This is a genomic window from Fusibacter ferrireducens, from assembly GCF_015352425.1.
GTDB classification, from domain to species: Bacteria; Bacillota; Clostridia; order Peptostreptococcales; family Acidaminobacteraceae; genus Fusibacter_A; species Fusibacter_A ferrireducens.
Genome location: NZ_JADKNH010000002.1, coordinates 171,169 through 228,839 on the forward strand (window position 1 = coordinate 171,169; position 57,671 = coordinate 228,839).

The 57,671-nt window shown below is 36.1% G+C and carries 47 protein-coding genes and 1 pseudogene (1 of these 48 running past the window's edge); 7 read left to right on the forward strand and 41 right to left on the reverse strand.

Annotated elements, in window-relative coordinates:
- From ISU02_RS03840 to ISU02_RS03855, 4 genes are all read right to left on the reverse strand, one after another.
- Positions 1–4,242 (reverse strand): fibronectin type III domain-containing protein (locus ISU02_RS03840; RefSeq protein WP_194700467.1); only part of this gene is annotated, 4,242 nt, incomplete at its 3' end.
- Positions 4,243–4,328: 86 nt separating this feature from the next.
- Positions 4,329–4,796 carry a hypothetical protein gene (locus ISU02_RS03845; RefSeq protein WP_194700468.1) on the reverse strand — a complete coding sequence of 156 codons (468 nt, stop codon included), beginning with the start codon at positions 4,794–4,796 and terminating at the stop codon, positions 4,329–4,331.
- 12 nt (positions 4,797–4,808) lie between these two features.
- Positions 4,809–5,222 (reverse strand): hypothetical protein, encoded by a 414-nt coding sequence (locus tag ISU02_RS03850; RefSeq protein ID WP_194700469.1) that lies wholly within the window; start codon positions 5,220–5,222, stop codon positions 4,809–4,811.
- Between the two features lie 47 nt (positions 5,223–5,269).
- Positions 5,270–5,497, reverse strand: a complete 228-nt coding sequence (locus ISU02_RS03855; RefSeq protein ID WP_194700470.1) for a TM2 domain-containing protein — start codon at positions 5,495–5,497, stop codon at positions 5,270–5,272.
- A 296-nt stretch (positions 5,498–5,793) separates the two neighbouring features.
- Between ISU02_RS03855 and ISU02_RS03860 the strand changes: the two genes are divergently transcribed.
- Entirely contained in the window at positions 5,794–6,522 is a 729-nt protein-coding gene (locus ISU02_RS03860) for a LytR/AlgR family response regulator transcription factor (protein WP_194700471.1), read from the forward strand.
- Positions 6,512–7,834, forward strand: coding sequence for a GHKL domain-containing protein (locus ISU02_RS03865; RefSeq protein ID WP_194700472.1), 1,323 nt, complete (start codon positions 6,512–6,514; stop codon positions 7,832–7,834). Before ISU02_RS03860 ends, ISU02_RS03865 begins: the two co-directional genes overlap by 11 nt.
- Before the next feature lie 407 nt (positions 7,835–8,241).
- Here ISU02_RS03865 and ISU02_RS03870 read toward each other — a convergent pair whose 3' ends face one another.
- Genes ISU02_RS03870 through ISU02_RS03880 form a run of 3 tightly spaced genes read right to left on the reverse strand, consistent with a single transcriptional unit; the run spans position 8,242 to position 9,115 of the window.
- A complete protein-coding gene (locus ISU02_RS03870; protein ID WP_194700473.1) occupies positions 8,242–8,427 on the reverse strand; it encodes a hypothetical protein in 186 nt (61 codons plus the stop codon).
- Positions 8,428–8,468: 41 nt separating this feature from the next.
- A complete protein-coding gene (locus ISU02_RS03875; RefSeq protein WP_194700474.1) occupies positions 8,469–8,915 on the reverse strand; it encodes a hypothetical protein in 447 nt (148 codons plus the stop codon).
- The gene (locus tag ISU02_RS03880; protein WP_194700475.1) at positions 8,912–9,115 is read right to left on the reverse strand and encodes a helix-turn-helix transcriptional regulator; all 204 of its coding nucleotides are present in this window, start codon (positions 9,113–9,115) and stop codon (positions 8,912–8,914) included. The genes ISU02_RS03875 and ISU02_RS03880 overlap by 4 nt, the downstream gene beginning before the upstream one ends.
- A gap of 1,057 nt (positions 9,116–10,172) precedes the next feature.
- Between ISU02_RS03880 and ISU02_RS03890 the strand changes: the two genes are divergently transcribed.
- Entirely contained in the window at positions 10,173–10,322 is a 150-nt protein-coding gene (locus ISU02_RS03890; protein WP_194700477.1) for a hypothetical protein, read from the forward strand.
- Between the two features lie 2,352 nt (positions 10,323–12,674).
- The gene (locus tag ISU02_RS03900; RefSeq protein WP_207736175.1) at positions 12,675–13,049 is read left to right on the forward strand and encodes a hypothetical protein; all 375 of its coding nucleotides are present in this window, start codon (positions 12,675–12,677) and stop codon (positions 13,047–13,049) included.
- 430 nt (positions 13,050–13,479) lie between these two features.
- Here the strand turns inward: ISU02_RS03900 and ISU02_RS03905 are convergent, their stop codons facing one another.
- Positions 13,480–14,427 (reverse strand): helix-turn-helix transcriptional regulator, encoded by a 948-nt coding sequence (locus ISU02_RS03905; RefSeq protein WP_194700480.1) that lies wholly within the window; start codon positions 14,425–14,427, stop codon positions 13,480–13,482.
- An 88-nt stretch (positions 14,428–14,515) separates the two neighbouring features.
- Between ISU02_RS03905 and ISU02_RS03910 the strand changes: the two genes are divergently transcribed.
- A complete protein-coding gene (locus ISU02_RS03910; RefSeq protein WP_194700481.1) occupies positions 14,516–15,397 on the forward strand; it encodes an alpha/beta fold hydrolase in 882 nt (293 codons plus the stop codon).
- A gap of 352 nt (positions 15,398–15,749) precedes the next feature.
- Here ISU02_RS03910 and istB (ISU02_RS03915) read toward each other — a convergent pair whose 3' ends face one another.
- From istB (ISU02_RS03915) to ISU02_RS03990, 16 genes are all read right to left on the reverse strand, one after another.
- Positions 15,750–16,496: an IS21-like element helper ATPase IstB gene (istB, locus tag ISU02_RS03915; RefSeq protein ID WP_194700482.1), complete on the reverse strand. Its 747-nt coding sequence runs from the start codon at positions 16,494–16,496 to the stop codon at positions 15,750–15,752.
- Positions 16,493–17,950, reverse strand: coding sequence for an IS21 family transposase (gene istA, locus ISU02_RS03920; RefSeq protein WP_194700483.1), 1,458 nt, complete (start codon positions 17,948–17,950; stop codon positions 16,493–16,495). Before istA (ISU02_RS03920) ends, istB (ISU02_RS03915) begins: the two co-directional genes overlap by 4 nt.
- A 148-nt stretch (positions 17,951–18,098) precedes the next feature.
- Positions 18,099–18,419 (reverse strand): hypothetical protein, encoded by a 321-nt coding sequence (locus ISU02_RS03925; RefSeq protein WP_194700484.1) that lies wholly within the window; start codon positions 18,417–18,419, stop codon positions 18,099–18,101.
- 285 nt (positions 18,420–18,704) lie between these two features.
- Entirely contained in the window at positions 18,705–21,917 is a 3,213-nt protein-coding gene (locus ISU02_RS03930) for a tetratricopeptide repeat protein (RefSeq protein ID WP_194700485.1), read from the reverse strand.
- Between the two features lie 3 nt (positions 21,918–21,920).
- On the reverse strand, positions 21,921–22,352 hold the full coding sequence (locus ISU02_RS03935) for a hypothetical protein (RefSeq protein WP_194700486.1): 432 nt from the start codon (positions 22,350–22,352) through the stop codon (positions 21,921–21,923).
- A 13-nt stretch (positions 22,353–22,365) separates the two neighbouring features.
- Positions 22,366–23,340, reverse strand: coding sequence for a hypothetical protein (locus ISU02_RS03940; protein WP_194700487.1), 975 nt, complete (start codon positions 23,338–23,340; stop codon positions 22,366–22,368).
- A gap of 405 nt (positions 23,341–23,745) precedes the next feature.
- Entirely contained in the window at positions 23,746–25,539 is a 1,794-nt protein-coding gene (locus tag ISU02_RS03945) for a recombinase family protein (protein WP_194700488.1), read from the reverse strand.
- 212 nt (positions 25,540–25,751) lie between these two features.
- Positions 25,752–26,573, reverse strand: a complete 822-nt coding sequence (locus ISU02_RS03950) for a nucleotidyl transferase AbiEii/AbiGii toxin family protein (protein WP_194700489.1) — start codon at positions 26,571–26,573, stop codon at positions 25,752–25,754.
- On the reverse strand, positions 26,570–27,163 hold the full coding sequence (locus ISU02_RS03955) for a type IV toxin-antitoxin system AbiEi family antitoxin domain-containing protein (RefSeq protein ID WP_194700490.1): 594 nt from the start codon (positions 27,161–27,163) through the stop codon (positions 26,570–26,572). Before ISU02_RS03955 ends, ISU02_RS03950 begins: the two co-directional genes overlap by 4 nt.
- Positions 27,164–27,585: 422 nt before the next feature.
- Positions 27,586–28,080, reverse strand: coding sequence for a YbaK/EbsC family protein (locus tag ISU02_RS03960; protein ID WP_194700491.1), 495 nt, complete (start codon positions 28,078–28,080; stop codon positions 27,586–27,588).
- Between the two features lie 63 nt (positions 28,081–28,143).
- Complete coding sequence (locus ISU02_RS03965) at positions 28,144–28,920, reverse strand: PhzF family phenazine biosynthesis protein (RefSeq protein ID WP_194700492.1); 777 nt, start codon at positions 28,918–28,920, stop codon at positions 28,144–28,146.
- A gap of 22 nt (positions 28,921–28,942) precedes the next feature.
- A complete protein-coding gene (locus tag ISU02_RS03970) occupies positions 28,943–29,317 on the reverse strand; it encodes a RidA family protein (protein ID WP_194700493.1) in 375 nt (124 codons plus the stop codon).
- Between the two features lie 95 nt (positions 29,318–29,412).
- Complete coding sequence (locus tag ISU02_RS03975) at positions 29,413–30,207, reverse strand: 2-keto-4-pentenoate hydratase (protein ID WP_207736176.1); 795 nt, start codon at positions 30,205–30,207, stop codon at positions 29,413–29,415.
- Between the two features lie 29 nt (positions 30,208–30,236).
- Positions 30,237–31,052 carry an HpcH/HpaI aldolase family protein gene (locus ISU02_RS03980; RefSeq protein ID WP_194700494.1) on the reverse strand — a complete coding sequence of 272 codons (816 nt, stop codon included), beginning with the start codon at positions 31,050–31,052 and terminating at the stop codon, positions 30,237–30,239.
- Positions 31,053–31,172: 120 nt separating this feature from the next.
- Positions 31,173–32,555 (reverse strand): aminotransferase-like domain-containing protein, encoded by a 1,383-nt coding sequence (locus tag ISU02_RS03985; protein WP_194700495.1) that lies wholly within the window; start codon positions 32,553–32,555, stop codon positions 31,173–31,175.
- Positions 32,546–33,442 carry a LysR family transcriptional regulator gene (locus ISU02_RS03990; RefSeq protein ID WP_194700496.1) on the reverse strand — a complete coding sequence of 299 codons (897 nt, stop codon included), beginning with the start codon at positions 33,440–33,442 and terminating at the stop codon, positions 32,546–32,548. Before ISU02_RS03990 ends, ISU02_RS03985 begins: the two co-directional genes overlap by 10 nt.
- Positions 33,443–33,605: 163 nt before the next feature.
- Between ISU02_RS03990 and ISU02_RS03995 the strand changes: the two genes are divergently transcribed.
- On the forward strand, positions 33,606–34,013 hold the full coding sequence (locus tag ISU02_RS03995; protein WP_194700497.1) for a DUF2000 domain-containing protein: 408 nt from the start codon (positions 33,606–33,608) through the stop codon (positions 34,011–34,013).
- A 159-nt stretch (positions 34,014–34,172) separates the two neighbouring features.
- Here ISU02_RS03995 and ISU02_RS04000 read toward each other — a convergent pair whose 3' ends face one another.
- From ISU02_RS04000 to ISU02_RS04030, 7 genes and pseudogenes are all read right to left on the reverse strand, one after another.
- Positions 34,173–34,316 carry a hypothetical protein gene (locus tag ISU02_RS04000; protein ID WP_194700498.1) on the reverse strand — a complete coding sequence of 48 codons (144 nt, stop codon included), beginning with the start codon at positions 34,314–34,316 and terminating at the stop codon, positions 34,173–34,175.
- A 22-nt stretch (positions 34,317–34,338) separates the two neighbouring features.
- A complete protein-coding gene (locus ISU02_RS04005; protein WP_194700499.1) occupies positions 34,339–36,594 on the reverse strand; it encodes an ATP-dependent DNA helicase in 2,256 nt (751 codons plus the stop codon).
- 489 nt (positions 36,595–37,083) lie between these two features.
- Positions 37,084–37,527 (reverse strand): sigma-70 family RNA polymerase sigma factor, encoded by a 444-nt coding sequence (locus ISU02_RS04010; protein ID WP_194700500.1) that lies wholly within the window; start codon positions 37,525–37,527, stop codon positions 37,084–37,086.
- A gap of 857 nt (positions 37,528–38,384) precedes the next feature.
- Complete coding sequence (locus ISU02_RS04015) at positions 38,385–39,851, reverse strand: alanine/glycine:cation symporter family protein (protein WP_194700501.1); 1,467 nt, start codon at positions 39,849–39,851, stop codon at positions 38,385–38,387.
- A 284-nt stretch (positions 39,852–40,135) separates the two neighbouring features.
- Positions 40,136–40,507 (reverse strand): annotated as a pseudogene (locus tag ISU02_RS04020) (RidA family protein); the annotation flags it as partial.
- Between the two features lie 11 nt (positions 40,508–40,518).
- On the reverse strand, positions 40,519–41,466 hold the full coding sequence (locus ISU02_RS04025) for an ornithine cyclodeaminase family protein (protein ID WP_194700503.1): 948 nt from the start codon (positions 41,464–41,466) through the stop codon (positions 40,519–40,521).
- A 553-nt stretch (positions 41,467–42,019) separates the two neighbouring features.
- Positions 42,020–43,207, reverse strand: a complete 1,188-nt coding sequence (locus ISU02_RS04030; RefSeq protein WP_194700504.1) for a MalY/PatB family protein — start codon at positions 43,205–43,207, stop codon at positions 42,020–42,022.
- Positions 43,208–43,424: 217 nt separating this feature from the next.
- On the opposite strand from ISU02_RS04030, the gene ISU02_RS04035 reads away from it, so the two are divergent.
- Positions 43,425–44,141 carry a helix-turn-helix domain-containing protein gene (locus ISU02_RS04035; RefSeq protein WP_194700505.1) on the forward strand — a complete coding sequence of 239 codons (717 nt, stop codon included), beginning with the start codon at positions 43,425–43,427 and terminating at the stop codon, positions 44,139–44,141.
- A gap of 251 nt (positions 44,142–44,392) precedes the next feature.
- Here ISU02_RS04035 and ISU02_RS04040 read toward each other — a convergent pair whose 3' ends face one another.
- From ISU02_RS04040 to ISU02_RS04085, 10 genes are all read right to left on the reverse strand, one after another.
- Positions 44,393–44,914 carry a helix-turn-helix domain-containing protein gene (locus tag ISU02_RS04040; RefSeq protein ID WP_194700506.1) on the reverse strand — a complete coding sequence of 174 codons (522 nt, stop codon included), beginning with the start codon at positions 44,912–44,914 and terminating at the stop codon, positions 44,393–44,395.
- A gap of 19 nt (positions 44,915–44,933) precedes the next feature.
- Positions 44,934–45,809, reverse strand: a complete 876-nt coding sequence (locus ISU02_RS04045) for a hypothetical protein (RefSeq protein ID WP_194700507.1) — start codon at positions 45,807–45,809, stop codon at positions 44,934–44,936.
- A 172-nt stretch (positions 45,810–45,981) separates the two neighbouring features.
- A complete protein-coding gene (gene istB, locus ISU02_RS04050; protein ID WP_194700722.1) occupies positions 45,982–46,758 on the reverse strand; it encodes an IS21-like element helper ATPase IstB in 777 nt (258 codons plus the stop codon).
- Positions 46,748–48,295, reverse strand: coding sequence for an IS21 family transposase (istA, locus tag ISU02_RS04055; RefSeq protein WP_194700508.1), 1,548 nt, complete (start codon positions 48,293–48,295; stop codon positions 46,748–46,750). The genes istB (ISU02_RS04050) and istA (ISU02_RS04055) overlap by 11 nt, the downstream gene beginning before the upstream one ends.
- A gap of 178 nt (positions 48,296–48,473) precedes the next feature.
- On the reverse strand, positions 48,474–48,653 hold the full coding sequence (locus ISU02_RS04060) for a hypothetical protein (protein ID WP_194700509.1): 180 nt from the start codon (positions 48,651–48,653) through the stop codon (positions 48,474–48,476).
- A gap of 11 nt (positions 48,654–48,664) precedes the next feature.
- The gene (locus ISU02_RS04065; protein WP_194700510.1) at positions 48,665–50,485 is read right to left on the reverse strand and encodes a VirB4 family type IV secretion system protein; all 1,821 of its coding nucleotides are present in this window, start codon (positions 50,483–50,485) and stop codon (positions 48,665–48,667) included.
- 75 nt (positions 50,486–50,560) lie between these two features.
- The gene (locus ISU02_RS04070; RefSeq protein ID WP_323985012.1) at positions 50,561–54,301 is read right to left on the reverse strand and encodes a YobI family P-loop NTPase; all 3,741 of its coding nucleotides are present in this window, start codon (positions 54,299–54,301) and stop codon (positions 50,561–50,563) included.
- A 43-nt stretch (positions 54,302–54,344) separates the two neighbouring features.
- Positions 54,345–55,004 (reverse strand): hypothetical protein, encoded by a 660-nt coding sequence (locus ISU02_RS04075; RefSeq protein WP_194700512.1) that lies wholly within the window; start codon positions 55,002–55,004, stop codon positions 54,345–54,347.
- Positions 55,005–55,020: 16 nt separating this feature from the next.
- Positions 55,021–56,250: a C40 family peptidase gene (locus ISU02_RS04080; RefSeq protein ID WP_194700513.1), complete on the reverse strand. Its 1,230-nt coding sequence runs from the start codon at positions 56,248–56,250 to the stop codon at positions 55,021–55,023.
- A 5-nt stretch (positions 56,251–56,255) separates the two neighbouring features.
- Positions 56,256–57,671, reverse strand: partial view of a hypothetical protein gene (locus ISU02_RS04085; protein WP_194700514.1) — the 3' portion only. 600 nt of this gene lie beyond the right edge of the window; 1,416 of the gene's 2,016 nt are visible here — the last part of the coding sequence; its start codon lies off the right edge, out of view; it ends in the stop codon at positions 56,256–56,258.

The window sequence follows — 57,671 nt, forward strand, 5'->3', positions numbered from 1 at the left end:
GACTACGGTAGGCATGATACTGCTATCCTGCCATGCCCATGTGCCGGTTTTAGAGCCACCGATCAGCTCAGAGTCGCTAAGGTGCTGACCATAGGTAATGCTTGCCGACGTTGGCCATGTGAGCACTTCCGGCGTTGCCTGATTGACTGTAAGGTTTACCTTCTGTGTTAAGGCCACACCAGACCAGTCATAGTTATCAACGTCATTTGGCGTAAACACCACATCATAACCGCTGTTGGCTACGGTAGGCATGATACTGCTATCCGTCCATGCCCATGTGCCGCTTTTGGAGCCACCGATCAGCTCAGAGTCACTAAGGCGCTGCCCGTAGGTAATGCTTGCCGACGTTGGCCATGTAACCGTTTCCGGCGTTGCTTGTTTGACTGTAAGGTTTATCTTCTGTGTTAAAGCCACACCTGACCAGTCATAGTTATCAACGTCATTTGGTGTAAACACCACATCATAGCCGCTGTTGGCTACGGTAGGCATGATACTGCCATCCTGCCATGCCCATGTGCCGGTTTTGGAGCCACCGATCAGCTTAGAGTCACTAAGGCGCTGCCCGTAGGTAATGCTTGCCGACGTTGGCCATGTAACCGCTTCCGGCGTTGCCTGATTGACTGTAAGGTTTACCTTCTGTGTTAAAGTCACACCTGACCAGTCGTAGCTATCCGTATCATTTGGCGTAAAAACTACATCATAGCCGCTGTTGGCTACGGTAGGCATGATACTGCTATCCTGCCATGCCCATGTGCCGGTTTTGGAGCCACCGATCAGCTTAGAGTCGCTAAGGTGCTGACCATAGGTAATGCTTGCCGACGTTGGCCATGTAACCGCTTCCGGCGTTGCCTGATTGACTGTAAGGTTTATCTTCTGTGTTAAGATCACACCGGACCAGTTATAGTTATCAACGTCATTTGGCGTAAACACCACATCATAACCGCTGTTGGCTACGGTAGGCATGATACTGCTATCCTTCCATGCCCATGTTCCGCTTTTGGAGCCACCGATCAGCTCAGAGTCGCTAAGGTGCTGTCCGTAGGTAATGCCCGCAGCAGAAGGCCAAATAACGTCGCTATTGCTAACAGTTATTTTTTTGACGGTCAGATAAAAAGTTTTGGTGGCAAAAATACCCATGTGATCTGTGGCCTTTATGGATAATGAATAAGTTCCAGCAGGCGCAATGTTACCATCAATGGCCAGCTCCCCTGTATCAGGATTTATAGCTACGCCTGCCGGAATGGTTCCCTCTAAGCTATAAGTAATTGCTACGGAACCGGTGGCAGTGAAGGTACATGCTTCATTGGATTTTCTCTCGACAATCAAGCTGGTATTGGAATCTGTAAATTCTATATTTCCGACGAGCGTTATCATTTTTGATGCTGAGGTGCTCCAGCCCTTGCTATTGCGCGCCTGCACTTCAAAATCGTACGAAGTTCCGTTTGTAAGGTTGCTAAAGGTATGAGTGAGTCCGTTGCTTACCGCAGTCCAACTACTGCCGCCGTCCTTTGAAACTTGATACTCTGTAATGCTTGATCCCCCCGTATCCAAGGGTTCCGACCATTTCAGGAGAACATTTCCGTTCTTATCCGGTGTAGCGGTAAAATTTTGAGGTTTTGCAGGAACAGTAGCTAGATCAAATGACCCTGAAACGACTTCACCATCACCTGAGCGATTGCGTGCATTTACCTGAAACATTTGCTGGTCACCCCAGCTGATCACATCGAAATTGACATCCGTTTCTGTAAAGGTATAGCTGGTATGGTTTCCAGCAGATACAAACACCCCCATTGAGCCAATACATACCATGTATTCTGTAATTGTGCTGTCTCCCGAAAAATCAGGAGCCGCCCAAGTCAATGTGATACGCTTCTTATCGTCATCATCTCTGAAGGTGGTGATGGCAAGGGTTTTAGGTCCACCCGGCTTGCGCCCTGAAATGTCTTCTATCGTTGCTTTAGCACCTTTTTCATCCCCCCTAACTGCCCGCACTACTAATGTATAGCTAAGACCGTTTTCCAGCCCAATGAACGTATATGTCAAATTGCTGCCAACATTTATCCAAGAACCTCCGTTATCACTTGAAACCTCATATCCAGTGATTCCATCGGCATTGCCAGTAGGAATATCCCATTGTAATATAATTTCCCGATTGCCGACACTGGTTTTAAGGTTTTGCGGCGCTGATGGTGCTAAACTGATCAAATGCACAGGGAGTGCGCTTATCTGTTCTTCACTTACATTTTTGAGAACAGGCAGTTTTTGGGTATCAAAAAACCATGCAGAATCATTTGAAAACAAAGTACTGAAATAGTTTTCAGCTTGGATAGCTACTGTATTTATTGAGGTGCCATCTTTTCTGCTGCTGCCTTTTGGAGTTATCAGCATGCCTTCAAAGGCAACTTCCCCCTGAACTTGTGCATTCTGAACAAATCCTGCGACACGCCCGATATCTTCCGGACCACTTACACTGATATTCAGCGCTACGAGGTCATTAACTGAAAAGGTGTCAGTAATGTAGCCTACGGCGCCGCCTGTCTTGCTATTCGTTGCTTTAATCTCTCCAGTTGCAAAACAGTTGGTTACCGTACCATTAGCAGAAATTGTTCCCGCCACGCCGCCAATCTGTCCATAGCCTTGAATTGAACCGGTCGAATAGCAATTTTTGACACTGCCTCCAGATACTTCGCCCACCACACCACCTTGAGACATCATGCCACCCTTAAGGTCGACAGCGGCATAACAATTACTTAGGTTGCCCTGACTCATGCCGCCTGCTACGCCGCCCACACTGGTGGTAAAATTTGCATTGATAATGCCCGTAACATAACATTCAGATATTGCACCTTTAACCGATCCCGCAATACCTCCTATGTTATACCGGGTAACTCCAGCGTCAATCTGGACATTTTTCAGACCAATTTTTTTCACCTCGGCTCCTGAAGCAATAACACCAAACAGCCCCACATTGCTAATTGCTGTATTGGTAACTTTTAAATTGCTGATCGTTTTACCATTGCCATCGAACTTGGACTTAAAAGGAGCGTCATCGGAATTCCCAATAGGTGTCCAATCAGAAATCTCAGAAAGATCGATATCCGTTTCCAAGCGAAAATAAACGGTACTACTATATGCTTTTGCGTTAACTTGGCTTGCTAAAAAAACTAAATCCTCAGCACTTTTAATTTGATAGGGGGTGCCTATCGTACCATTGCCTGCAAGCTCAGTTACTCCAGTTTCTGTAAGAAGCATCGTCGTAAACACCGTAAAATGCTCCGCAGGCACTTCCAGCGTCCCTGTCTTCTGATCCACACTGGTGTCCATTCCCTTTGCTTCACTTAAGCTGTCGTCCATATGAAAGACTTTCAATTCCTGTGTGGGCATGGTGTCCTCTGTCACCATAGGCATCTGTGCAAAGGAAACTCTTACTTCACCCTTGCTTGTATCTGGCTGAATCTCGTTGCCGTCTTCGTCGGTGATGGTGATGTCAAAGGAAATCATCTCCGTTACTTTTTTTGTCGCATCCTGCTCATGAACCTCTCTGGTCACGGCATCCTCAATCTTTTTCTTATCTTCGGCATCGGTTATCTTCTTGGCATGAAGGACAGCCCATTCCGGGAACACATCTTTTTCCGCCTTGACGGTGATTCCAACGCCATCTATGATCGTGCTTTGGCTGAATACCCACTTGCCGCTGTCCTTAATCTGTACCTGAATCTGCGGCAGGTTTACGCTGTCTAGAAGAGTATAACCCTCTGGGAGAACTGGCTCATAGTAAAATACCGCCCCTGCATTAGCAGAATCAAAGGTATCCGCATTGCTGCGATCCTCATTGATTTGCCATGTGATATCCATTAGTGTCCGCTCTTGGGAGTTGAAATCTATGTGGATTGCAGAACCGGTCGTATTTGCTGCTAAAGGTACCTCGCCGTTGTCATTCTCTTGTGACTCTTCTGCATCATTTTCCGCTGTATCCGTTGAATAAACACGAAGTATTACGCTGAGCGTATCCGGCAGATCAATATCCGATTCCTTCGCGCCTACTAAAAGCTGCTGAGTGGCAATTTCCCCGGACAGTTCTTCAAAGTCCGTAATGGTTTCTACTTCCTGTGCATGGACAGCAACGCCATAGCTTGTAACCGGGTTCATCATCAAAGCTGCCAATATTACCGCTAACCATTTTTTTGCTCTTTTTTTAACAGAGATACAATTTAGGCGTTCTGCAATTTGTTTTAGTTTCATATACACCTCCAATGCCAAATGCCACTTTTTTTAGTAGTACCAGATCTTACTATTAATAATTCCATTTGTAATTACCTTCCGTTATCTTATAATGTTTCAATCCATTGAGCCTTTAAAGCAGCTACCTTTTTATAAATAGGATCATTATCCTTATAGTTATGATCTATTGTAATTTTTTCGCCGTTACCTTTTATAAGAAGAGTTCCCGGACAATTGATTTGCACGCCTTCATCATAAGTGGAATAGCTGCCTGATAACTTAAATTTATCAATATCGACATACTTAATAAGTGTAATATCTGGAAACCGCTCTTGAATTTCCGCTGGTTCCATGTTAAGAAAACTGTTGGGAAATGCTTCCCAGTATTCCATGTCATCTGTGTACATTAAGTTTGCCAAAAAACCAGGGTTTTCCGCCTTGAATTTTTTCTTAAGACTTCTGTTTGTATCCTTAACAAAACCATCTGTTATCTTGACAGCAATGAGTCTATCCTCATAAAACACCACAAAGCCATCATGAGCAACATCCTGGCTTGCTAAAACTGTTTTTTCCATATTGATACCTCCTCACGGCTTATCCTTCAGTAGCCCCTTTTCCCCAAGCAGACCACTTAGGACTTCCCCAACCTCTCGCGTAGCACGGTTGAGGTCTATATTCTCCTTGTTTAGAACATCATACATACCATCAGTTAAGGCATTGCCCATCGCTTCTTTGGCAAAACCTTCCACACCGCTATATACGCGTGTTATTGTAATTGTTGTTCCGGTAACGGCCACCTGAACCAAATATTTGTCTACCGGTGGAAACTTGATACACCTCATGATGCCACTACCCTTTATTTCTGGAACACCAATTGAATAGGTACCGTCTTTCATGATTTCATATAGCTCATCGTAGGTAAGTTTTTTGTTAGTCTTAACTTTGTCATACATTTTGATAGCATCTGTTGCACCTTGCTTAAATTTTTTTAAAAATCCCATGTTAAAATCCTCCATTATAAAATAATTAGTTTGTTTTTTCTGTATTTTCACCGCTGAAGCAAAACGCCATCTTTATCATTAAACTGATCGGTGGCGATCATAATTGCATCCACCAGACACCCAATACCTAACAGGCCTAAGGTAAATAAGTATAATATCCCCCTTCCTATGCGGCCCACATAGAAATAATGCGCACCAAAAAAACCAAAAAAAATGCAAAGAATAAGAGCCACATCTCTTTTTTTGGTACTTGTTTTACTTTCATCACCTTCCAAATCGTCATCCCCTTTCTTACTTCATTTATGTGTCTTAGCTGTCCTAAAAAGGATCAGAAAAAGCTGTCTGTTATTAAAAACAAATTGTTTTCTAATTCTTACAGAATCCAAACACCTTAATATTACGATTTAATAGAAAGTTATTCAATGAAGTCGATATAAAACACATCTTTTCGATGTAAAAAAAACGTTGAACCTACAAAAATAGACTTGACCAAATATTTCATAGAAAAATTGACAAAAATATGTTAATCTAATCGTGAATTATTATATTGCAGAATGGAGGAATACGTACATTGAATATTGGTATCTGCGATGATCTATGCTCAGATCTAGTGCTTTTGGAAGAATATATCTTGCTTTATATGAATACACATAATATTGACTGCACGATATATAAATTTGAAAGCGGTGATAATCTGTTAGCAGATTTAAAATATACACAGTATGACATCTTGTTTCTGGATATTTATATGCAAGGGAAAAATGGCATAGAAATAGCCCGCACCATAAGGAATGCAGGTTTGGAATGCATCATTATTTTTACCACTACAAGTCCAGATCACGCTTTAGATGGGTTTGAAGTTGGGGCAGTACATTATCTGATAAAACCACTGAACTATGAAAATGTGCAAAGTGGTTTAGCGCGTTGTAGTCAGATATTTGAACAATCCAGACAGTACATAGAGGTAAAATCAGGAAGAACAATTTTGCGCATTATTTTGAAAGATTTGATTTTTGCTGAGGTGTACGGCAACACCCTATTGATTCATACTGTTTCCACAGTAGTCAAGACCTATGTATCACTGGATGCGTTCATAAAGCTTCTACCTGCGGAAAATTTTCTGCGCTGTCATAGAAGTTATGTTGTCAATATGAATTTTATCGCGTCTCAGGAGGGCTCAGACTTTGTTCTAAAAGATGGTGCGATAATCCCGATTCCAAAAAAAGACAGGCAGCTGATGAGACAAAAATACTCTGACTATCTGTTTAGCAGAGTAAGGAGGCGGAGCCGTGTTTACTGATAGCATAAATTTTATATATATCGTCATTTTTATAGCACCTTTTGCCGTGCTCCGATTTTATCCATTTCTGGATAAGCTCCGAATTTCTGTTAAGACACTTTTGCTGCTCTATTTTGTACTCATCTTAGTTCAGGCCAGCCTTTTTTGTTTCGCTACACGTCAACCTTTTTGGGATTTATCTATGACCCAACGCTATCAGCTGACATTTTCCATTTTTAATTCGATATTATCCTTTTTTCTGGTCCGTGAAAAAATAGTAAAACAGATATTTGTTTGGGGCATTGCATTTTCACTGGCTGGATTCATTATGACAAACGCAAATTTTGTGGAAAGCCTGTTCTTTGCAAGATTCACAGATTCTGTTCCTTATTATACGTTTACTAATATCATCTCAGCTTTGCAAATTATCATCATTTTTCCTTTTGCAATTAAACATATGAAACAGAATGTTAGACCCGCATTGCAAATTGCCTCCGGAAAGTCATGGCATATCGTTTGGATTATTTTTATTCTTCTTTACAGCGGAACATTCCTTACAACAGGCGGTTTGGGGTTTGATCGTTCAGATACGCTTTATGACTATCTGATTAGAATATTTTGTTTTGGAAGTATAATCGGGAGCAGTGTAATTTTTTCCGTAGCACTGAAACAAACTGGAGAAAATATCCATCTGGAAGAAAAAGCTAACTTAAGCGAGCGACAGCTTGCATTGGAACGTGAATACTTTCAGGCGATTGTAGCGCATATAGATGAAACGAAAGCTGCACGACACGATCTACGACACCACCTGACTCTGCTTCAAGCGTATTCAGCTGAGGGCAAAAAGCAGGAGCTTGAGGACTACATCGGTCAGTATCTGCAAACCGTTGCGGAAGATTCCACAATCATACTTTGTAAGAATTATGCAGTCGATACTATCGTCCGCCATTATATAGAGAAGTCTAAACGTGCAGGCATACAGGCTGATGTTCTACTAAACCTTCCAGAGAAAATTACAATTGCAGAAAGTGATCTGTGTGTTGTTTTCGGAAACTTGCTTGAAAACTCATTGGAAGCATGTACTCGTCAAAAAACAGGAGAAAAATTCATCACTGTTAGTGCCGCATTGGTGGGAGAATATATCATTATAACCATAGATAACAGTTATGAAGGTTCCATTTTAAAAGAAAATGATGTCTTCCTTTCTTCAAAGCGGGACGGAAAAGGTATTGGTATTACTTCTGTTCAGGCAGTATCTGATAAATATTACGGAGAGGTAAAGTTTGAGTTTTCAGATCAAATATTTCGTTCATCTGTTATGTTGAAACAGTAACATAATAAGAAAATTACGTAAGATACAAGTAATTTTTTGCCAAGTAAAATATAAGGATATTTATTAAATATCTACTCCCGCTAAAGCGCCCTTTACTTATTGAACTGAACTCGCAAAAACGGACATTGCAAAAGAACAAAGAACTACAATCACCCCGCTTCTTCTTGGTAAAAAATTTGATATCAGCCTCATCAGTTGCTCAAGCTCTTGGAGCACTGATCCATACATAAATAGTTTTGACATTTCATTTTCCCTCTCTTTCTCTGGTTTTGGGTATAAAAAAAACGACAAGCTCATAGGTCAGTTTGATTAACCTATCACTTGCCGTTTAATCCTCAAGTTACCGTTTATAGTTTTAGAACATTATAAATATATTGATCTGCAAATTACGTATAGATTGCTTCGGATTATCTATCTCTCCAATACCCTAGATGATTAATTTCAAGAATATTATTGGGTGGAATTTGTATATTATTTTTAATCAATAGGACATTTTCACTTGGTTTACCAAAGTCAGTCCAATATGCCTTTGGCAAATAATTCAGAACCTTGTCCTCATCACTTTGGTCATCATCACTGTCATAAATTATCATCTCTCAATTCGCCTCAAGAGGCTGAGTGCATAGGGGTATGCTCATAGTCTCTTATTTAGATTATTAAAAACTATAATCCCACAGCTATACTGGAAAACAAGCATTATGATCAATCCGAAAACAACATATTTTGAAAATGGCATAAAATACCCAAGTACACTCAGTATGGAAAATACTATTATCAAGAAGCAAAAAACGCCTAGCATGATACGATAAGTTATACAACCGCTTTTATCTCTGAGCATAATCTTTCTTTCATCGGACATCTCAATTTTTTCCTGTTTCAATCTTTTTTCATACTCAATCTGATTTTCAGGCTTTGACCAATGTATAAATCTCAAAATCATTACGAGTCCAGGACCAATCCCCGCTCCCCCTAGTCCCCATAAAATACCTTCAAGCTTGAATTCTGTAATTAGAGCAATTGAAATACATACAATTCCAAATAAGGTATAACCGATCCCAACATATATATCTGACTTTTTCATACTTCTTCCTCCTCATAAATAAAAATTTCTTCAATGCTCAGCTCAAAATATCGAGCAATTTTAAAAGCTAAAATGATTGATGGATTGTATCGTCCATTTTCTAAAGAGCCTATTGTCTGTCTTGAGACTTCAAGCGCAGAGGCTAGATCTTCTTGTTTGATACCCTTCGCTTTTCGAATTTCTTCTAATCGGTTTTTCAAATCTACACCCCTTTCTATGGAAAGTTTGCTTTACATATTTACATTATATCGAATTAAAGAAAAATGTCAAGCTAGCTTTCCATAAAAACAGCAGACGAAATTTATCGCCTGCTAAAAGTCATATCAATAATCTCATATAACCTGCTTCAAAAATTAGCAACTACTTGCATAATTCAATTTTTCTTTTTCTAATTCAGAATAAGATTGCTCTTTCCTCCTTGCAAATATGTGGTGTTGACAAATAGTCCGAATCGCGATCCCGTTTCACATCTTCTTTAGGAGCATCATTTAGTACTATTTGAACACCTTTATTATCGGTACTTAAAAGTTAAGGAATCGCCCTCAGAGGCGTATGACAGGTTACCGTAATGAGGGTTGCCATATGGGCCAATCATCGAACTATTGCTGCGTTCGATAAGCTCGGCAAAACCGCATACGTTATCCCATACACATTGTGAGGCAAAATTTTGGCAATCTTCAGATGCTTCCCCAAATAAATTATTTATTGTATTAGTCTTCCGCATAATCTATTGCAACACTATTATCGTATGTCCAAGCATATAAGCTTCTTGCGACTCCCGCATCTTTCTTGTTTAACAGCGGGGCAACTGCAGTACTGGCGTTTAAAGCAGCCTTCTGTTCTGCCTCTGCGGTAGCCTTAACAATCGAAGCAACGGCTTTGAAAACACTTAGAGATTTCAAAGTCTGTGCTAGAGGCTTTTTGGATGTGACTTAAAGAAAATGAAAAAATGCTCTCTTTAAAATAATAGAGCTTTATATACAGGATATTTTTATCCTGATCTTCGTTATCCGGTCACAACGACTGCTCGGAGTTCAGTTCAGGGTTGCTTTTATCCATGGCAGACTTAATCATTTCAAGTGACGGGTTAGCGTAAATCCTGGTAGCCTGAGTTGATGCGTGACCAAGTCTTCTGGAAACCAATTCAAGTTCAATGTCCCTCTGGTAAAGGTTTGTTGTTCTTGTTCTTCTAAACAAATCCAAACGTTTGGATTATATTTTTAAAATCATCTATGCTTTTATGCAGGAGGTGATTTAATGGATATAAAAAAATTACAAATAACTTGTCCACATTTAATCGAATATATGACGGCTGCTGAATATTTTCCACATTATATTCGATTGCTCAAAACAGAAATGAACATGCATGTAAGATTCGGTGCTATGAAACATCATCATCTGAAATGAGAAGACGTTATCGGTTGTATTATGGTATTCTCAAACGATTTGATGAAAATAATGAATATCCAAAAGACGTAGAATATACTATATCGCTGGAAAAATATATGATGCTGCCGGAATAAGAAAAAATCTGGTGAAAGAAAGACCATAGGTTAAATCATGAAGCTATATTTAAAGTTGCAAACTCAAGACTTGGTTGGTACAAGAAAAGTGGAATGAATATAGTGAATTTTATTTTAAATCCAAAATTACTTGAAACAAAAGTAAAGGATGGAGCATGTTTACTCAATACTTTACAATACTATCTAAGAAGTGTTGAAATGTAAGTTGTAGAGCCATATACGAGACCCGTACGTACGGGTCAATGAGAGGACAGTAATACGAGTTATTATTTCTCTACTCTATTTACAAAATAGCCTATAATATAGTTGTTAATTACAAAATAGTACAAGTATTAACATATAAGTATTGACATGTAAATAACAGGGATATATACTTAATGTGCGCAACGTTATACTTATGAGTACTCTGGATACAAAATAAAATTATAGACCAGCTAATAAAATGAGTGAACCAACTGTTCAACTGAATATTCTTTTCAAATAGACCACTAAGTCCGATGTGTATTGCCCACCCGATCTGAAAAATGGGACCAGTAGTTCCGGTGGACTGATCATTAATGATGTATCATACAATTTTGACTAAGTTCATAGTTATTTAACGTGAAAACAAACAAGATTTACTGATGAAAAGTTGAAAGCAGTATGCAATGTATCAACTTAATTGACTTGAATAATGGGGGGAATCATGTCGCTAATATTCGATAATAAAACATGGATCTTGACGGGACCCTTCAGTTGAAAATGCTTAAGAGCTGCTCAGAATAACCTGAGAAAGCGTTTAATTATACAGATAACATTATTAGTTAGGCAACGTTATAGAATGGTCATGCTTAGATGTACAACAATATTCCATATAGTATTTGTAGCTTTCAATTTTCTCAATAATGAAGTGATTAATAGACAAGAATGGGTGGTCTAAAAAAATGTACCCACTGGTCTCATTCATCGGAACCACTGCTCAATTTAGTCTGGAATACTCATTCAACCACAAGATATTGGCTGCTTGGCATGTGCCGGATGCGTAGGTTGTCCTATTTGCGGCGGCGTAACTGTAGTTTTGGGTACTGCTGGCTTAGCAGCAGTTGACTTTTCATCGTAATAGTATAAAATTAGAAGCCAGCTTTTGTTGGCTTCTTTTTTAGGAGGATCTTACGCATTTATATTTTGATAAAAGCTTGGAGATTCGTCTTCTTCGAAATGAACTCATAATTCTTTTTGTAAATGACAATGACAAACCCGCTCGTGAAAAAAACACGAAGAAAATTGCAACTCAACAAAACAGCCTATGAGATTATTGATCTGATAGATGGTTCAAAAACTAAAGCCGAAATTACACAATATTTTATTGACAAATATAAAGTTTCTCAAAAGGATAGTCAGTATTTACTGACGGTAGGCATTCTTTTAGTGCTTTCGCTTTACTCAATAAATGGTTTAGTGTCTGGTAAGATGTCTGAAGTAATGTCTATATATAGCTATTATCTTATCAACTTCTTTAATGTTTCATTAATGATGGGAGTACTATTGACTTCTACTGCTATATCTGAGAAAACCAGTGGTAGATGCGAATATTACATGGCGAATAATATTAGTCTTAGCAAGATTGGAAAAGTTTTTAGCAATACTACATTCGTATTAGTCATTTTACCGGTCTTGCTTCTTAATATAATTACTTATATAGTCTGCTATTTCGTTAAAGAATCTATGATTGAAGTCTTTTTTAGGAGTAGTACTTTTCACTATTTGTTGATTTTGATCATTTTTGCATATTTCTTCAGTAACTTTCTGGTCACTCTTGTTTTATTGTTAAAAGATCCCCAAAGAATGAGGACATTATTAACTCTGACTACTATTATATTGATAAATGCCTTTTCGATTCCTGCAAGGTTTCTATTTGAAAATGGTATTCTGCAAACCGCTACAGGCACTGCTAACGCTTTTATCATAATCGTGCTAATCATAACGCTAGTAGTTATTTTAATTAACAAGTTGATGTCAAAAAAATTGTCCGTTGAGAGAGTTATTCTATCCTATAGGAATTGATTTATTATCTTAATATTAACATTTTGATTAATATTAGGATAATTAGTGTAAACGGCAAACACCGGAATTCACAAAACGCACCTTATACCAATACTTCGAGGATAAAGCCGATCTTTATCTTTCGGTATTGCTCTACCACTATCAGAAAATGGTAGATTCTATTGAGAATACCAGTTATTCCGGGAAAAATGGATTGGAGATTTTAACACAAAACATTTATGGTCAGTATGCCTATTACAAATCCCATCCTGAAGTCTTTTGCATTATGTATGATATCGGTAATGTAAGAGCTCAAACCACTAACCCTAAGATTAACGAGTTTCTGTCACTGGACTTAAAAATAACAAATTCTATAAAAGTTATTATTGAAAACGGTCAGGTTGACGGTAGTATTTCAAATGCAAAAGATGCCTTAACTACGACTCTTCATTTCAAATTCTTCTTAACCGCCATTTTTGACAAACTTATTATCACTGGCAGTAATTATGCCAAACATATAGGAAAATCTGAAGATGAATTTGCTAAAGGCTTATTAGAACTCGTTATTGATACATTAAGAATTCATTAAATATGAAACACCGGTAACTTACGATTAAACTGTTACCGGTGCCGACTTCGTATGCCTTCAACAATGCTGTCAAAACCAGCTGCTTACCCACGCCTTTCTTTTGTGCCGATGCCAACACACCTAATTTTGCTAATTCACATACGGTTTTATCCTATTTGAGCAACACAACCGTTCTAATGGACAAGTACTTTTCAAGCCCTCCTTACGAAATCGAGCGAAAATTTTCCTGATGCTCATCAAGATACTCGACAATCCGGCTCAATGTTCGCTCTTATCCGACGAAGGTAACACAGCGGTGTTTCCTTTTGATATTTTTCGGCCCCAAAATCGGCTCAGAACCACTACGTGTCATCAAAACCAAGCACTCCACATGCTTTGAGTAGACAAAAATGATTTTGTGAGAATCCAATACCCCCTTGCTAGTAAATTATCAATTATCTCTATATAGCGAAAGCGTATCTTCCATTTTCTTTATAAGCATATCCTTTAAATCCTGCGGTTCAATGATCTCTGCATCTGAGCCAAAGGTTGCGATCAATGATGCGATATAAGAAAGTTCTCTCTTAGAAACGCGTTGATACAATATACCTGTATTTTTACTATTCCAAACAATTTTTGAAAAGTCAAAAAAGGAATTTGAAAAATCCCTAACTGCCTTTTGGCTGATACGTAACACGAGTTGGCAAGAATCTTCCGGCAATATGGTATCTCTCTGTTCCATCCATTGCGCCATTGTCGGGAGCTTAACACTTCCTGCGTTCCCCACTTTTAAAGAAAAAACCCTATCTACCCGGAAGAGATTAATTCTCTCATGATTGAGATCATATGCAGGAAAATACCAATAGCCGTTTTCTGAATATATTCCGAGTGGAATTGCTTTTTTATCTTTTTTGCTTTCCAAAGAATCATAGGAAAAAAATATTATCTGCTTTGCAATAGCAGCACGAAAAATAGATTTAAGAAAAGGACTTTTTTCTACTCGATATGGAATTTTCATAGATATATACTTTTGTATACTGCTGAGCTTTTCTTGTAAGGGTTTGGATACTTGGGATATAAGTTTATTTATGACCGAATCAATTTCAGCTTCGTAGGGTATGTCCTGATATTGTTTCAGAGATTCATAAGTGAAAATAATTGAGGCAGTTTCTTCTTCAGTAAATGAAATAGGCGGTAACATTTCACCATGAAGCATAGTGTATCCTCCATTTCTTCCAACTTCGGAATAAAACGGAACGCCCATTTCGGTTAATTCCAGTAAATCCCTCTGGATTGTACGGAGGCTGACGTTAAATTCATCAGCCAATTCTTGTGCTGTAAAAATCTTTTTCCGATTGATATATAGCCACATATCAATCAATCGTCCCATTTTTGACATAAAAAAAATCCTTTCAATATCATGACAGTAATTGTCGTAATTTGAGTATACAATATAGTTATAAATAAATCAAAAAGGAGTGATTCAATTGTTCACTGAGAATCAGAAAGCGCACCCACTTTTTACACACCAAAATATTGCCGTTAATGGTATTCCTATTCATATTACAGAAGCAAGTCCAACAACGAGGCCCTCTATACTCTTCATTCACGGTTGGCCAACTAGTTGGAAAGAATTCGAATCCGTTATGACTGTACTTTCTAATAACTATCATGTGATTGCTATGGATTTGCCTGGTATAGGAGATTCAAAGATTCCACTGCAGTCATATCGCAAAAGCAACATATCAAATTATGTCCTTGGCTTATTAGATACGATGGATATTAAAGATGTTACTCTTGTGGGATGTGATTGTGGCGGACAAGTCGTATATGCTTTTTTAAAAAAATTTCCGCACAGAGCTTCCCGAGCAATTATTATGAATGTTGCTATCCCCGGAGTTGAGCCGTGGGAAACTGTAAAGAATAATCCTTATATTTGGCATTTTAAACTTCATCTTATTTCAGATTTGCCGGAAAAATTAGTACACGGAAAGCAATTGGAATACTTTTCATATTTTTATGATACCTTGGTAGGTAAAGGTAATCGAATAAGTGATGATTTTAGAAAGTGTTTTTCAGATGCATATTCATCTTTGGAGTCATTAAAATCTGGTTTTGAATTATATAGAAATTTTAGTAATGATGAAAATGACAATATGAGCCAAAAAGAGGTTGCTATCCAGATACCTGTTCTCTATTTGCGCGGCGAAGATGAGCCAGTAAATATTGAAACATACATCAAGGGGTTCCGTGAAAATGGGTTCAAAAATGTTAAGTCAGCCATTATAGAACATTGTGGACACTTTTCAGCTATGGAGCAACCTGAAAAAGTTGCTTTGGCAATTAAAAATTTTATTATAAGTAAATAGCGCATTCAGCACTTTCGTTACAATTTTGCACGAAGGTGCTTTTGTCTATAGAAACCACTGAATGCCAATATACAAAGTGGTAAAAAAAAGTACCCACTGGGCACTTTCTAAATTAAATTTCATCTGCTATCTCAAGCAATAGAGCCCCATTTGAGATGCTTGTGTTTTCTTAGAATTCTGACAACTCACTCTTTTAAATATCCTGCTCGCGTGATTTATCGTTGACAGCTTTTGGCTCAAATCTTGTTGTTTTATTGAACAGTCAATAAAGATGCTGTTTAAACCCATTGAGTTCTTTATGGTATTGTCAACTGAAAAATGGTCCACTCAATCGATTGAAAAACGGGCCAACTTATTCTTTTGTTTTCAGCCATGCCATTGTTTCTTCAAAGCGAACGCTGTTTTCCAGTGAGATATCTAAGATGTGTGCTTTATGAGCCAATCGATCAACAAGAGCACCTGTCAAAAGCGTATCTCCAAAGACCTCATTCCAGCGCTCAAAACTAAGGTTTGTGGTAATGACGATGGAACCTTTATCATTTCTGTTTGAAAGTAAATTGAATAAAATTTCTGATCCTGATTTATCAAATGTGATATAACCCAGTTCATCCAAAATAACCAGATCGTATTTTTCAAATTTGCGTTTATACGAATTAAGCTGATGCTGACTAAGTGCTTCTTTCAGCTCGATGACTAGGTTTGGTACTGAAACGAACAAAACGGATTTTCCTTCTAGGATCGCTTTCATTGCAAGACCTATTGAATAATGTGTTTTACCCGATCCTGGTGTACCAATCAGAATGATGTTTTCCTTTTTTTCAATGAATTCAAGCTTTTCAAGTTCATCAAACTTGGGCCAGAATTCCCTATGATATTTGTTTCTACTAAAGTCTTCAAGATAACGAAAATACGGGAATTTAGCCTGTCTAATGCGGGTCTTAATACCATTATTTCGTCTTAGTTCAGCTTCTCTTATGAGTATTTCTGTTAGAAATTCTTCGTGTGTCATATTTGTGTGTAGTGCTTCGGCAAGAATTTCTTCATGAAAAGCTTTTATATAAGGCAATTTCAACTGGATTGCTAAACGTTCAATACTCATTGTCTCACCTCCTTAAAGGTGAGGTTATTGTAAAGTCTTAACTGATTCATTGTTACTTTGGCAAGCTCTGTATTCGAGGATGTCATCAATTGATTTTCAGTAATCAACCTGAACACTTCAATTATTGCATCAATGCTTTTATCCTGGTTTTCTTTTAGAATCTCTATGAATTTCTTTGGATTTGTTTTAAAATAGATATCATAGATGGATTTAAGCACAGGCATACTTTTCAGGGCTAATGAATTTCGTACTGCACCGGGCTTTCTTTCAAAGGTTCTAAGATAATGACGTATGTCGATACTTATTTCCTTTGAACCATCTATTTTTTTATGTGTACATACCAGATGATTATTTGAATAGAATTCAATTTCTGTATGATAAATCTTTGCGGTAATCGTTTTCCCAACGAGATAATCCGGAACTGAGTAAAAATTATTATCTATTCTTGCAAAGCTGTATTTGTCGACTGTGAGCTTTCTGATATCCGCAAGTTCGAGTATTGGTTTATACGGAAGCAAATTTGATTTTTCAAGTTCAATGGCAGTATTCTGGTTTAGCTTTATCAGCTCAGCATCCATGTATTTGATAGCAGCCTCAAGGGACTCAAATTTATATCGAGGTCCAAATATTTTGTTACGAAGGACTTTTACGCTGCCCTCTACATGGCCTTTTTCATTGCCACTGAAGCAATTTGTCACGTTGATGTCAAAACCATAGTACAGCGACATCTTAACAAGATCTTCATTAAGTAATTTTTCGGTTTTGCCAATAAACTTGCTCACAACATTTTTCATGTTGTCGTAAACAACTTCTCGGTAGACACCTTTTACCATTTCAAAAAATTTGACATGAGCATCAAGGAAAACCTCTTTTGTCTGATTATTATAGAGATAGCACCATCTAAAGTTCGCAGCAGGTGATGACAAGACTGCTAAATGGTACTTGACCACTTCTTGATTAATAACGAGTTTGACTTCACCAAAGTCGAATTCCAGACGCTCTCCATAATTGTATTCTTGGCGGATAAAGCATTCTTTTATTCGATTGCGTTTTTCTTTGATTTTAGTTGAGATTGTAGTTTTGCCGATATCAAATCCTTGGCTAACTAATTCCTGATGAATTTGGACATTTGTGAGTTGTTGTTTATTAAGCCCTAGTACCTTCAGCTTTTCTTTTTCAGATGCCAGTATCTGATCAAGTGCGTGATCAATTTCAGATGTGTATTTATAAGCGCTTCTATTCGAAACATCATATACTGGAGCTGATGTCATTTTTTCTTGAACAGTTTTATTGTCAGTGTTTGAGTCTTTTAATGATTTAAGATTAGCGAGGTGTTCATTCCAGTATCGATTAACCGTTTTGCGGTTAATACCAAGTTGCCGAGCAATATATCTGTTAGACATACCGGTTTGTTTGAGTTTAATAATCGTGTATTTATCCATTAAAGTGATCATCTCCAATTCCCCCTAAAGGTATTATAACCTCTAAGGATTTAGTTTGATTGATTGGCCCCTTTTTCAACTGATTATTTTATATAAAGTGGCCCGCTTTTAGATTAACAAATACACTTTACAGAAAACAACTCATATAGTTGAAATATGCTTACCCCTCAAAAGGATTAGTATCATCTGAAACTTCCTGAATTATTACTATGGGATCAGAAATCAAACCATACTTCTCATCTTCAGGATATGTCACAGCAATTGTAGGATTAGTCCCTGCATATGCTATGACACTTTCCATCGTATCCCATTTCGTACATAAAAAGAAATGAGCATAATCCCCTTGTTCAACAACTTTTAAAAAAGCGCCTCTGTTTCCCAAAATTGCTAAAGTATCTTTTACACCTGTCTCATATTCATATTTTTCAAATGCATCTTTCTTTTCTATTGGAACAATGCCGTGCCATGTTCTCGATATCATTTTTCATTCTCCTTATAATTATCAAACTCTATCTATTTTTCTCCAGAAGACAAACCGTTTCCACATGCCTTGAGTAAACAAAAATGATGTCGTAAAGACCTGTTGGTTCCTTGGCTGGGAGACAATTACAAACTTGTAAACCTCTACTTATATAAGTGACTTTGATAAAAAGTATGGGGACAATTTATTGCTTGAATCTCAGTTTTCACCTTTGGTATTCTACAATATTCTTTAATATATTAAAAAACTCCTTATTATAATCTCAGATCATTATCCCCTCTCCTCTTATTTACTAATTTCATTTAGTCTCCAATTCTCCTCTTTAATAAAGCTATAGTTTATCCCTGTGATTTTCTCTACAAAAACTCTTGAGTCTTTTGCTAATATCTTATCACAATCTTCAACACTAAGGTGTGATAAGTGACTTACTATAACTCTGTACAAATTCATAAGTATCCACACGAAAGCTTTGTTATCTGGGTTTTTACTGAAATCGCACATATCAGCATAGTTCTTATGCGGAATAATAACTGTTGGTACATCATAGTCTTTCCCCGCACTGAACACTGCTGAAACTGGTTCTGGGAAGCTTTCTTCTTTTAATTGTTGGACTTCTTTATTGAACGTATCATAATTAATAACATATATTTCTAAACTTCTTTCCTTTAGCTCCCCTGCCCTTTCACAGAACAAACTACAATTACATTTAGTAACCAATGCAATTGATAATGCAATTTTGTATTCCATTATCTCTAATTTTGTTGAGTTAATTTGAGCAATAAAACCGTTATCCCATGCAACAGTAAAAATCCCTGTCCCATCAGATATTTCTCTATAATAAAACCCATTTATACCATCTACAAGTTTCTTAATTATTTCCTCAACATCTTCAAAATCTAATAACGTTCCAGATTGTTCAATCCCATAGGCTAGTAAATTCATTAATCTATCATTGTTCGGTACTCTATCAATGATTTTATTTAGCACATTCAATAAAGTCTGCTTTCCTTCATCGGCTTTATTTGCTAAACACAGATCCACAAAATTTATAAATGGGAATATCAAATTAACCCTATCACCAATATCTAAGTATCTAGCAAACATTATAGAATATAACTCCATCAATTTAGTATCATCTATGCTTTTGAAATCTTCTAAATTATCAGCTAGGCTCTCGAAGTCCACATTTTTGTCATTCTGAATTACTTTCTCAATGAAATCAATATTAGTCTTTACAGACTCCAAATTGCCAAGAAGGAAGTGCGTCTTACTACTTTCAAACAAATAGTATAAAGCTGATTCTACAAACCTCTCGTCCAAGTAGTTAATAACAGCCTTATCAATATCTTGTACATACAATTCTAAAGAGCTCATGCTTTTATGTGCTTTTGCTCTCTCAATATAGGCCTCTGCTACTCTATAGCTATCCTTAACTGCACTGCTCTCATTTATTGCATCACTTGCATACAGAATTGCATCATCATACTTACCAAGTGCATTATAAATATTTGCTAACAATTCTTGTGCTCTTCCAATTTCCCTCTTACAACCACTCTGTTTAGCGATATCCAATCCCTGCTTATATAATTTCTCGCTTTCTTGAAAATCCTTCTCATCCCTATAAACATTACCTAAATTTAATAAGTTCATTGATACTTTTACATTCAGGTTTAACTTTCTGCATATCTCTATTGATTCAAGACAAGCTTTCTTAGCTTCCCCTAGCCTGCCCTTTTTCCGATAACACATAGTAAGATTGTTTAAAACTCCTGCTTTAAGCTGTGGGATATCCTGGATTTCTTCATCTTCTAATAAATTTTCTAGATATTCTAATGCTAAATCTTCTTCATTGATATTTCCTAAACTTGCCGAGTAGTTTAATATGCTCATATGCATACCTCGCTTGTCTTTCATCTTACTAAACAATTCATATGACTTTTTAGCATACGCTGCCGCAAGCTTGTACTGATTAAAGGACAAATAAGTCTTAGAAACATTGAGATATATACTAGCTTGTACTAAATCACTCTTTGGTTTCTCGCTTAAAAGTAAGCCTAATACTTCAAGAGCTTCCTCCTTAATACCTTCCTCAGCCAAGTACTGAGCTTTAAAGGTGAGGGCTAATGTATGAAACTCTTCATCACCAATGGTTTTGAAACTGGCAATTGCTTCTTCTATGAAATCAAAAGACCTAACGTTATCTCCTAAATCTTTATAGATACTGCTTAAATGGTAATTAGCATAGCCAAATTCAAATATTTCTACTTCTCTATCATACAAACTAAGACCAACTTCAAGTATTTGTGCTGATAATTCTATATATCCTAAAAAATAAAGATAATGTGAAGTCTCAAATATATATGGTTTTATCTTTTGACTATCTATATTTTTCAGAAGAATAGTTGCCTCAATATAATCATCTTTTTCGAGACAAACATATCCGATTTTACTTTTGTAATACTCAATAAGACCTTTCCTATCTAACTCGGCAAGCAAATACTCTTTAAAGCTAGGATGGAAAATTTCATAGTTGCGCTCGTTAATTCTAAGCAAAAACTCTATCCTATTAATCTTCTCCATTATCTGCATCGGAGAATTACTTTTCTCTAATATAGAATCAAAAACACCCTTTAAAATTGTGAGCTCAATTGGAAAGGTAGTAGTCGCTATACAATTTAAAAGTTCTTTTTCATCAGTCCCAAGATTATTCCAAATTGCTTGCTGATAATCACCTAAATCTTTAGGTAAAGGACTAATTTGATATTTTGAGAAATAATATAAATACAAGGGGTTGCCTTGAGAGACTTTAACTAAATCTTGAAATTCAACAATTGTGGTCTCTCCGATATTCTGTTTTATAAATGCTTCAGTCTCGTCTTTTACAAAAGGCTTAACTTCATAATTTTTAATACTGTAAGAACCAAGTATACTCTTTATTCTTGAAGCATATACAAAAATATTTCTAAACTTTTCAATACTTAAAAATTTATGCAGTATCTGAGGATTACTTTCGCAATCATCTATTAAAAATAGCTTTTCACTTGTTTGTAGCAAAGTTTCTAGAACAGCCATTATATCATCTTCGCCATACCCATACTGTATCTCAAATGAGTCAATCAAATATTTCACGACTCTATTAAGAGACTTGTCCCGCAACGATATATATACTGCATCTTGGTCTTTCGCTAATTCACTAAGTATTATAGTTTTTCCAATACCTGGTTCCCCATATATCAACATTTCGCTGTCACCATCTAGAGCATTATATATGTCCCTAACAACTGACTCTCTGGAAATAATCTTTTTCTCACTGCAATACTCTTTCAGTATCCTTAAATAATCTACTTTTTTAAGTTCCTTAAACTTTAACTCCATTTCTTCAGTAACAGCCTTATCTGAAGTCACTTGTATAATCGGATTATTAATTATGTACTGTGAACCACTTATGTTATAGATATCCCTGCTTGCTTCTTGATATAAGTTATTTTTCTCACTCATACACTACACCGTTTTATTTATAATAATCTGAGCCCCATTAACATTATTAATATCTCTCCCAGCCTTTTGTTCTTTGATATTAAATACTATCTTCGCTTGGGAGTTCATTTCATCAATTAAGTCCTTATTTTCTATTATTAATTGCTTCAAATCCTCAATAAAGCCTTCTGGTACTGATTTCCCGACTATCTCTTCATATTTATCTTCAACATCTCTATACGGTTTATTATTGTTTATAGCCTTATCAGTATGTAGCACTTCTAAGTACTGTTCAACATTATTCTCATCATCAAAATACTTACCTAACTTGTTTTTAAATGGGACATAAAGATACTTTTTAACTAAATCCCATGATAGACTGCCAGCAATTGTAGATGCAATCCAATTGTTCTCAACCCATTCGCTAAATGTTTGTAAAATTGACATATCAATCATTTCATTCCTCCAATTACTTAAACTCATTCATCAAAACCTTTTTATCTAGTTTAATTTGCTCAATAATCATTTCTTTTGTGTATAAGCTTTCATCTGGAAAATAGCTTCTAATTGATTCGTAACTATCAAGTAAATACTGTAATGTCTCCATATAATAGTCTTTACCTAGTGTTTCCGTTTTCCCTTCTTTCTCCAGTCTATAATATAAAGTTAAATTACATATTGCCTGAAGTATAATAACCCTATCATAGTCCGTTTCCAACTCTGATACAATATTGTTTAGATAGTCTTGATTTGTTACCTTTTGATACGTAATTGGGTAAAAATATTTAATATTCTTTTCTCTGTTTTCTTCGGCATCATTCCTCATTACTTTATCAAATTCTTTTTTATCATTCTTTATAGCGATTCCTTTTTTAACTCTATAAACCTGCAAATGAGAATTTTCTGGTATGTTACCTTCTTCAAAAACATTCATTTTTAATTTCACTATTGCAGGATACTCGGTATAAACCCTACTACGAGAACCTGCTAAAATATAACACTTTGAGAATTTTAAAGCTTTCTTAAGCTTTGTGAAGTTTTCACTGACATTATCAATTACTTTAAAATAAGTAAGTCCTGCATATAAGGGAGTAACCCACTCTCTTATATGTTCTGGTACTGTGCGCTTAATCAGACAATCAATATCTTGATAAAAACAAAGTGTATACCCGTTGTCATCTTTATGCTCAATTATATCTAATCCTAAAGCGTCCCCGTTACCATTTGACGCATTAATCCAATTCATAAAACACTGCATAGCCCTTTTACCATATACTTCATTTTCAAATATCAATGCAACTTTTAGCGGAATATTATCTAATTCGTTCTGTGGTATACTTATATACCCCAAGCCATGTAGTTTCGCTTTTTGTATGTACTCATTAAATGAGATATCTCCCACAATCATAACTGAAGGCTTAATGCCATAATCATAACCGAACATTATATTACCTCCTAACATTTATCAGCTCTTATTACAATAATAACACTATATGGACAAGTAGTAAAATCATATCGATGTAAAATTCAGATTCTTCGGGAAAAAGTAATAAAAAAATGAGAGGTAGTATATACTGCCTCTCATTTCTTCAAAGTACTATCATTACTAGATTTCTATTGTCCTTTTATCATCATCAGATTTACCTACAGATTTTCTTATTGATCATCGTGCTCACTAAAGTATACCCTTAATTCTTCACTTTCTTCTGAGTAAGAAAGTAGACGATGTATGTTTTCTTTATGCAAGCCTCTCCGCAGAATTTTTCATTTGAGAGCATCTTATTGATGGTGCAGGGATGCCAGTGGATATGCTCCCAAATACAAAATCCACTGAATGTCATCTATACACTCAGTGGATTAATCCATTGATATTACTCGTTTTTATCGTCTTTCCAGCCTCACCACGCACTCCACATGCCTTGTTAGGGGCGTAGGTACACGCAAGTTGCTTCTCGTTAGTTGCGTAAGTAGACAAATTGTCTTCTTCAATTATAGCAGATGAATTGGCAACTTTCTTGTAGAATTCCTCATTGAATTTCATTCCTGCTTTGAATACAAACGTGACCACATATGGATTAGGATTTCCTTCTTCATCCGTTGATCCAATAACAATCTTATCAATTAAACTCTCCATGATATCACGATCAAATCCTCTGATCTCTATTTCTTCAGCAAACACTTTTCTAAACTCGTTAATTCTTGTTGTAATAGATTCCTCTCCCTGAAGTGCTTCGTATTTTTCATTTCGTTCCTCACTATGAGCATTAAGCTCTGCTTCAATATCATTGTATTTCTTGTCATAATCTGCTTCAGTAATTTTTTCATCTAATCGCATATCCAGGAGCGTCTGTGATTTATATTCTAGTTTTTTGATTTTAGCTGACAATTCACTTATTTCACTTCTAAGATGGCTTACATCTAAAGCTTCTTCAATATTACTGAAGAATTCTTCAATATCTGTAGAATTCAATTCTTGAACCTTATTATAGGCATTTACAAAGGCATCTTCTAAAAAGCTCTCATGAATCCCTTTTGAATGACCACAGGTTTTTCTACCCTGTTTAATAGCTTTGCCACATTGCCATGCCGGCTTTTCATGATCTGTTCCATGATGCCAAATCCTTCTTATATATGTACTACCGCAAAAGCCACAGGTACACAGGCTACTAAAAGCATGTTTGCGACTGTACATTCTGGACGTGTTCTTTTTACTGTGTTTTTTACTCCGCATTCTAAGAATTTCCTGTGCTCGTTCAAACATTTCATCTGAAATTATTGCGTCATGATTATTTTCTACATAAAACTGCTCTTTCTCCCCCATATTGTCTAAACGCCTATGTGTGATTGGATCAACGGTAAATGTCTTTCCTTGAAGAAGATCGCCTTTATACTTTTCATTCTTAATGATGCCCCTTACCGTGCTCTCGTGCCATTTTGTACTTCCTCGTCTGGTTTTATAGCCCAGATTTGAAAGCTCTTTTGCTATGACAAAGCATCCTGATCCCTCAACATATCTTCTAAATATATACCGTACAATATCAGCTTCTTCTTCATTAATAGAAATTGTCTTCGTTTCCGAATCATAATCGTAGCCTAAGCAACCATTGTAGCCAACCATTTCGCCACGCTTCATTTTCATCTTAAGCCCCATCGTAACATTGGCAGAAATCGATTCACTCTCCTGCTGAGCTAAGGAACTTAGAATTACCAAAAGCATTTCACCATTCATCGTCAGTGTATTGATATTTTCCTTTTCGAACATGATGGCCACATTCTTTTCCTTTAATAATCGTACATATTTTAACGTGTCCAAAGTGTTTCTAGCAAATCTGGATATGGATTTTGTAATAATCATATCAATCTTGCCTTCAAGGGCATCATTGATCATTCTTTGAAAGTCTACACGCTTATTGATCTGTGTACCAGATATTGCTTCATCGGCATAAATGTCAACAAGCTCCCATTCGGGTTTTGTTTCAACTAACTGTTTATAATGAAGCACTTGAGATTGATAGCTCAACTTTTGCTCATCCGAATCTGTACTGACCCGACAATAAGCAGCAATTCTGAGTTGATTCTCAATAAAACCGTTTCGCTGCCTTCTCGATTGTTTGCTTGCTTCTATAACTTTAACCCTTGCCATCGAAAGCCTCCTTATTTTTATTTATCACTGTTTGATGCGAGTTTACCACCTTCAGTAATTTAAGACCATGTCTCGTTTATTTTTTTTAACCCAGTAAAAAAGCCTTCCCAAAATAAAATCTATTTTGAGAAGGCAAAACATCTTTGCAAATATACTTATTTCAGATTCGGAATAAGTATTATTGTACCATCGCTATATTCATTTTATAATTTTTAAACTAATGTTCTTAAGACTTCAATGATATCACTATACAATATATCTTTAGCATAGCCGTAATCTTTCGTATACTTGCGCCACCTTTTGATTAATGTTTCGCTCTTTTCAATTTCATTTATCCTTTTGTTGATATCATTAAAAATATGTGAAGTCTCTCTATATGCTGCCGTTGATTTAAGCGCCTCTTTAAAAATCAAAAGATCAAAACTTTGTGTTTTTGTCAAAATATAAACATCATAAAAATCTCTCGGTCTTGTATTAAGTTCTCCCCTTCTCAAAATGGTTTCTACTTTTTCTGCTAAGACAGTTTCGATGTTGTAAGCCCACACGCCAATATTTCCTTCTTCAAAAATCATTTTGAACAGGTATAATACTTCTTTAGGTATTATGGCATCCCCGGTTGTAATATCAATCTGCATTGGTGTAGTAATGGTGTCATACTGTGAAACAATACTCACACGATATCCACCATAGGCATCATCATCCCTAATAGAATCAATGCTATTAAAGGTAAAAGCAACATCATCGTCTATTGAAACATTGCAGATTTCTTTAATCGCTTTTACAATTGAATTAATATCAATTGGATAGTTCTTAATTGTCGCATCCATGTCCATTGTTGCCCTATTAGCTATTCCAACAAGAGCTGCAATCAACATGCCACCCTTTAATATGAACTTGTCCTTATAATCCGACTTGGAAAGACGCTCAAGAAACCGTTCGAACATATAGTTTTGAAGCACTACTTGAGCTGACATATCTTTTTGCAGAGCTAAATTTCTAATTTTTGCTTTTAAGCTCATAGTTTTTCCGCTCATAGTAACACCTCCAAATAATTTTTCAATACAGTTTCTATCTTTAATTTTTTTGCATATTCCATCAGCAAGAAATAATCCGATGATTTTATCTTAACGTAGCGTCTCAGTGCTTCATTCAAAATTTGAATATCAATTCTACTTCTGCTCTTTATAATGTCACATATTGTTCTTTCAATATTATAAACTCTAATTTCATTACCAAATGAACTATTAACAGATATGGCACCAAGTTCGTGTAATTCCTTTTTTATATAGTATATTTTAAATCTATCTGCTACGTTTGAGACTACCTTATAGCCGCTCGGAACCGTAGCCGAATATTCAAATGGCGTTCGATCTGAAAGATCATGTATAAATAGAGCTGTCTCATGGGAGTATATTAATTTCGAATATTTTTTCTGCATAGCAAACATTTCATCTTCAATAGCATCGGTAGCAACATAAACACCGCGGTCACACCTTTCTAATTTCCCTTCCGAGATTAGATCGTGAAGATATTTTCTTGGTATCCCATATTTATCGAGATCGGCACTTAAAATTGTGCCATTTTGCAGTTTAATCAACTCTTCGATTTTTTCTAAGTAATTCATAGCTATCACCCCCCATTACAAATATACTTACATTATAGTTTGTATAGGTATATTTGTAAACCAAGCATAACTCTATAGATACCGATTTTTACTTTTTCTTTATTGTTTACTTCTATAACCTTAACCCTCCCCATCAACAGCCTCCTTATTTGCAGTTGTCGCTACTTGATACAAGTTCACCATTTACAATAATTTAAGACCACATTTAATTTATTTACAAAAAACCTCCTCAGAATTAATTCCGTTCTTGAGAAGGCACCATTTTTGAATTTTCCTTATAGACCTGATACTCGCTAGTGATTATTACTTCAATATCAGTATGCATAGATTTTCATTCAATAATTGTTGTCAAACTGCATGTCCTTTTAGACACTTTACAATCAATACATTTTTTCTTCTTAACACAAGTCACATCAAGCATTTCAACACGCCTCAACTTCTCCTTTGGCAGTCCAATCTTTGCAAACATCTATCCATCCCTTGGACTCAGAGTATTCTATAAGCTCTTCAAGAGTGACTTTCACTGCACTATTACCACTTCCTCCTGCAGGATAAACGTAATCAAAACGTCTTAAAGATACATCAAGATATACTTCAACATCAGTTTTTACTGCAAATGGACACACTCCGCCAGGGGAGTGTCCAATTCTCTCTTCAACTTGATCCCAAGGAATCATCTTTGCCTTTTTATCAAATGTTTGTTTATACTTTTTGTTATCAATCTTAGCGTCACCTGCAGTAACAATGAGTACAGGCTGTTCCTCTATAAAGAAAGACATTGTTTTGGCAATTTGTTTTGGTTCACAGCCAATAGCTTTTGCTGCAAGTTCAACAGTTGCACTAGAATTTTCTAATTCTTTTACGCGATCACCGAGACCAACATTTTCAAAATATTTTTTCACTCTATCGAATGCCATTTATTATCGCTTTTTTTTTCAATTCAAAATATGCTCAAAGTAATAAGCTTTGAGCATATTTTTTTACTCTATGAAGATATCTGAAACAGAATACAGCGCAGCCTTTCCACTTAACTTCACTCTGTCATTTTCTAATCTACAGTAAAGAGTACCCCCTCTTTCTGAAGCTTGATAAGCCACTAACTCGTTCTTCTCCAACTTACCTCCCCAATATGGAATGATGTGACAATGTCCTGAACCACACACCGGATCTTCGCTGACATTTAGCTTAGGAGCAAATGATCTTGAAACGCAATCGAAATCCTTACCTTTCGCCGTTACATGTACAAGTAGTCCTTCCAGTGCCTTTGCTTTTTCTTCATCAACTGTCAGATTTCGAACTTCTTGTTCTGAGTTCAATACACACAACAGGTCCCTTCCCAAATAGGCTTCAAGTGGTCTTCCCTCCATTGCTTCAACCATTTCCTCTGTTACGTCAACCTTTTTCAAGTCATAAGCAGGAAAATCCATTTCAAATAGATCCCCTTTTTTTTCTACATTTAAGATTCCACTTAGGGTATCAAAGTTAATGGTTATAATATCAGGCTCAACAAATCTGGTAATAACATATGCTGTGGCTAATGTTGCATGTCCACATAAATCAATTTCACCACCTGGTGTAAACCATCTCAGCCTATAATTGTCTCCTTCCTTTACTGCAAAAGCTGTTTCAGAAAGATTATTTTCTTTTGTAATATTTAACATGAGCTCATCCGACAGCCATGAATCCATAACGCAAACAGCTGCGGGATTCCCCCCAAACACCTTATCTGTAAATGCATCAACAACGTATTGCTTCATTTACCGTTCCTCCCATTAATTGTTATCCTAAATATGCGATTGCTTCTACCTCACACAAGATTTCAAGTGGCAACTTCTTCACTGCTACACATGTTCTAGCTGGCTTTTCTGTAAAATACCGTTCGTAAACCGCATTAAAGGCTTCAAAGTCAGACATATCTGCAAGAAAACACGTTGTTTTAACCACTTTCGTAAAATCTGTTCCAGATTCCTTGAAAAGTTCACCTAAGTTTTTCATTGTCTGTTCTGCTTGTGCTACGATTCCACCCTCTACAACTGTACCATCTACAGGATTTAATCCTCCCTGTCCTGATGTGAATAAAAAATCCCCTGCCACATACCCTTGAGAATATGGACCAATAGCCGATGGGGCTTTCAGTGTACTAATTCTTTTCATTTTACTTCCTCCTCGTTTTAGAGTGCTAGGCACTCCAATCAAATTTTCATAAATCAAATTTCATCTCCATTGTTTCGGTCTGGAATAAAGTTTGTTTACACAAATCTCAAATTTAAGCTTGGAAATCCATCTAGGCTCAACGTAAATACGTCTCCTGATACAGCAGGGATCGCTGATAGAAATGCCCCTGATAGTATGATGTCTCCTGCTTTCAAGCTTATATCAAACTCTGAGAGCTTATTTGCTAACCATGCAACTGCTTCTACCGGATTGCCCATGACTTCTGCACCCGCTGCCGAGTCAATGGCAATTCCGTTCTTTTCAACCAGCATACCAATCAATTTCGGATTGATTTCTGACAGCTTTTTAGGAGCACTCCCTAAAACGAATTTTGATCCTCCGGCATTATCTGATATCGTATCCAAAACCGTAACATCCCAGTTCTCAATCCGTGTATCACATACTTCGAAGCATGGAAACACCCATGCAGTTGAATTATAAACGTCGGCTACTGTCACACCAGGGCCTTTTAAATCCCTATCTAAAACAAAAGCTATCTCACCTTCAATCCTTGGCAAGTAAACCTCAGACATCTGGCACGGTTCACCTTCACGCAAGATCATATTATCAAGAAGGCATCCGTAATCAGGTGTCGTCGCATTCAATTGCTTCTGCATGCCTTTACTTGTTATCCCAATCTTCCGACCGATGATTTGAGCGCCGTCACCTAGGCGCATCGCTGTGCCGATTTCTTGTATCTGATAAGCATCTTCCATTGTCATGCCAGTAAACTGCGCCGATATTTTTTCAATTGGTGTTCCTGTTTTTTCTGCGTGATAAAGCGCACTCGCAATATGATTCTTGTCTTCAGCTGTCATTCGTTTTGTCATTCCAATCATCCTTTCTATGACTTCCAACTCTATTCTGACTTGCAGGCAATTACTGCCTGATTACAGGCCTTTACGAATATTGAAGCATCCAAGCTATACGTGACACTATCAAATCCCAAGGATAAGTACTCTTTTGCAGTTTCAGGATTACCGGCAAATATAAAAGATAATTTGTTAGCTTTCTTACAAGCATCTAGTACTTCCTTAATCGCCTTCTTTAGAACTGGCGACTCGAACTCAAAGGGTATGCCCAGAGCGATTGACAGATCACAGGGGCCTACAAAGATTCCGTCCACTCCTTCTACTGCAAGTATCTCATTTATGTTTTCATATGCACCTACCGTTTCACATTGAGGTATTACCAGAGTTTCTCGATTACAGCTTTCCATATAAGATTTCCCATCTGCCGCCCAGACATCTGCTCCCCAACAACTGGTTCGAGTCGGACAATAGCCGCGCTTTCCTATTGGTGCAAACTTAGCATGGCGTACAATTTCACGCACTTGCTCGACAGACTCTACATTGGGGATGATCATTCCTTGTGCACCAACATCCAGCATTCGAAGTATATTGTATCGTGATATTTCACAAATACGCACTAGCGGTGTTATGCCACTTTGCTCTGCTGCTAGAATATGTTTTGCTGTTGTTTCAACAGAAAACGGACCATGTTCAGCATCAATAATCAAATAATCAAAACCACCTCTTGCAAGGCATTCAATGGTTCCGTTTCCTCCCAGTTCCATAAATGTTCCAATGGTTTTCTTCCCCAATGTGCATTTATCTTTAAGTGCATTCAACATTTGTGGCTTTGACACGTATGAGTTTAGACTTTCAGAGTACATATTCAGACCTCCTTAAAACGTTATTCCTGATTCAATTTTAAGACGAAAAAATGCTGCACACAATATTTGTATTGTGTGCAGCACGATTTTTCTAACTTTTGAGCACTTTAATAGGCAGTCTTAATCTAGTAGCAAACGATTTAAAATTTCAAGAGCATGGCGTAAATCATCAATTTTTTCAGGCGCTGTCACAACAATGCGTACAGCTGCTGGAGGCTTGACTTTCCCTACGGCAAATCGCTCCGATGCATACACCTGAACACCAGCTTCTTTGGCAAGCCTTTCAAATTCACTACCACTGGATTCTGCCGAAAGATTCAGCCATCTAAAAATACACGAATCATCACCACATAGCATGTTTTCTGGAAAATATTCATTTACAAGTCGGTTTCTCAACTGAATTTGAGATCTATTATCTTGAATGATCTTATCTACTGACTCGGATGCAATCATCCTTGAAGCCAACTCTGTAAGGAATGGTGACAATGAAAGATTGATGTTGTACAAATTATTCGAGAGGACCGTTAGAAATCTCTGTGGTGTTGCAATATACGCTAAACGCAATCCAGGTGCAACAGCCTTGGAAAGGCTGGCAATATAAAGGGTCTGATCTGGAGCATATGACGCCACTGCTGGCATAGATTTTTCCATCAATAGGCTGTGTGCTCCATCCTCAATGACAATGAGTTGGTTATCAATTGCAATATTCGCAATCATTTGCCTCGTTTCCTGCGACATGATATGGGTAGTTGGATTATGGTAGTCCGGCATAATATAAATACCTTTAATATGCTCATTTTTAAGAGCATACAAGAGTCCCTCTTCAGTCATTTCATGATTCCGACTATCAATGGGGATTAACTCGATTCCAAGCATTTTCGCTGCTGTTTTTAACCCCGGATAAGTTAGTGGATCTGTACCAATTCTATCACCCGGTTTAAATACACCTGCCAGTATAGCCGCAATGGCGTTCTGACCTCCATTGGATGGGAGTAAAAACTCTGGGGAAGTTGTAAATCCAGCCTTACAAATTAATTTTACTGCTGCTTCTTTTTGCCACGGATTCCCGTCAGGTTTTCCGTACTGTAGCAACTTTCCGAAATCAGGTTCTGCCATCATTCTACTGAGCAGTACTTTAACCTCTTCAGTCGCATTGGATTTTGGCGTTATTGGCCCCATTTCAATAAGGTGAGAAGCATAATAACGACTGACCATTCGCGTGTCGGAAGCCGTATCATACGATATAAACGTCCCACTCCCAACACTTCCACTCAACAAGCCCTTTTGTTTGCATACTTTAAAAGCGCGGGTTATAGTGCTGACATTGACATCTAAATAATCAGCAAGTTCTCTATATGGAGGCAACTTTGTCCCAGGCAACAAGACCCCATTAGCAATATCTTGCTCCAAAAGCTCCGCTAGTGCCAAATATAATGGTTTATCAGAGTTTGGTTTTCGAGGTTTCCAACTCATAGGATAATTTTCAAATGAATTTACTGGCATGAAGTCACCTCATTTCCTTCAAGTAATTCTAAAAACAGGTTCATAGCTGGACTCACCCATTTGTTTTTATTATAAGCATAAATTGCAGTGATTTCACCGTCATTCATCTCCGTTTCTAACGCGATCATTTTTCCAGTAGCCAACTCTCTTTCTACTGTGAAACGCGGTAGGTATGCAACGCCCAGATTGCTCATAACACTCTGCTTGATGGCCTCAATACTCCACAATTCCAATTCGGTTTCTAATACGATTTCCTTCTCCTTTAAGTACTTGTTGAATATCTTCAAGTACAAAGCATTTGGGTCATTCTGAATATGGCAAACTTGTTTTTTCTGATTCTCCCCTACGAAGTCTTGCTGTTTTTCATCCAGAACTGGGGAAGCGACCAAAACCAATGGATAGGTATGAATCCTATGACTTGTAATACTTTTAGGATACCTCCCAACATCATAATGTATTGCAATATCAATAGTCCCGTTGATCAATTGTTCTTGAATAGCGTAACAGTTCATAACTTGCAGTGATAATTTTACATTGGGAGCCTTTTCTTTAAACGCTCGAAGAATAGGTTGAATCTGATATGTTATTAGAGTCTCTGGCAAAGCTACTTTAAGATTTCCACGCATTTTTTCTATACGATCATGATAATAAGCAAGCTCTTCTGTTGCCTCAAGTATTCTATCTATAATTGGAAGAACGTCTAATCCAGCTTGAGTCAGCTCCATCTTGTGGCCGTTCTTTTCGAATATCTGTATGCCAAGTTCGCTTTCAAGTTGTTTCATTTGGAATGTTATGGTCGATTGTGCATAGTTGAGCGCTCTAGCAGCATTCTGATAGTTTCCTGTTTCAATAATCTTTTTTACTGTTACTAAATTTTTAAGCTCCATGAGCACCTCTCTTTTTAAATTCAATAATATCGAATCGTCACATCAACTATATCAATTTGACTGAATTGATTATTAAAATATAATATCAGTAAATAAAAGGAAATGCAATGCCATGTAAACAGCTGTTTGGCATTTCCAACATTAATAATAAGGAGACGATATAATGGAATTCGATACTAAAATAAAAATTGTTGTAAGAGATGATCTCGAATCATGGCAAAAACTTAATGTCACAGCTTTCCTAATGAGTGGAATCGCTGGTACTCAAGACATTATAGGTCAACCGTATAAAGACAAAGATAACATTGAATATCTGCCTATGTCTCAACAACCGATTTTGATTCACTCAGGCAACAGTGAGCAAATGAAAACGCTTCTTCAAAAGGCATTGACGAAAGATGTTGTTATTTCAATCTATACAGAAGAACTTTTTAAGACATATAGCGATGAAGATAATCGTGCTATGGTAGCTCAGTTTGGTACGGAGGAATTAAATCTAGTTGGAATTGGCATTCGAGGTAAGAAAAATCACGTTGACCGTCTGCTAAAGGGATTTGAATTGCATAAGTAGGTTTTATGACTCTTATGCTTATTTTCATACATTCCTCAAATTGAAGCATCTATCCGCTTTATTGGAAAATCAGGTCTTCCTAATATTTACTTGTATTGAGAATACTTGATTTACATATTTAAACTTTAAGTAATGCTAAAAAAATCAATTGTAAAAACCTTAATTTAAAGCATAGATGCCGATTTTGTATTTCTTCTTGATAAAAACTTTGATCTTGTCATACTCTGTTGTAGATATCAACTTTTTATACTTCAAGTGATTCAGCATCGTAATTTGTACGCTAAATTTCAATCTTTCATCCATAGTCTCTTCCTCCAAATTTCTTCTATTCAAAATATGCGTTATCTTTTTTCTCTCTTAAAAATTCCCTGATATTTTCAATGCAACACGCTTTTCTACACCTAGGTAATGCATGTAAAACATCTTGATGATATCTCCCATTGACACTGGCTCTAACATCAAGTATTGAGATGACACCTGTATCAGTCTCACTTCTTATCAATCGCCCAACACCTTGCCGCAATTTTATTAACATTTTAGGAATCAAAACCGATTTAAGATATTCATTCATGTCTGGATACAATGACTTTTCATAATCACTGATTGGATCTGGTATTGGAAAAGGCAACTTTACAATAATCAAATGAGACAAAACATCTCCAGGTATGTTGACACCTTCCCACATACTACCGGTTGCAAAAAGAACTGAATTTTGACTTTGTTTGAACTCATCAATAGTTGCACTTCTTCCACGATTCATTGCTATCATTTGACGCTCTGGTTGTATTTCTTGAACATGCTGAAATATCAAACGTAATAGCTTATAAGAAGTGAATAAAACAAGAGCATGTCCATTTGATGCATCAATTAGATTTGATATTTCCCTACTAAGTTTCTGAATGTAAACCTCATTATCTATATTCGGAAAAGGCATGGTTTGTGGCAAATAAATCATGCAATTTTCTTCAAAGTGAAATGGTGACGATTTGGTAAGTTCCTTAACCTTAGTATCACCCAAAAAGCTCATTCCAAGCTGATGTTTGATGTAACTGAAATCTCCATCAACAGCTAAAGTACCTGACGTTAAAATCATAGATCTTTTACCTGTCCATAAATCCTTACCTATTTCCGAACTTATTACTTTGGGAATGGATGACAACTTTCTTTGTCCTCTAGCTTTAGGATTTTCCACCCAACAGATATTTGCTCCTAATAAGAACAACTTCAAATCCTCTATGAAAGCTTTAAGGTCAATAGAAAATTGTCTTTCAGTGTAACCCATCTTCTTACTAATTTCATGAATGGTAAACAACAATTTTTTTATGATTTTCATAGTTCTTAAAGTGATTTCTGTCGGAAATTTTTCTATATCATCCATAAGTGATCTTTCTGGAACTCGATCTGTTATTAAATCAAATAACATTTGATTTAACGCCATCGCCTCACTCGTTAAATTCTTTAATTCTTTTTGGTCTTTCTTCTTCGAATAAGCAGGTGCTATCTTCTTCATCATACTAGCAACCTCATGTTCAATAATTGTTGTTCCATACATCTGATTTGCAGCGTCCATCAATTTATGCGCTTCATCAATGATGACTGTTTGATAATCTGGCAACAATGATATTCGACCATCTTTTCTTTTTAAAACATCTGCCAGATAATAGTTGTGATTACATATTTGAAAATGATAGGTGCTCTTTCTCGCTTGCTTCATAAACCGCTGAAAAGCACAAATCTTAAACTCGCTGCATTTAATACACTGGCTACTTTTGACATTGATTTTTCGTTTATCATAACCACTTATATTTTCAGCTTCAGCAAGATCAATATTTCTACTTTGAATTAATTGTTGTAACCCTCTATATTCACTAGGCCTTTTGCGATTAGGATCTAATGACTGAAAATAATCCTTTAACCGTTTTTCACAAACATAGTTTTCTTTACCCTTCCTAAGTACACTTGTGATTGGACTTGAGATAATCCCATTTTCAATCAGAATTTTTGAAATCTGTGGTATATACTCATTTATTATTGAACGTTGCAGTTCTATACTAGATGTAGTGATTACAATCGGCATTTGCCTGTAAGATCGATTCTTTTTTGGAAAAATACTATATACGATTGCTGCAATTAGATATGCATGCGTCTTACCAAGACCAACCGCGATATCACTCAAGGATATCCTTTGTTCCTTCATATTCTCATATATATGCTTTGATAAATGAACCTGATCTTCACGTACAACGAATCCATACTTAGGAAAAATCTCTTTGAAAATATGATCAATCATTTCAAGTCCATCTGATACCTGCTTCAAATCGTAAAAAGATAAATCCCTGACTTTCTTTATAACATCCTCATATTCTTTCTTTTTCAATATTTCTCTTCTATAAAACAAGTACTTTTTATCACCAGTCATATAGTTGACCACACGATAGGTGTAATTCTTCCCGGTAAAACCTTGCACAACAATACAATCTTTTATGATGAAAACGCCCGTCGAATTCTCTGTTATCCAATTTTCATCTATTATTCTATTTAAAATATCTTTGGTATCAAAATTAGGTTGAATATTATCCATCATTACTCCTTCCGTTAAATTTAATTCACTTAACAGAACAAACCTATAACCAAGTCAAAACAACTTAGAGACACGTTTGTTCTGTTAAGTGATTAGTTAAAATCTAATTAATAAATACTTTAGGCGGTCAATGGTTATTGACCTCATAGAAGCAACCTATGCCATTGGCTTCCAGGCAAAGGCTGTATTCTCCTGATTATCGTCAGGCTACCATCCATAGGATACTTAGGACTTGGCAGAAGTATCGTTCAAATTTTCCCTTGTGGATCATTGCGAATTATCATAACCACTTAATAATTTAAAGCCAGATGTAATCGCTCTGGTATTCCCGTCGTGGCGTATCTGCTTATGTCGCTGCCCTCTCGGTCACAAGGTAACGTACCTAAAGCTTTGAATATGAGTAAAATTATCTTTACTATTTTTCAAGGTTCAGAGGAGTTAAAAAACCCCTTCACTCTTAAGCCGAAAAATAAAGGGGGGTGTACCAAATTATTTTTCAATTTTTAAATATTTTCTTAATTTCTCTAACACTCTCTTCTTGCGATTACTAATCGTCATCAATGGAAGACCTGTTTCTTTCGAAAGTTGTCTCTGACTTTTCTCAAAAAAAAACAGTTCTTGTATCAGCCATTTCTCTTCTTCATTAAGAATTGAAATTGCTTCAAGAACTGTTTCCATAAGCACTTTGTTTATAACTTCTGTTTCAATATCAGTATTTTTATCAGGTATAATTCCCTCCGCTGAGCAATAATTTCTTTTCATATCACTGAAAATGATTACTCCTTTTTTAAAATCACGTTCTTCTAAATACCGCTCTCTCCGATCCATCCTATAGAAAACTTCATATATTTCTTTCGTTATTTCACATTTTTCTCCAGCAACAGAGATAAAATATTTACGTTTTTCTTTCTTCTCATCATCCGATTGTTTCATATTACATCTCTCCAATTGTGTAATTTGTAAACTATTCATTACAAAATGTTATGGGCTATGAATCACAACAAAGAAGAATTGACACATTGTCAACCTCCTATTGATAAACAAAAAAGCCAGAGGTTCATTACGACCTCTGGCTTTTTTTCATAATACTATTTTGATTTTTAAAATTCAGAAAAACCATTCCAATACAATTTACATGCACATCACTTAAAGCAAACTAAAAAATGTATCTCTACTTTTTAATATTCTAAACTTCCCCACGAATGTCGAAGATGTTCAGCTTCTAAGCCCAAAATTCTGACAAGGATGAAACCACTTAATGTTCTCCTTCAATGAAATTGTGGAATATCAACAAGAAACTGATTCGAGAAAGTTTTTCAACAAATTGACGTTTCTAAGATATCCATAGCTTTGCTTAAACCAATGTATTAATGAGGGTAAAAGGGTTCCGAACCTCTTTGCTAGCCATAAAACTTGAAAATGGCGACAGTCAAACAACTGATAATAATAGTCTAAACCCAACAAACTTTATATTGAATCTCAACAATAAGTGGATTATCATAGAATCGTTAAAAAAAGTAATGCCCTCATAGATTAAAATGTACAATTTAAAGAGCCTCATTGTCAGTCAGTTCCCTAATATTTATTCACGCTATACATTAATAAAATCCTACATTTATCCTAACAACAAGACAATTTACGCTCATTACTTTTTATAAGGATTACTTATCTCCTTTTCATGAATATAAAGATTATTCTTGATAAATCAATATAGAATTCAATATTTACCATCTTCCAGCAGAGTATTTTACCAACATCGTGGATTGTCTGCGAGTTTCTTTTTAAAACGCCTAATTTACTTTTGGTAATCTTTCGACATCTGAAATCTCTATCCATAGATTTGCATTCTTGATACCAAGCTTACTGGGATCAAATACTGGATCTAGACCTTTAGCTTTTTGCTCCTCGTAGTCTTTAAGAGTTGCGATTCCTGTTTTGGTAAGCAATATAATCGCAACGAGGTTTAACCATGACATAATGCCAATACCAACGTCACCAAGTGCCCACACAGTACTTGCTGAGTTAACCGAACCTATAATAATCATAATTAGTAAAATGATACGTGTTATGTTAAATATATTTTTTTGATTTTTCATTTTTTTAGTAATATAAGCTACATTAGATTCAGCATAATAGTAATAAGCAAGTAGCGTTGTGAATGCGAAAAAAAGAAGTGCAATCGCAACAAACTTTGAGCCGAATCCAGGCATTAATGTATCAACAGCTAACTGAGTATATACAGGGCTTGGCTCAGCACCACTAAGAACAGGGTTTGAATATAACATCGATCCGTCTGGAAAAAACGTGTTGAACGATCCAGTAAGGAGGATCATAAAGGCAGTTGCGCTACAAACAAATAATGTATCAATGTAAACTGAGAATACCTGAACAAGACCTTGCTTTGCAGGGTGAGATACTTCTGCAGCTGCAGCAGCCATTGGACCTGTCCCTAGACCAGCTTCACTTGAATATATACCACGTTTTACGCCCCAACTGATTGCCTGACCAATGATTGCGCCAAAAGCAGCCTTTGTGCTAAAAGCGTTGATAATAATCATTGAAAAAATTTCTGGTACTTTATCGATATTCAAGATGAATATGGCAATTGCAACGATGATGTAAGCAATTGCCATGAAAGGAACTAAAATTTGAGCAGTTTTCCCAATTCGCTTAACACCACCGAAAACGATTATTGCAAGTGTGCTAGCAGTAGTGATACCTGAAACTACTGGAGGTATGCCAAAAGCACTATCCATAGCGGTTGCAATTGAATTAGCTTGTATACCAGGTAAGAAGAAACCGACTGAAGCAATTGCTGAAATTGCAAATAAAATTGCGAACGGTTTACTTCCAATCCCTTTTTCGATATAGTATTGAGGACCACCACGGTACTGCCCATCAGCTTCCTCTTTATAAACTTGTGCAAGAGCTGATTCTATATAAGCCGATCCAGCACCTAAGAATGCGATTATCCACATCCAAAATACAGCACCTGGACCACCAAATCCAATCGCAGAAGCAACACCAGCTATATTACCCGTACCGACTCGACCTCCAAGAGCCATTGCGAATGATTGGAAGGATGAAACCCCTTTAGCTGAATCGTCACTAGCAAATAGATGATCCAACATATTTTTAATCAAACGAACTTGTGGGAACTTCATTGAAAATGTAAAGTAAATTCCGGTACCTAAAGATAAGTAAATTAATGCTTTACTCCAAATAATTTGATTAAGCAAATTAATAATTTGAGTCATACGATTTCTCCCTTCAATCTTCTCTAATTATTTGAAAACCAAACTCCTAATCATTATCACATTGTCAACTCCAAGCAAATTATCTTTCTAGTATAAATCAATTCATAAAATCATAGTTGTGGCTTGATCAGCAAATGTGCAATCGCTAAACAAGACCCTAGTGAGTAAGAAATGCCTGATGTTTTATGAAATGAAAACTCGGATCATTCAAAATTAAGCGTTGGATTAATATTTGTATAACCTTTTATGTTCGCGTGAGATTCTTTAAATCCTAATGTTGATTTTTTTCTTGCGATAGCCTCAATCTCTACATCAGCCCCTAATGGAAGAGCAGCTACTTCGAAAGCACTTCGTGCAGGAAAATTCTCCGTAAAGAACTCCTTATAGACTTCATTCATGGCTTCAAAATGCTTCATTTCACTTAAATATACAGTTGTTTTAACTACATCCGAAAGCTCTGCTCCTACTTCATTTAATATGCCAGTTAGGTTTTTGAGCGCCATACGTGTTTGAGCTTTAATGCCTGTCAACACCTCTCCTGTACTTGGATTAATTGGCAATTGACCACTCGTAAAGATATAATCATCAACAGTAATCGCTTGTGAATATGGTCCAATGGCTTTAGGGGCATTTTGTGTTTCTACTACATTCTTCATATCTATTCCTCTTATCTGATTTCGTTTTCATATAAATAAGCTGCCAGAGCTAAATCTTCAACTGCCAAACCCATTCCCTCGAATACCGTAATATCATTTTCATTCGCTCGACTAATGACCTTACCAAGTAAAACATCACCAATTTCTCCTACAATATGCTCTTCAGTAATTCGCTTTTCAGCAAATGGCACTAAAAAATCACTGCTTTCCGATTTACATGATGATTCTTTGTCAACATAGAACTTTGATTTTGCTACTAGATCACTATCAAGTTCACGATATTCTTTCGCTGAAGCACCTATGGCATTGATATGGGTACCTGGATGGATCCATTCACCCTTAATAACTGGATCCTTGGCAAAGGTAAGAGTCGTAATAATTTGAGAGTTTCTTGCTACTTCTTCAGCATCTTTACAGACTTCAACATCCACATCAAATTGCTCAATCATATTATCTGCAAACTTCATCGAAGCTTCCACACTGATATCCCAAACTCTAATCTTCTTAATATTTCTTACTAGTATAATTGATTCAACATGCTTACGTGCTTGAACTCCAGCTCCAATAATACCAAGGGTTGATGCAGCTTTATTTGCAAGCAAATCCGTTGCTACAGCCGTAACTGCAGCTGTTCTTAACGCAGTTACTTCAATACAGTCAATTAAAGCTAACTCCTTGCCTGTATTTGCATCGAATAGTAAAATAACCCCTTGATGACTCGGCAGACCTTGAGCATGATTGTTAGGGAAAATAGTGATCAATTTCAAACCAAAATACCCTTTATCAATTAAGTGTGCCGGCATTAATAAATAAAGATCCTGTTCACTAATGTACTTGTTTGACCTTAAATCCATGCTCGACTTCCCTTGGTTTAAGTCCATTAATGTTTCTCTCATTAGGTCAATACATGAACTCATTTCAATCCTTTTGCTTATCTCTTCTTTCTTTAAAAATAACATAAACCCTCCTTGTTTTATAATTGAGGAATTTGCATAATCTACATCCTTACATAAAAACCAGAAACCACAGTAAACATAACCGTCATAAACAACATCGTTTTTATTGAAAAGTTTGGATGTTGAAACCACATTGCCTCATTTCTAGTTTATAAATATGTTTTTACACTTTGACATTTGCCAGAATTGTACCAGCAAAAATAACAGAACAATTTTATATCGCTTGAGCCTTAGCTGTTTTGATGCCATATGACCGAATGCAATCAAAAATTTCATTAAAAGGGAGCATTAAGTGGTTTCACCATTTCAGGATTTTTTGCCTAGACGATTAATTTCTTTAACATTCATGGATGAAATTTTTTTGATTTACGAAATGTCGCATTCGCAAGAAATTGCCATTATGAAGTTCCATCGAATCTCTATCACTTTTTACATTTCTGAATTTCTCCTAACTGAAGATCACTCCAAAAGTAAAATTACCTATTCTCAAATTGTATTTTCATATACACTTGAACTTATTAGCTCGTCATAAAAATAAGCTGATTTCTACTCAAGTCTATTTTTCCGTCAGTTCCTTAATAGCTTTGACAATTCTATCTAACCCTTCTTGAAGCACTGATCTTGGACAAGCTACAGTCATTCTAAAATAACCATCACCAGATTCACCAAACACCCGACCATTCTCTATAAGTACGTCATATTTTGTAATTAACAATTCAAATAGTTCTTCAGATTCTACATATGCCCCTAAATTTATCCAAGCCAAAAAAGTTCCCTCAGGTTTTTTGTACTTTACTTTTGGTAAGTGTTCATCAAGATAATCCACTAAAAAGTCGAAATTACTCTCGACGTATTTCATAACCTCATCGACCCAATAATCACACTTATTATAGGCAGTTTCTGTTAGTTCAATATCTAAAGGTGGAGCAAAGCTAATATAATGCTTTTCCATAGTTTCTTTTTCCCATATTAGCTTTAAATCATTATCATCAATGATTATTTGGGAAATTGGTACACCACCAACATTAAATGTTTTTCCTAGCGCTACAGCAGTAATTATTTTGTTATAATCAGTTAGTGTTTTGATTGGATAATGAGTTGAATTTTCTCTAGTCAAATCACAATGGAGTTCATCCGAGAAAATCAACACATCATTTTTTCGACATATCTCAGTAATCTTAATTAATTCATCTTTAGTCCATACTCTTCCAACTGGATTATGTGGCGAACATAAAATAAGCATTGTGTTCTTAGGATCTTTCACTTTTTTTTCTAAATCCTCAAAATCGATACTATAGCCATCGTCATCCTTAGTTAGTGTATTATTCACGATCACCCTGCCTGTGCCCTTAATCAATTCAGAAAATGGATAAAAAACAGGTGGCTGAATAATAATCCCTTCCCCAAGTTCAGTGAAAGCTCTAATTATGAACCCTAAAGCTGGTAGTACTCCGGGAGAGTAAAAGATTGAATTTTTGTCAATCTCCCAATTAAATCGCCTTTTATACCAACCTTGAATTGCTTCAAAATATTTGTCGCCTGGCATAGAATGCCCCAAAAATCCATGTTCAACTCTTTTCGTTAAGGTTTCAATGATTTCATCGGCAATTTTGAACTCCATATCAGAAAGCCAAAGTGGTAAGGCAGTCTTACTTACTCTACTGTCCACAAAATTTTTATGATCCCATTTTACGCTGTTAGTTCCTCTTCTATCATATTCTCTGTCTAAATCAAGTTTGCTCATAATTTCCTCCTTTTATTTCTTTATTATTTTCGAAAATTATAACATGAAAAATTTTATAGTTCATACTCATAGAATTCTAACCACAAGACAGTTATTATCAATTTTGTTTCATGACAGTAGAATTTTATATGTATTTTTGCTATAATATATGTAAAAAGCAATTCCAAACATATTTTTTTACACTTTCAAACATTTTTATGAAACTTGGTGATTTATTATGTCAGATTATCTAATAGAATTGGGGGCAATACTTAGAAACGCGAGAAAATTTCGTGGCCTCACTATTCAACAGTTAGCAGATAAAATTCAAAAGAGTAAGTCAACACTATCAAAATATGAGCGTGGTGAAATAGCAATAGACATTCTTACAATTAATGATATTTCTCAGGCATTAAAAATAAGTATTGATGAGTTATTGCCAAGTTCTAACAAATTTGAAATTCATGATCCTTCAACTATTATTGTTAATGCACCATCATTTTTTAAAGGCAATACTAGCTTTTATTCTTATTACTATGATGGAAGAAATAAGAGTATTATTTGCTCAAATATTTTGGTGAAAAAAAACAATGAAAGTGATTCAACTCATATTCAAATGTACATGAATATAAAAGATTTAAGTTTCCCTCAGGCGTGTGAAAATACATATAATGGTTTAATGACTCATTATGACATGATTACAAGAATCGATTTAATAAATTGTGATACTCCAATAGAAAAAGCATCAATTGCCATACTTTCTCCATTTGCAGAAAATGATTTTAGATGGGGTCTTTGGTCAGGAATCTCTACACGACCAGTAATGCCAGCTTCCATCAAGATGCTCTTTACAAAATTGCCCCAAAAGATAGATTCTGATCTAAAAAAGAAACTCATCATAACACAAGAAGATTACAAACAGATCAAACATTATAATATGTTCACCGTTTTTTAAATAGTGTAAAAAAATCTGTGATAAAATAGAAATCTTCCATGGAAGTAATTAATGGTATAAAATTGATTATGAAATGGAGGATTTTTTCATGGCAAAGAAAACAAGTAAAATAAGGAAATTAACCCAAAGATTGATGAAGGAAGAGAAAATAGAAAATGTATTGCATCTTCAAGACATGTTGGATGTTAAATCATAAATAGATCTTTAATAAGTGTTATTTCAATATCCCTTAAATGATTAGAGTGAATAATTCAAGGCATGACTTCTTGACAGGGAGTCCCTGTCAGTAAACTTCCATGTTTAATCGCTGAAGAAAATGACTCAAAGCTTACTTGCTCAAAATTATTACAATCTACTTCTTTGTTCTCATTCCCATAATCTGTCAGCGTTGAAATTTTATCAATATTTCCCATTATTCCATTGCCAGAATAACTTTTTTCTTTCGCAGCCTCATCAAATCTCATTTCAGATTCAATGGATTCCATCCTTTCTATATCATTATCTACAACAATCAAATGATAAAGATTAGACCTTTGTCCGCCTTGTTCATGGAATCTACTTTCGCGTGTAAGAAAACCGGCCTCTTCAAGATCAGTTAACGCTCTTTGAACCGTTCTTGTGCTTATGTTACATTCTTTAGCAATGGTTCTCACACTCGGAAAACATGTATTTTCAATATCTGCTCTATTAATTAAATAAAAAATAACCAGCGTTGCACGCTGGCTTAAATCCGCTTTATATACACTTTCAATCAACTTACCTTTGTTTGTCATACTTTTTCCTCCTTCAATATCACTTAATAAATCGAGTGATTATATCTTCCCAAACCTCAATATTAGAATCTCCATCAAAATAGTCCGGTGTATAATTTGAAAAATATACATGTTCATTTTCTTTTTCAATCTTCCTTTTATTCGAATCAGCTATAAAAGATAAGACTGTACCAATTCGCTTATCACCCATCAAATTTTTAATACTCGTCATTTCATTATTTTCATACGGTTTCCCAGTAGCACAGAGTATTGCAGCGTCACATTTTTTTCTTACAACCTCTATGATTCTATTGTTGACTACACCCATATCATAAATGATGAAATCAAATTCATCATGACACTCCGAATGAAGTGAAAGGTATTTCACGCCATGATATTGAATAATACCTTCCTTCATTATCATTCCCTGATAAAACTCTGGAAAATTACGCAAATGGTCATGATCATTTGCTTCTACATAACATACACTCGCTCCAATATTTGCTAGGTAATTCGCCAAATTAATAGCCATCGTCGTTGTGCCAACGCGATGCTGTACCCCTGCGACAGCAATTTTAATATCCTTTTTTACGAATGAATGTGGTGTAAAAGTGCAACTTACCAAGGTATCTTCTTTAGAAATCTTTGACTGAATTTCACGTTTGCTAATTCCAAGATCGCTAATAGACTTGAGTACTTCTGTTTTAAGCGATTCCATTTCTTCTGATATCACAATGTTATAAATTCCTGCTTCGATGAGCTGCAGAATGAGTTTCTCTTTTTCCTTTAGCATATCTATATAGAATATCATCCTTGAAGAGAACATCTTTTTAAAACCAATTACAGCCTCCATTAGCTCTTCGTCACAGTCTTTCAATGCATTTAAGTCAATAAATACATAGTTAAAATGCTCCAAACTTCTCATATCACTAAGCACAAATTGTTTTAGCGAAAATGACCCCGATAGCTTCTTTATTATTATTCCATGCTCATCATGGAGAAATGAATATTCTTATGCGGCAGAGCCGCAGTTCCGGTGTGGCGTGAGCCACTTGTCCGGAACTACTGAGCCACTGCTGATTGTTTAATCATTCACTTAAGTGTTTTTCCAACCCATAAACTTCACGCATAGATAAGTCTCTAGATGGATCAATGCTTTCTATGTTGATTTTATACGCATCATGTACAATTCGATCTAAAATCGCATCTGCCAGAGGTGAATCGTCACCACCAAGTTGCTCATACCAACCTTCGTGACGGTATTGAGAACAGAAGATTGTTGATGACCTCTTTCTTCGATGGTGTAATAACTCAAAGATATCTTTAGCTTCATTTGGAGTTGGTCTTAGAAGAAGCCACTCATCAATAATCAGTAAAACCGGGTTAGCATACCTCGCCATGACTTTCTTGTAACTCCCTTCATTTCTCGCATGTTCTAAATCTAAGAGTAGGTCTGGTAGTCGAACATAACGTGTTTTGAAGTAATGCTTACAGGCTTCCATACCAAAGGCATTTGCAAGATAGGTTTTACCACAACCTGTTGCACCAGTTATAAATACATTTCGAAATTCAGCGATATACTCACAAGTGGAAAGTCGTTTAATCAAGTCCTTGTTGATTTTTCTTCCGGAAGAATAATTGATACCAATAATGCTAGCATCTGCTTGTTCAAACTCAGCATTCTTAATGAGTCGGTTTAAGCGATTATTTTTTCTTCTGGTATACTCGATATCGACCATCATTCCGATGCGATCTTCAAAGTCAATGTCTTTCATTTTGGGGTCAGAAAGTTGTTGAAGAAATGCCTCAGCCATTGCAGTTAGTCGCATATCTATCAGTTTGTCGATTGTTGGATTATTTATCATTGTATTTTCCTCCGTAGTAGTTTGCACCGCGCGTTACGCCATAAGTGTTCTTCTTGGATTTCTCAGTTTCGGGCTTTGAGATATCTTTAATCCCAGTGGCAAGAATATTTTTGATACTCTTGTAACTTGGGCTGGCTGTATAGCTCAAAGCTTTTTCACAAGCTGCTTCAAGACGTGATTCAGAGTGTCTTTCAGCTAACTTGAGTAATCCCATGCAACTCTTATAGGTTTGTTGTTCCACGCGACTGGAGGAAAGTATCGCAATAATAACTTGATGTGTGTTGGGCCCTATTCGCTGAGCCCATTGTTTAAAGCGCTCCCCATTCCACTCAAGATACTTCTGATGGTCGGGGGGCATATGTTCTAAGGTTGTGCTGTATTGCCCTTTACGACCATAAAGCCGTTTGTGTGAAGCGATACGATTGTGATTATAAAAAATCTCTAGGACTCTCTCTGTGACCCTTACATCTACCTTGCGTTTAATATATTCATATGGACAAGAATATAGCATTCCATCTAAGGATATGTGATAATTAAACTGAACGGTGGCTTGTTTAAAGTCCGCCAGTTCATAAGGGGTAGTTGGTAGGGGGCTTAGGAAAGGCAACTCTTCGTGGTGGAAGAGGCTCCACCTGCTACCTTCCTTCTTTTGAAAGGTTCTATGGTTAAATACTTCTAGTTTTTCTTGAATAGCAGTATTAAGTTCTTCGAGTGAGAAGAACTGTTCATTACGAAGCGCAGCGGTAATCCAAGTAGAAATATTACCCACAGCGCCTTCAACACTTGCTTTATCTTTCGGTTTTCTCACCCTAGCCGGAATAATGGCAGTACCATAATGCTCAGCCATTTCATGATAGGTTGCATTGAGTTTGGGGGTATACCAGTCTTTTGTATGGATAACAGCTGTTTTACAATTGTCGGGCACTAAAAGCGTCGCAACACCTCCAAAAAAATTGTACATGTGAACATGGGCTGTAATCCACGCGCGTTGTTTTTCATTGATAAAAGCCTCAACATAAGCATACTGGCTGTATGTTATAACACCTACAAAGAGGTATGCCTCTGTAATAACGCCAGTGTCGGGATCGATAATCTTAGCTGGATCACCAGCCCAATCGACCTCAACCTGTTCACCAGGTTTACGTGCTATATGCATAGTTGCACGACGTTTTTGTTCATCTTGCTGAATGTAACGACAGAACTGAGAATACATTAGGGGCTCTTCATTGTTAAGCCTACATTCTTCCATGTATTCTGCCCAAAGCAACTTCTTGCTGACACCGTTCTTCAGGAGCTCTTTGCGAATGTATTCGCAGTTAGGTGGGCGCTTCGAGCTTGAATCATTTTCTTTTGGAAAAAGCAAAATTTGCCACTCAGCATTCGTTTTAATACCATGTGCTGTCCATGCAAGTCCAAGTTCAGAAGCCCTTTTTACTACTTTAGAAACGGTATTTCTTGAGCAAGAACAACTTAAAGCTATGTTTCGCTCACTGACCCCAAGACTTTTAAGCCTCAGAATCTCATGATAATTGGTCATCATGTGACCTCCTTTATAAGTATTTGCATTGAATCAATGCATATTCTAATTATAAAGGAACTACAATTGTTGGCTCAAAGGCTTTGGAACTATGGCTCAATCTAAGACGGAATGGTGGCTCATCGTTACCGGACACAAGGCTCAGAAGACACCGGAATACTCAAGAAAATCAATCATATTAATATTTCCGTTGCTGGATAGGTATAACAACATCACCCACACCACCTTCCTGTTCGATTTGAAAATCTTTCGGCAATACTATTTCTAATTCTCTTGGCTGGTATATAATCATCATTACGATGCTCACAATGACAATTACAACATAAATGATCAATTCTATCACAAGCTTCTTTTTCATAAGTCACGCTCCTATCTTCCACCGGCTTTACCCATAAACTCAAATTTGTATTCTGGTATCTGAAAGTTTACTTGTAATCGCTTAGATCCAATTATCACAAGTGCATTGCCTCTCTTTTTCTGACCTAATAGTTGTTCTTCAGCATCTGTTAGGTTGTAAAGTTTCTTAGTTTCAATTAAATTCATGCCATCGCAACCCATCAGAATCTTATAAGCCGGAATATCAAGCAATGCTTGTCCATAGAGTTTAACTTTTGGATCTAAGAAATCAACCACTGAATGAGATATAATCGCTACACCTGCTTCATATTTTCTAGCTCTTTTTTCAACATTTCTTAAAAACACCAAGGATTGCGGCACGTTAGGATCAATCATAAGATAGCTCTCATCACAAATCAGTAGAACGGGCTCGTTCCTATCTAAGCTCATTTGCTGCCAGCACCAGGTAAGGATGTTGAAATACTGAGTTCTTTTGATATTGTCACTGGTATTTTGAAGATCATGAGTATCGAGGCAAATGCACCTTGAATTTACCTGAATTGTGCTTTTCCCATTCCACAAAAAAGCGTCACTGCCAAGAGCAATATCTTGTAACAGTAACGCTAAATCATCATATTCATTTTTACTTGATGTTGCTCCAACTTCATCGGCCTTTTCCCTTAGCAGTGCGTACAAGTCTGAAAATATCGGAAAATCTTCATTTGATAATTGATTGATATCGGTATCCCACGTAATATCAAATTGATTATACAATTCGATTAACACGTTCTTGAGAATTGCCCTTTGTTTGTCTGAAAGAGACGGCAAATATAGACTGAAAAATATTTCAAGATTTTTCATATAAATAGCCATATCTCCCATGCCATGACCTTCATCTTTATAATACTTGTCATCATCATCGACTGGTGTGGGTCTGATTTGTAGCGGATTGATTTTACCATTAAGGCCTCCGCCTGTATTAATCCAATCACCGTTTAAAGCTTTTGTAATTTCTTGATACTCTCTTTCGGGATCAACAAAGATGATTTTCGTACCTTTCATATATTCCGCAAGCGCAATATGTTTAACAACGGTGCTTTTGCCAACCCCGGCAACTCCCATAATGGTAAAATTAGTATTTGTTCTGTCATTCCCTCGCTTCCACGGATCGAGTACTACGAGTCCACCTCTAGAGTCACGTCCAAAGTAATAACCTGTTCCATCATTATAACCTGAAGATGAAAATGGAAAACCCCCAACAAAGCTGCTCATTGGAATAACTCTTTTAAGTACTTCTCCAATGGCTTCATCGAGGGTATAATAGGGAGCAATGCTTTTAAATGCTTGTTCTTGAAGATTTGCCATGATTCTTAGTTTTGCCTTGCTTGTGGCAATAATGCTTTCGGTCTTTCTGCAAATCTTTTGAAAGTTGTTTTCTTCTCTTGCAATCGCCATAATAGAAATAATCATGGTTCCAACCGTTTCACCTTCTCTGTCGATCTGCAGCATCATTTTTTCTCCATCCATTGCGGCTTGTTCTGCTCTTTGCCTAATGAGGGGATCTTTCGCCGTTTCTGCAGCGCTTCTGTTTTGGATCACACTTTTCGATAATCCAGAAATAAATTCACCATTATCAATCGGTATGAATGTAATACCGACGACTGTTCCTGGAATGTTTGTAATCTTTGCGAGCCATCCATAATCGACTTTTTGCGGATACTTGATAACCCCATAAATTCGTCCTGTATTCTCGCCAATAATCATGCTATTTCTTTTCAGTTCAAGTCCGATTGGTGTAATGATGTTAAGCAAATTACGATTTTCAAATTGTTGTTGAATGTGTTCTTTCTTCATACTTTCCAATTCCTCCTTTGGGCAAAAAAATAACCACAGCTTTCGCTGTGGATGATTTTTATGGCTCATTCATATTTACAATAATTCGACAGAAAGCCTCTCTTCGTCTACTTGATTTTTTCTGCCATATGCACGATAGTATTCAGGTTCATTCTCGTCAACTTTATATTTTGTAATCCATCTCCTTTTGACAAACAAATCAAGTATTGCTTCGTTAACTGGGCTAATTTCGATTTTTGGTCTTTTTCCAGTAAATAAACTTAGAAAATCTTCTGCTTCAATGATGTTCAATAATTCCATTGCTTCCTCTTTATTCAGATACGGAAGTTGATTTGCATAAAGGCTCCATTTATCCGTTACCATCATCGAGCTAGTCGAGAGAACTTTTATTAATTGCTCATACAGCATTTTTACTTGATTATCTATGAGCCTATCTACATTTTCTATTGTCAATTTATCTACAGAGTTTTTAATTTCCTCAGAATATTCGCTATACTCCTCTACGATATAAGTTAAATCATCTGTATCAAAATTACGTTGTAAAATATGCAAAAGAACAGTATCTGAAAATTTCTCATTCCTAATTGATATAACATCTGTTGTCTTCTCAAGTAAATCCACTTTGTATTTATCAGAAATCGAGGTAGAACGCAATAAATGAATAAGCTCATCGAACACAAATAACTCTCCATCTATCATATCAACATATTCCTTGATATTCTTAACCGCAAAAGATAACATTTGATCACTGTAGTGTTCCCTAATAAACAACGTGTTTTCCTGAGTGAAAGATATAATCCCTGAATCAATCAGATATTGAATTTTATTATTTTGGACATCTGGAAATTCAAATGAGTTGTACTTAGTATTGCAATTTCTTAGTAACATCCTATATTTCTCATTTTTTAATTCATTGCACTGAACTATTTTAGCTATAAAATCCTCTACTTTCATATAATCATGATTTACAAGGATCTCATTATAATCGAAATCTAGCTCTCCAGTCCCGCCGTTTACAAAATCAACAAGAGTAGTATCAAATTGCCCGGAATAACTGAAATAATAATCCAAGATATTTTCAGTTGAATATTCCATTCTGCCTTCCTTCATTAATTCTTCCCAAAGAGAATCCTCGGTCACATCACTAATTTTAGTCAAGTTTGTCTCAAGGCACTTGATGTAAGCAACTCTCTTTTCAAAATCAATATCAGGATTATTAATCAATTTGAGTGCACTTGTCTCAACGTCAGAAATTGTTCCGTCACAATGTTCTAAAATTATCTCCATATATTGATTAATCTTTTCATTGACATAAGTCAACAACGGTTCTTGTGGTTTGGCATCCAGTATACTGAAATTACTGTGTTTTAAAGCAGTCTCAGATTTTTCATTGTATATTTCTTTTATAATGAGTGATAGCATGTCAAAATTGAGTTCATATAAATGTGATTCGTATACCCCTTTGAAAAGATTTATATTGGAACTCTCAAATGATATTTTCCGAAATTTAGTACCTACTAGACTGAGAACTGTAACAATTCTATCAACATCTGGTTCTGAAATGTCCAGAAACTCAGGATTTTCTGATAGATAATGTGTTATAACCTGATCTTCATTCATAGCGACTATATCTTCATTTTCAGTATAATAAATCGTGTAAATCATATACTGTTTCTTTTGTTCCACATTAAAAACTTCTTCATTCTCTATAGTTGACCAGACGGCTGACCACTGATGATGCAATTCTTTTATAAACTTTGGAGCCATTTCACTCCGTTCTGTAAACTGCCATATAAAATCAAATCTTTTATTATTTTTCAATTGTTTCAGCAATATTCCTAAAAATTCATGCTCTGTTGAAAGTAAGTATTCCAACAAATTGAAATTCAGCGTTTCTTCACAAGAAAAATCAATATCTCTTAACCTTGAAACTACTAGACTTCTATCCTTTAGCTCATATCCAAAATCTTTTGCTTCCTGATCAGAAACACTCCTCAAAAATATTTTGTCTATCCTACTTAAACTGTTCTCATAGAAATATGTTAAATAGTCGGGATAAGTTTCGTCAATATAGCCATTCCTTATCAAATACTTGATGAGCGAAAAATATGGATTCGATTTGACCTCAATAAACTGATGCTTTCTACCAACTTCATCAGTTACTACATTGCTAAAAATATCCTTAATATTTTCCCTCGTAATAACTTCATGTAGTTTCTTGTTTTTTAACTCGTGTTTATCATTTTCTAATGCAGTAATTTGTGCTTGGAATGTTTTCCTTCTATTTTCAGCTCTATCCTCAATCACTTCTTTCCTTGATACATAATCCGGTTTATTTGACAATAATCCTATTTCATGATTTATATTCACCGGTACTGAACTTCTACCATTATAACAAGTAACTGAATTTGGAGTTGCTTTCATAGCTTTAACAAAATCAGTTCTACTGCTAAATTGTCTTTCGTTTTTACCGTTTACATTAAAAGTACCATTACCAATAAGTAGAAAAATTGCATCAAGTTCATCAACATCTTCGAGAAATTCATTATCAATATCATTTATTCTTGATGTTATGTGCTGAATCTGAGAATCAATTTTCGAAATCTCTTTTTTTATAAATTCATCTTTATCAGAAAAAAGACTATAAACAAATCCCCTGCTTAACTGTAATTCACTAAAATCACGTGGAAATAAATTCTTCAGTGTGATCAAGGCAAGCAGCTTATTTGCATTTAATTCCGTAGATTGTATTCGTTCATGATATATCACAAACTCGTTGTATATATTTTTTAAAATCCTCATATCATCAATATATAGGGACAAACCTTGTAAAAAACTTTCATCAAATTTTTCCAGTATCCTACCATTCTTAAAATGTTCAATAAACTGATCGTATGAATTTGATCCATCAATGACTGGAACAATAGGCAAAATAAAATCGAAAAATTTAGTTCTGTCCTTTGTTGTAAAAATATCATCTCGTAACAAATAGAAAAACCTGATACAATTTTCCGATTTCTTATTCAATAAATAGTTAATCTCTCTAAGCTTTTCAAAAATTTTATTGCTGTTAAATCTGTCAACATCTTCAAAAACAATAGCATCCACTTTGGCATTTTGAAAAACATATAAAACTTCGTTCAAATATTTGTCAAAATAAGATTCATCCGTTTTCTCAAATATTTCAATCTCATTTCCATGAAAACTCACTTTTCTAAGCAAGTTCCTTTCTTTCTGCATTTTCACGAATGTAAAGATCCAGTACATCAGTATCATAAAACCTGAAAATCCTGCGATACTCATCAATTCTTCTTTTAAGGTAATGTTTAAAAGCGATTGAAAGCCTGATTTTGGCAGTGCGTTGACATATAGATTCCACTCATCGTGACCCAGCAAATAGAATATTATAGTTAGAAACAGCATAATGAGGGCAGTATTAATAATCATGGATGCCTTAGAAGGTTTTCTTTTGATTTTAAAATGCGTTTGAGGAATATTCTTTGAGTCAATTTGGTGAATCAATTGATTTAATATTTTCCCCTCAAGAACGGACTCGTCATAATCTTCATTTTCCTCATTCTTATCAACCATTTCGAAATGTGCAAGAGAAATATGAATAAATTTCTTTTTCTCATTTAAGCTTTTGTAAGTTTCAAGAACACTACTTTTCCCAGCACTATATGGTCCAGTTATTGCAATGTTTCTCAAATCATTTTCATTGAAAACAAAATTTAATGCCTCGCTATATATGTTTATGTCACCATCATTTACTGGGGTTAGCTTTTGAAATCTATAATTCTTTTCTTCATTTTCCATCACTCTCAAATCCACCTCATTTCTAAATATGATTTTCTTAAGCTCATTTATATTCAGTATAATCTTCATAAAAAGTTACCGCTGGATTGTTAACTAAATTACATAATCTAACAATCTCTTGCTCTTTGATTATATCACAATGAATATTGGTACTTTCAAATTTTTGGATAAAATCCCTACATTCCTTCAGTAAGTCAGGTTCAATTCCTTCTCTATATTTATTCCACAGCATAATGTAGAATTGACGTTCAATTACTTCACCACTAGTTGCAAAATTACTGATCTCCATAATTTCATATCTTAGAAGTTCTTTTTGCTTCTGATCTGTAGTCTCTGATAAAAGATTTTGATACTCATTCACCAGGGGTGTAATATCAACAGGTCTTGATACTGCTAGAAACTTAAAAGGCTTCTGGACACTAGATAATTCAGCTGTTAATATCTTTGATATCTGTTCTTTTTCACTGTCTGAAAATAGATCTATACTAATGGGATGAATCTTAATGTATGCGATAATTTGACCATCTCTTGTGTATAAGAAGCTTTCACGAATATCTTTCACATTCACAAACTCCTGAGCAGTCTTCTGATTCTGACTGATTAGTTCATTTTTCAGTTGTTTAGGTCTCTTTAAAAAGAAAAAGGCTATTGCTCCCGCAATAGCACACACTAGAATCATTATAATTGGAAATACTGGATTCATATTCAAACTCCTCACTTTAATTGATTAACACTGCTGGCCTTCTAAAATATTGAAAACCGACACGCTCTGCGGTTGATATAGAAACATTGTTGGCACCTGATGAACAGTGAATGACCATGATTTGTCCTTCCTCATTTCTGCCAATAACAATGCCTATGTGATTGACTTTTCTTGTTCCGGGTGTTGCAAGAAAAGCAAGATCACCTGCCATTGCCGCATTAGCTGGAATACTTGTTGACACATTCCACTGCGCTGTTGTGCCATGGCCCATAGTTGACTCAATAGAATCAGCAGGTAATCCAGCATTAGCAAAAGTCCAAGTCACAAAGCCTGAGCAATCCAAGCCAAATGGACGTACTGTTCCAGTTGATGAGCTTCCTGGCGCTGTAACTTCCATATCTTTACCCCAACGATTATCCCATCCCATTGAAAGGCTTTTCCCTCCCCAAAAGTAATGGACTTTTCCAACTAAGCTTTTAGCAGCTTCAACAACTTTTTCATTTTCTATGACCATGCCCTCAGGAATATGACTTTTAATTTCGTCAATTTCTGCTCTTGTTAGAAACGTTTTTATATCGCTTGATACCATCATTATCCCATAACCGCTTTGCCGCATTTCAGTTATCATCCGATTCTGAACATCATCAAATCCATATACCGCACCAATTTCTTCAGCAGTTAAGCAATCAATGGTAATAATTTTAGTGGTTGTCGTAACTGTTTTAGTTTTAGTGACAGGTTCTCCACAATCATCAGTTGTTGTGAAATCCACTTTTTTTGATGATGTTTCATATGAGATGGTCATTAGATTCATATCTTGATAAACTTGTTTAAGTTTATTGACCTGGTCTTCAGATAAAATTGCAATCTGCACCGCACCCTTTTTTGTCACATTGTATTTCACTGCATACGCAATCAATACATCTTCTGTATTATCAATAAGCGTCCCATCTTCACTTCCTACAACGATGGTCTGAATATGATCAACAGACGCATCAGCTTGTTCTTGCTCAATGCGATATCTAAAAGCTCTTTTCATTTCATTCAATTCGCTGACAACGGATATCGTTTCTTCTTGACCATCAAGTACCGAAAAATAGATGGCAAAAGGAGATGATAAAACTAAAAGAATAATAATAAATGGAATAAGGCAGGCGATCAAAATGATTCGCCTGCCCTTTTCATCTGATAAAACGGTTGTAGCCATTTTTGCCGCCGCTTTCAATGTTGCCGGATCTATTGCCATATAAACTACTCACCCCTTTGAGGCCCGATGTGCCAGTCCATATACAAATCTCCATCAATGGTCACATCATCCATTAAATTAATTCTAAGCATTCCGTCCGGTGTCCACATATCGATCACTTCTGAATAGACAGCGTACCTTCCATTTGGAAACCAAAGTGGTGTGAAATGAGTTCTACTATTAAACGTTGAGAATTTATTTTCCTTGAAAGCAAATTTACTTAAACTCATTGCATCCAATAACCTCCAGTAGGTATTATAATCAAACTCTGGAAAATAACTAATCACGTTTTGAGCATTTGTAACGTGCGAATTTGGTGCATTGGTTGTTGGAAATGTTGATACATTGACATTAACGCCATAACCAGATTTCATTGTGTCTCCATCAGCGGTTGGCGAATTTTCGTCCGGTTCTAAGGTCATCGTACCAGTAAGACTAGCATGATAATTTGTATAGTCATATTCCCAATGACCTTCATCAACCCAATGTCCATTATCAACCCACTTCCCTCGATCTACCCAATGATGTCCTGTAACGCCCCAGTGTCTATTTTCTCCTGAACCCTTCCACCCATGTTCAGTGACTCTATGCCAGTCTGACTCCCATTCCCATTTGGGATGCCATACCCAATTAGGAATCCAGCTACAATCATATATGCCCCAGTTTGCGGTGGTTTTTTCTGCTTTAACCGGAGGACTTTGTAGAGTAAAATGTTCGTTTCGATCATCAGCTTTCGGATTGGGAGGCTCACTCAAACTTAGATCTACAACTTTACCGATGAAAGATGCATTTCGACTTGTTCCATCAATTTTAGCTGCACTGTTTCCACTAATATTTACTTGGATAGTTACATCACCAGGTACACTGGGAGTATGCCATTTCAACCATACAAGTTCCGAACCACCATTTGGAATAACGACTTCTGTACTCTTGGAATAACCGTTTGCACTTATAGTAACAGTGGCTGTATTCTTAACAGGATTGTTGTAAGCAGCTTCGCTTTCATGACGGTTATCCGGTGTTATATCATCACTTGCATAAATTCTTACCGATGTAACGACATCGGTATCAACACGATATTCATAGTCATATTCAGTGTCGTTTTCAATAGCATTGATGGCATTCGATTTTAACAAGCGCATTCCCCAACCACCACCTGCGATAATGCGATCTAACTCCCAATACACATTATCAGGGAGTGCCGATGTTACCGGATAGCCAAACCAACTTTCTTCCAAGAAAATGGAATTTGGCAAATCAGAATGGGTCATTCCAGATATATACTGTCCATCAGCTCCACCCCTAAAATTAAAATACCCTAGCTTTTGGGCTAAGGCATATTCTGTGGCAGTAAAGGCTAATGTAGTTGTACGGTCCTTTAGATATGAAATGATTACGGGTTCATATACAATTGACCATGG

Excerpts from the sequence above, each read along its gene's own strand:
- ISU02_RS03870 (WP_194700473.1), bottom strand. The coding sequence starts at position 8,427 with ATGATAATTTATGACAGTGATGATGACCAAAGTGATGAGGACAAGGTT.
- ISU02_RS04030 (WP_194700504.1), bottom strand. The coding sequence starts at position 43,207 with ATGAGCAAACTTGATTTAGACAGAGAATATGATAGAAGAGGAACTAAC.
- ISU02_RS04065 (WP_194700510.1), bottom strand. The coding sequence starts at position 50,485 with ATGAAGAAAGAACACATTCAACAACAATTTGAAAATCGTAATTTGCTT.
- ISU02_RS03940 (WP_194700487.1), bottom strand. The coding sequence starts at position 23,340 with ATGTTCGGTTATGATTATGGCATTAAGCCTTCAGTTATGATTGTGGGA.
- istB (WP_194700722.1), bottom strand. The coding sequence starts at position 46,758 with ATGATAAATAATCCAACAATCGACAAACTGATAGATATGCGACTAACT.
- ISU02_RS03995 (WP_194700497.1), top strand. The coding sequence starts at position 33,606 with ATGGAATTCGATACTAAAATAAAAATTGTTGTAAGAGATGATCTCGAA.
- ISU02_RS04000 (WP_194700498.1), bottom strand. The coding sequence starts at position 34,316 with ATGGATGAAAGATTGAAATTTAGCGTACAAATTACGATGCTGAATCAC.
- ISU02_RS03950 (WP_194700489.1), bottom strand. The coding sequence starts at position 26,573 with ATGAGCGGAAAAACTATGAGCTTAAAAGCAAAAATTAGAAATTTAGCT.
- ISU02_RS03985 (WP_194700495.1), bottom strand. The coding sequence starts at position 32,555 with ATGCCAGTAAATTCATTTGAAAATTATCCTATGAGTTGGAAACCTCGA.
- ISU02_RS04025 (WP_194700503.1), bottom strand. The coding sequence starts at position 41,466 with ATGTTATTTTTAAAGAAAGAAGAGATAAGCAAAAGGATTGAAATGAGT.
- ISU02_RS04015 (WP_194700501.1), bottom strand. The coding sequence starts at position 39,851 with ATGACTCAAATTATTAATTTGCTTAATCAAATTATTTGGAGTAAAGCA.
- ISU02_RS03905 (WP_194700480.1), bottom strand. The coding sequence starts at position 14,427 with ATGTCAAAAATGGGACGATTGATTGATATGTGGCTATATATCAATCGG.
- ISU02_RS03925 (WP_194700484.1), bottom strand. The coding sequence starts at position 18,419 with ATGATATCGAGAACATGGCACGGCATTGTTCCAATAGAAAAGAAAGAT.
- ISU02_RS03890 (WP_194700477.1), top strand. The coding sequence starts at position 10,173 with ATGGATATAAAAAAATTACAAATAACTTGTCCACATTTAATCGAATAT.
- ISU02_RS03965 (WP_194700492.1), bottom strand. The coding sequence starts at position 28,920 with ATGAAGCAATACGTTGTTGATGCATTTACAGATAAGGTGTTTGGGGGG.
- ISU02_RS03875 (WP_194700474.1), bottom strand. The coding sequence starts at position 8,915 with ATGAAAAAGTCAGATATATATGTTGGGATCGGTTATACCTTATTTGGA.
- ISU02_RS03955 (WP_194700490.1), bottom strand. The coding sequence starts at position 27,163 with ATGAATTACTTAGAAAAAATCGAAGAGTTGATTAAACTGCAAAATGGC.
- ISU02_RS04075 (WP_194700512.1), bottom strand. The coding sequence starts at position 55,004 with ATGAATCCAGTATTTCCAATTATAATGATTCTAGTGTGTGCTATTGCG.
- ISU02_RS03850 (WP_194700469.1), bottom strand. The coding sequence starts at position 5,222 with ATGGGATTTTTAAAAAAATTTAAGCAAGGTGCAACAGATGCTATCAAA.
- ISU02_RS03930 (WP_194700485.1), bottom strand. The coding sequence starts at position 21,917 with ATGAGTGAGAAAAATAACTTATATCAAGAAGCAAGCAGGGATATCTAT.
- ISU02_RS04080 (WP_194700513.1), bottom strand. The coding sequence starts at position 56,250 with ATGGCAATAGATCCGGCAACATTGAAAGCGGCGGCAAAAATGGCTACA.
- istB (WP_194700482.1), bottom strand. The coding sequence starts at position 16,496 with ATGAGTATTGAACGTTTAGCAATCCAGTTGAAATTGCCTTATATAAAA.
- ISU02_RS04070 (WP_323985012.1), bottom strand. The coding sequence starts at position 54,301 with ATGGAAAATGAAGAAAAGAATTATAGATTTCAAAAGCTAACCCCAGTA.
- istA (WP_194700508.1), bottom strand. The coding sequence starts at position 48,295 with ATGACCAATTATCATGAGATTCTGAGGCTTAAAAGTCTTGGGGTCAGT.
- ISU02_RS04005 (WP_194700499.1), bottom strand. The coding sequence starts at position 36,594 with ATGGATAATATTCAACCTAATTTTGATACCAAAGATATTTTAAATAGA.
- ISU02_RS03845 (WP_194700468.1), bottom strand. The coding sequence starts at position 4,796 with ATGGAAAAAACAGTTTTAGCAAGCCAGGATGTTGCTCATGATGGCTTT.
- ISU02_RS03975 (WP_207736176.1), bottom strand. The coding sequence starts at position 30,207 with ATGACAAAACGAATGACAGCTGAAGACAAGAATCATATTGCGAGTGCG.
- ISU02_RS03935 (WP_194700486.1), bottom strand. The coding sequence starts at position 22,352 with ATGATTGATATGTCAATTTTACAAACATTTAGCGAATGGGTTGAGAAC.
- ISU02_RS03960 (WP_194700491.1), bottom strand. The coding sequence starts at position 28,080 with ATGGCATTCGATAGAGTGAAAAAATATTTTGAAAATGTTGGTCTCGGT.
- ISU02_RS03970 (WP_194700493.1), bottom strand. The coding sequence starts at position 29,317 with ATGAAAAGAATTAGTACACTGAAAGCCCCATCGGCTATTGGTCCATAT.
- ISU02_RS04010 (WP_194700500.1), bottom strand. The coding sequence starts at position 37,527 with ATGAAACAATCGGATGATGAGAAGAAAGAAAAACGTAAATATTTTATC.
- istA (WP_194700483.1), bottom strand. The coding sequence starts at position 17,950 with ATGATCACTTTAATGGATAAATACACGATTATTAAACTCAAACAAACC.
- ISU02_RS03980 (WP_194700494.1), bottom strand. The coding sequence starts at position 31,052 with ATGTACTCTGAAAGTCTAAACTCATACGTGTCAAAGCCACAAATGTTG.
- ISU02_RS04040 (WP_194700506.1), bottom strand. The coding sequence starts at position 44,914 with ATGACAAACAAAGGTAAGTTGATTGAAAGTGTATATAAAGCGGATTTA.
- ISU02_RS03990 (WP_194700496.1), bottom strand. The coding sequence starts at position 33,442 with ATGGAGCTTAAAAATTTAGTAACAGTAAAAAAGATTATTGAAACAGGA.
- ISU02_RS04035 (WP_194700505.1), top strand. The coding sequence starts at position 43,425 with ATGTCAGATTATCTAATAGAATTGGGGGCAATACTTAGAAACGCGAGA.
- ISU02_RS03945 (WP_194700488.1), bottom strand. The coding sequence starts at position 25,539 with ATGGCAAGGGTTAAAGTTATAGAAGCAAGCAAACAATCGAGAAGGCAG.
- ISU02_RS04060 (WP_194700509.1), bottom strand. The coding sequence starts at position 48,653 with ATGAAAAAGAAGCTTGTGATAGAATTGATCATTTATGTTGTAATTGTC.